The following is a 57,671-nucleotide window of genomic DNA, read 5'->3' as shown; positions in this document are numbered from 1 at the left end:
CTCTTCCTCTTCTTCGCAATTTACTATAGTAAGCCGTGAAACTTTTCATTTGAGCAAATGTTAGTATATATTGGAGTATAAATGCAATTCCAAAGCATATAATCAAAAACCAAAAATTCATCATAAACCTCCTACTTATAAATCAAATATATCGTTTTCTTTTGTGAAATGTAAAATTAATTCTCTATAACCTTTTACCTTTGAAAGAGACTCAATAGTATTCTTATCATTAGCAATAGCTATAATTTCATCATAAATTTTAACCAAGAGTGTATCATCCCTAGTTTGTTCTGGAAGTCCTACCAAAAATACTAGTTTTCTTTGATTGTTTTCTCCAGCCTTTTCTGGAATTATTCCTAGACTGACTACTATTTCATCATTTTCATAATTGATAGTATGAGGAAATGCTATAGATTCATTAAAAATCATCGTAGACTTTTCTTCTCTTTTTCTTATTCTTTCCTTAAATCCATCATCTACATAACCTTTTGAGTATAGATTATCAATCATATGATCAACATTTTCTAAATAACTCAATTGATTATCCAAGATAAAGAAGGTATCTTCATCTAAAATACTTAGTAATATAGAATCCATTCCCTGCATGGATGGCATGTCTAATTTATCTATATACTTAATACTTTTTATTCTTTTCTTCAGCGCTTCTTCATCAAATATTTTCTCTAAACATATTACAGTAGCTGTTGTCTTAAAGTTAGCTTGGACAGTAGATAGAACTAAATTATACTTATCTAATATTTCACTAGTAACTGTGCTATCTGAATACAAATCTATAACTGTGTTCGCATCAAAAATACCTTTTAATTGACTAGCAACCAACCTAGCTGTAACTCTTCCAGTTCCGCATATAACTGCAACTTTGTATATTTTACTTTTTTCTATTTGCTGTTCTGAAATAAAAACTCCAAAGTATGCTGCTATAAATCCAACTTCATCTTGTGTCATTTTTACATCAAGACTTTTCTCAATAACATCTCGCGCTAATTCTGCCATTTTATAAGCTACTTTATATTTTTTCCTAATCTCATCTACTATAGGATTATGAATATGGACCCCATACTTTAAACGATTTACCAAGAAGGCCATATGGTATACAAAATCTTTCAAGATATCATCTAGCGTAATATTTAAACCCATGTCATATTTAATGCGCTCTAATATATGATTTACTAAATTTGATACTTCTTCTGTAATTTCAACATGCGGTGAAATCCCTTCTATGTTAGTCGGAGTATTCATTCCTATAATCGGCAATGCTAAGAAAATTCTTTCTTTAATTGGAATACTTATAGTAAGCCTTTTTTCAACTGCATCTGATATAGTATTTACCAATGTAAATTCCCAACTTCTTAATAATTCACCATATTTCTCGCTTAATGTATTGATTGTATGTCCATTTAAAAGGCGATCTAAAGTTACAACTAGGGAATGTATGAAAGATTCAAATGTCGTTGTATCGAACTGATATTGATCCGTTATCTCTTTTACTAAATCAATAACATCTTCATCTAATTCGTATTCTCCATAAATCATTTCATAAAGGTTCTCAAGTACAAGAAACCTTATATTTAATTCTGTACCTTTTAAGGCTAGTCCATTATTTGTTTTCCCTATAATTTTTAAATCGTAGTTATTAAGTATCTCTCTCATTTTCTTTAAATCACTTATTACTGTGGTTCTTCCGACATTCATCTCACACGCTAGGTCATCAGTTAAATATGGCTCTTCACTATTCATAAGCTTATATAAAATAAATGCCATTCTTCTTTGAGGTGAATTAAGAAATTCTTTTTGGTTATATATATTAGTCTTAATCTCCTCAAATTTGCTATTATCAATAATATAAATTTTATATATTCCTTGCTTATTATCAATTAGCGCAGATCCTTTTAATAAACTATTCAACTCTTTTACATCATTTTTAACGGTTTTTGAGCTAACCTCAAATTTTTCAGCAATGGCGTCAACAGAAATGGAATGTCTTCGTTCAATTAATTTTAGAATTCTTGTCGAACGGTTTTCAGTATAAAAATACTTCATTTTTGCCTCCTTGAAAAGAATCAATACTTATTAATTCATTTAAATTAAAATAAAATTATTGCTATTAATCTTACTTTAACTTGTTGTTCTTTGATTTTAGAAGTCTTTAAAAATTATACTCATAGTATAATCTTATGACTATCTTATATTCAAAGGTTGATTTTTTCAAGCGTTTTCGATGCCCCCTTTCTTTAATGTAATTATACTTTATAAAATGATAACGATTAATGCCGTCTTTTTCCTCTATAGAGAAAATGTTTGCACAATTGTATTCAATTAGTATTAAAAGTAACTTTTTTAATTAACTCTTATCTAATATGGACTATTTAAATTATCACTATAACCATATTTATATTAAATAAAAAAGGTGTTTAACAATGATTTTTCAATCATTTATAAACACCTTTTTTATATAACTACTTATTATATAATTTAGTTCTGCTTAACAGCATCTACAACATCTATTTCTTCTAATATAATCTAAGACCTCTTGTTTTGCTTTTTCATACCCAGCGCAATATCCTTGCTTGTATCCAGCTGTCTCTCCTGCTGTTTCTCCTGCTGTATTTCCATCCTCATACCCATCACGATATCCATCTTTATAGCCATCATTATATGCATCTTCCAACGCATCAGCTAAACAGTCATTATTTACGTTAGCTCCAAGAGTTCCATTGCCACAAGGATTACAATTTCTACTATCCATCTCTCCACGTTCTTCTTCACAATTACAACGTCTGCAATTTCTATTATTTCTGTTTTCCATTATTTCCTCTCCTTCGTAATCAGCATTAATTTTCGTTTAATCATTGCTAAAGCGCTTAGTTAAAGTATTACTAGTATCAAATTATTATTTATTTGACTATAAAATTTAATACCTATCTAATAATATATTATGCTGTTATGTTTTATTTGCTATCAGTTAGAGAAAATATGTATTTACTGCTTTAAAAAGATTATTCAGGAAATCTAACGTTAGTAGTATTGTCATTGTAAATTTCTTTCCTACCGTTTTTTACTCCTTTTCTCATTTATCACATCTTCAAAAAATCAACAAAAAAGTAGCTTAAATGTTACCTTTTTTAGATAATATCTAAGCCACTAAATTTTTTATTATATTTTCTTTAAGTGTCTATCCACCTTATTTAATAAGCCTCAATCCTATTCCCACTCTATAGTAGCTGGTGGTTTTGAAGTTATGTCATAAACAATTCTGTTTACTCCCTTAACTTCATTTACAATTCTTCTGCTTACTAAATCTAAAATTTCGTATGGAATCCTTGCCCATTCAGAAGTCATTGCATCACTTGATGTAACTGCTCTTAAAGCTATTGTATGAGAATATGTTCTTTCATCTCCCATAACTCCAACAGAACGGATATTAGGTAAACATGCAAAGTATTGCCAAATAGATTCATCAAGATTTGCATTTGCAATTTCTTCTCTGAATATTGCATCCGCTTCTCTAACTATTTCAAGTTTTTCTTCTGTAATCTCACCTAAAACTCTAATAGCAAGACCTGGTCCTGGGAAAGGCTGTCTCCAAACTAATTTGTGAGGAATTCCAAGCTCTTCTCCTACTGCTCTAACTTCATCTTTAAATAATTCTCTTAATGGTTCTATAAGTTCAAATTGCATATCTTCTGGAAGTCCACCAACATTATGATGAGATTTTATAGTTGCTGATGTCTTAGTTCCACTTTCTACGATATCTGGATAAATTGTTCCTTGAACAAGATAATCAATTTGACCAAGTTTTTTAGCTTCTTCTTCAAAAACTCTTATAAATTCTTCGCCGATTATCTTTCTCTTAGTTTCTGGATCTGATACTCCTGCAAGTTTTCCAAGGAATCTATCTGAAACATTAACTCTCTTAATGTTCATATCAAATTCCTTCTTAAATACTCTTTCAACAGTATCGCCTTCATCTTTTCTTAGTAAACCATGGTCAACAAATATACAAGTTAGGTTGTGACCAATAGCCTTATGTACAATCATTGCTGCTACTGAAGAGTCAACTCCACCAGATAAAGCACATAACACTTTCTTATCTCCAACTAATTCTTTTATTTCTTTTATTTTTTCTTCTGCAAAAGATCCCATAGACCAGCTGTTTTCTAACCCACAAATATTGTGTATAAAGTTTTCTAGCATTTTTTGCCCAAATTGAGTGTGTTCAACTTCTGCATGGAATTGAACTCCATAAAGTCTTTTTTCTTCATTTTCCATAGCTGCAACAGGACAAACTTCTGTAGTTGCTATTACCTTAAATCCTTTTGGAGCTTCTTCAATATAATCAGTATGACTCATCCAAGCTATACCATCAGTTTCAATTCCTTCAAATAATTTAGATGATTTATCTAATTTTACATTTGTTTTTCCATATTCTCTTACTGGTGCTGTCGCAACTTTTCCACCTAGCAAATGTGCCATTAGTTGATCACCATAGCATATTCCAAGTACTGGCACGCCTAATTCAAATACTTCTTTTTCTACAGTTGGAGTATCTTCTCCATAAACACTGTTAGGACCGCCTGTAAATATTATACCTTTTGGATTTTTAGCTTTTATCTTTTCTATAGTATAGTCATATGGAATAATCTCGCAATAAACGCCACATTCTCTTACTCTTCTTGCTATTAGTTGGTTATACTGTCCACCAAAATCAACAACTAAAACTAAATCTCTTTTCATGTTCTCCTCCTAAACTCTTCTTATAAATTCTATTATCAACTAAATAAATCTTTTTATCAATAAATTGAGACAATTTTCACCGAAAATTATAAATACTAATTTAAATAATCTCTATAATTATAAATTAATCAAATAATGCACAGTTCACATAAGTGGTATATTTTATGATTGTGAACTGTGCATTTTACTATTGTCCTACACTATAATTAGGTGCTTCCTTAGTAATGTTAATATCATGTGGATGGCTTTCTCTTTGACCTGAAGCTGTCTGAACCACAAAATTAGCTGTTTCATATAAAATTTCAAAATTCTTTGCTCCTAAATATCCCATTCCTGATTTAATTCCACCCAATAATTGGAATATAGTATCTGAGACAAAGCCTTTATAAGCTACTCTACCTTCAACACCTTCTGGTACTAATTTCTTATTTCCTTCTTGGAAATATCTATCTTTAGATCCACATTCCATAGCAGCTAAAGATCCCATTCCTCTATAAACTTTATAGCTTCTTCCTTGATATATTTCCATTTCTCCTGGTGCTTCTTCACATCCTGCAAATAATGATCCCATCATTGCTGCAGAAGCTCCTGCTGCTAGTGCTTTCACTATATCCCCTGAATACTTAAGTCCACCATCAGCAATTATAGGAACTCCATACTTCTTACCTACTTCTGCACAATCCATAACTGCAGTTAATTGAGGGACTCCAACCCCAGCTACTACTCTCGTAGTACAGATTGATCCCGGTCCAATACCAACCTTAACACAATCTGCTCCAGCCTTTATTAGATCCTCTGTTGCTTCCGCTGTAGCAACATTCCCAGCTATAACTTGAAGATCAGGATATACTTTCTTTATTTGTGAAACAGCATCTAAAACTCCTTTTGAATGTCCATGTGCTGTATCAAGAGTTATAACATCAACTTGTGCTTTAACTAATGCATCAACTCTTTCCATCATGTTTCCAGTTACACCTACTGCTGCTCCACATAATAATCTACCCTTCTTATCCTTTGCAGCATTTGGAAACTTTCTAACTTTTTCAATATCTTTCATTGTAATTAATCCCTTCAGACGGCCTTCACTATCAACTAAAGGTAACTTTTCTACTTTATGCTTTTTTAATATTTCTTTTGCTTCCTCTACAGTAGTATTTTCTGAAGCAGTTATTAAATTATCTTTTGTCATCACTTCTGAAATTTTTCTTTGGTAATTTGTTTCAAATATTATATCTCTGTTTGTAATTATTCCAATTAATTTTCCATCTTGAGTTGTTATTGGAACTCCTGATATTCTGTATTGTGCCATTAAGTTCTCTGCATCCTGAATAAGATGATCTTGAGATAAAAATATAGGATCTGTAATTACTCCATTTTCTTGTCTCTTAACTCTATCTACTTCTTTTGCTTGCTCTTCAATAGTCATATTTTTATGTATTATTCCGATTCCGCCTTCTCTTGCAACAGCAATTGCCATCTTCGACTCAGTTACAGTATCCATTCCTGCACTCATTAAAGGAATATTTAATTCTATAGTCTTTGTTATTTTTGTTTTTGTGCTCACTTCTCTTGGTAATATATCCGATTTATTAGGTACCAATAATACATCATCAAAAGTATATGCAGTCTTAATTATTTTTCCCATTATAGTTCCTCCTATTTTTTGAATTATTTATTTCATTTTTAGTATTTTATGATTTTTTGCTTGCATTGCTTGTACTATTTTTTTGTACAAAAAAAGCACATTAACCTCAAAAGTGATGTTAATATGCTAATAAATCTATAGATTTAGCCTATACTAATATCACTTATAGTCGGAAATTTACGGCTCCCGGTAGATACTCCTTGCCATATTCAAGGTATATATAAGTTTTCAAATGTGCTATATTTTAAATTAAAATTATTATAATGTATGTACAATCTAAAGTCAATAAATTTGAAGCTAAAATTGCAAATTTACTTCAATAATGTAAGTTAAATTTTTTGTTATCGATATCTTTTCTATTTTTTTACATCATCTTTGGTAGATCCATTATCAATCGTCGTCGGATTTAAAATATCTGTATTTTCTGTGAAATCAAATTCTGCACCATTTACTACATCATAACAATTTTTTAAACTTGTGCTACTAGTATTTAAATTACCAAATTCAACTCCATCTAAATACTTACTAATCCCTTTGTTGCTTATAGCCGAACTTACACTAGTGCTTTCACTTAGAGGCGAATCATTTTTCAAATTATATGATTCAACGGCCATTATTACTTTTCTGCACTGATCTACAACTTCAACTTTTTTCGCTTCATTTATATAGCCATTTACTTTAGGTAAAATAGCAACAGCTAAAATACCAATAATTGCAATTACTGCAATCATTTCAATTAAAGTAAAAGCTTCTCTCTTTCTCTTCTTACAGAATCTTTTCTTTGACATACTATCTTTGAATCTAAATTTACATTTAATGTATAAAGAAATCATTATTCATTATCCATCTCCTATTAATGTTTTTATTTAAATTATGTCTAATAGGAAATCTTTTATACAATAAATGGAAAATATTCTCTAATAATTTATACTATTGACTTCTAGTATATAAATTTTGTATAAAGTTGCATTGCTATGATTTTCATAAGCTTAAACGTTAAACATATAATATAAAATGCTTTTTAAAATTGCATAGATATGTTAATGGCTATTAAGCACTTTATTTTTTTAATACTAAAAAGCAAAATAGAGAAAGTACTTATAAGCACTTTCTCTATTTATTAAATTAAATATTTATAATTCTTTAATTTATATATTTTAGTACATTCCGTCCATTCCCATTCCTGGAGCACCTGGCATTGGTGTTTCCTTTGCTGGAATATCAGCAACTGCTGCTTCTGTTGTTAAGAATGTTGAAGCAACTGAAGCTGCGTTTTGAAGCGCAGATCTAGTAACCTTAGTTGGGTCTACTATTCCACCTTTTATCATATTGATATATTCTCCATGTAATGCATCATATCCTATTCCTGGTTCACTATTCTTAACTTTTTCAATTATTACTGAACCTTCTACACCTGCATTAGTAGCTATTTGTCTTACTGGTTCTTCTAATGATTTAACTATTATATTGATACCAATTTGTGTATCAGCAACATCTGAAGTTAATTTTGCAACTTCGTTTATTACATTAACATAAGCAGTTCCACCACCTGCTACTATTCCTTCTTCAACAGCAGCCTTAGTTGCAGCTAATGCGTCTTCTATTCTAAGTTTCTTTTCTTTTAATTCTGTTTCAGTTGCTGCACCAACTTTAATTACTGCAACACCTCCAGCTAATTTAGCCAATCTTTCTTGTAATTTTTCTTTATCAAATTCTGAAGAAGTTTCTTCTATTTGAGCTTTAATTTGGTTAATTCTTTCTTTTATTGCATTAGAATCACCTTTACCATTAACTATAACAGTGTTTTCTTTACTTACTTTAACACTATCAGCTGTACCTAGCATATCGATAGTAACATCCTTTAATTCTCTGCCTAATTCTTCAGCTATTACTGTTCCACCAGTTAAAGTTGCAATATCTTGTAACATTTCTTTTCTTCTATCTCCAAATCCTGGTGCCTTAACAGCTACGCAAGTAAATGTTCCTCTTAATTTATTAACTACTAATGTAGCCATTGCTTCTCCTTCAATGTCTTCAGCAATAATTAATAACTTTTTACCAGATTGAACTATTTGTTCAAGCACTGGTAATATTTCTTGTATGTTAGAAATTTTCTTATCAGTTATTAATATATATGGATTTTCTAAAACAGCTTCCATTTTTTCAGTATCTGTAGCCATGTAAGGTGATACGTATCCTCTATCGAATTGCATACCTTCTACAACATCTAATTCTGTTCCCATTGATTTAGATTCTTCTATAGTAATAACACCTTCGTTACCAACCTTCTCCATAGCATCTGCTATTAACTTACCAACTTCTTCATCAGCAGCTGAGATTGCAGCAACTCTAGCTATATCTTCTTTTCCATCTACTTGCTTAGAAATCTTTTGGATTTCTTCAACAGCTTTATCTACAGCCATTTTAATACCTGTTCTAATTAGAATTGGATTAGCTCCAGCTGTAACATTCTTTAGACCTTCTCTAATTATTGCTTGAGCAAGTAATGTCGCAGTTGTAGTTCCATCTCCTGCTACATCATTAGTCTTTGTTGCAACTTCTTTAACTAATTGAGCACCCATGTTTTCATATGGATCTTCTAATTCTATTTCTCTTGCAATTGAAACACCGTCATTTGTAATTAATGGTGCACCAAATTTTTTATCTAAAACAACATTTCTTCCCTTAGGTCCTAAAGTCACTTTAACTGTATCTGCTAATTATCTACACCTATTTGCATAGATCTTCTTGCATCTTCTCCGAATTTTAACATCTTAGCCATTTATATTACACGCTCCTTATATATGTTATTTATTATCGTTTCTAATTAAATTTCTTTTTTATATTTAAATATCGAGTTATGAACACTTTAACTATTCAACTATTGCTAGAATATCATCTTGCTTTAATATAGTATATTCTTCGCCATCAACCTTTACTTCTGTTCCAGCATATTTTGAATATAATACTTTATCTCCAACTTTTACTTCCATAGCCACTCTATTTCCGTCTACAACAGCTCCAGGTCCTACTGCAACCACTTCTGCTTCTTGTGGTCTTTCCTTTGCAGTACCAGTTAAGACTATTCCACTCTTAGTCTTTTCTTCTGCCTCTAATTTTTTAATTACTACTCTTTCACCAAGTGGTTTAATGTTCATGAAAAAACCCTCCTTAAAATATATATTATCATTTCATTTATTTTCTGTTAGCACTCATCATTGTCGAGTGCTAACATAATTATAATATCCTTTATATCCATATAATTCAAACATTGCTTCTAATATTATATCCCATTTTTCAGCGAATATTACTCCTTATCTCAAAATATATCGCATTTACTTAAATTTTCTCCATATTATTATTAATATTATGAATTTTTAAAATAATAAAAAAACTCTAACCAAATAAACATATTACTGATTAGAGTTTTTATGACATTATATAGAGAATAAAGCTCTTAAATTTCATAAATAATTTTAAATTCTAAATACCTCATCGCCTAGAGCACCTATATAATAATAGAATTTTTAATTACTTAATTATATTTCAAAATCAAGATTCATATTATCTTTCTAAGTTTATTTCATTGTATTCGTCTAATGTCGTATTAGCTAATACACTCTTAGTACTTGTTTGCTGATTTAATTTTGTAAATGGCGCTTTAGCCTTCATTACTGATACAATTTTAGCTGCCCCATTTATACAGCCACCTTCGCACATCATTCCTTCAATAAAGTTTCCTTGTAACTTTCCAACCTTAGCCATTGTCATAGTCTTTTTAATTTCTACTCCGCCTGAGATCTTTACTGGCTTAAAGTCAATATTAACACCTTTTTCTTGCACATAGTTCTCTATAGCAGCAGTTAATCCACCACCTACAGCAAAATTTCTACCAAATATTGAAGCTCCATCAACTACTATATCTTCACAAGTTGTAGGATCAACTCCAAACGCATCAAATAAGGCTACTAATTCTTCAAACGTTAATGCATAATCTATAGCATCTTTTATTGATTCTATCAGAACCTCGCTTTTTTTAGCTGTGCAAGGCCCTATAAATATCACTTTTGCATCTTTATCTTTAGATTTTATATATCTACCCGTTGCTACCATCGGTGAAACTGTCCCTGAAATTTTATTAGCTTGATCTGGCATCATTTTTTCAATATAGCTTAGGAATCCTGGACAACATGAATTTGTCATGTAGCTATCCCCATTTTCCATTCTCTCAACAAACTCATTACTTTCATGTACAGTAACTGCATCTGCTCCACATGCAGCTTCTACCATATCTTCAAAGCCTAATGCCTTAATTGCATTCTTAACTTGTCCATAAGTTGTTTTAGGCCCAAATTGCCCTGTTATTGCTGGTGCAACTACAGCATAAATTTTTTCTTCTTTATCCATCAATCTATTAATAACTTTAACTAATGAGCTTTTGTCTTCTATAGCTCCAAATGGACATGCTGACATGCATGCACCACAGTTTACACATTTACTTTCTGTAATTTCAGCACTCAAATCTTCTGCATTATAGCTTAATGCACCTGTTGGACATGACTTCTTACAAGGTCTCATGTCTTCTGCAACCGCATCATACGGACATGCCTTTTTACACATTCCACATTCCTTACATTTATCTGGATCTATATAAGCTCTTCCATCAACATATGTAATTGCTCCAAAATTACACGCACTTTGACACTTATGAGCTATACAATTTCTACATGCATCAGTAACTTGAAACTTCTTTGTTGGGCATCTATCACATGCTTCTTTTATAACATATAATATTTGTTTTTCTTCTTCTATATCAACTAAATCTTGTCCATGTTTGCCTGTTGGTTTAAATCCTGCTGCAAGTTTTGCTCTCTCTAATACTACATTTCTTTCTCGTTCAACTGAATCTCTATACTTAGGTTCTTCTCCTACAATCATAGCATAAGGAATTTTTTCTATTTCCTCTTTACTAATATTATTTTCTTTTGCTAATACAGCAACTCTAGTAAGAACCTCGTGCTTTAAAGCTAGAAGTTGATTCTCAAACTGAAACATTACACACACTCTCCCATGAATAATTTTTATCTTACATTTATAATACAAAATAATTATAGCATACTCTTGTTAAAATTATAACAAATATTATATAATTTAAATTTTCTAAATTTTCTTAATATACGTTCTATTTTCATATGTATATAGTGGTATTTCTCAACTACTTTAGTTAAATCTTTTTCTTGTATTTCCACTTCTTTTCGCATATGTTTATTTACCTTATATTAGTTATATCAAGGGATTTATATGATATTCATATTATTACATCAATGATAAATTATTAACATTATTAAACATATTAATCTAACATTTTTGAGGAAACAAAAAGTCTAGGAAATAAAATCCTAAACTTTTCATTTTATATCAACCTTTTTAACCTACACTTATTTTATTTTCCCTCGCATAATAGAATAAATATTGCTGTGCAAAACCTGCTAATTTACCAAACTTATTCCTTCCAAAAATTCTAATCTTATTTAGAGATGCATCCTCTGCCCCATAAAAATGAATCATCGCACGTTTAACCCATACATCTACTGGAAATGCTGAAGTCTTTTCCAGTGAAAATAACATTATACAGTCAGCTACCTTTGAACCAACACCTTTAAATTCTTGAAGTGCATTATGACATTCATCATCATCTAAATTTTTAATATAATCCAGATCATACTTTATATATTCATTTGCATCATTTGTTTTTAAGTTCCCTTTTCCACTCTTAGAATTATACACATTTTTTATTGTATCAAATATGTATTTACTTCTGAAAGATGCTCCTGTCTCCTGTATTTCTTCTAATGTAGCATCTTTTATTTCATCTATATTGGGAAACGCATAGTAAGTTTTATCCTTATAAATAATTTCTTTTCCCCATTTATTAGATATTTTATTTACAGTCTTCTTTATTGATGGTATATTATTTCGAGCTGAAATAATAAAGCTAAGCAACATTTCAAATGGGTCTTGATTCAAGACTCTAACACCATATCCAAATTCAATACTTTGTTTAAGCAAAACATCTTTTGAAAGTTCATCTTTTATAACTGAGTAATCTCTATCTAAATCAAAATACTTAAGCCAAATATTTTGAAAATCTTCCTTTGTAGAATTATAAATTATTACGTCATTTCCCTCTTCTTTAACTTCAATTAATCTTCCAAACGCAATTACAATAAAATCATTTTCTGCTACCTCTTCAAACCTAAAAATTTGTCCGCACTCAAATATATGTTTTAATTTAAAATTTCTTAATTCTTTTATTATTAAATAATTATCATAAAATTCTACAGATTTATAATCCATTTTATTATCCGTCTCCCTTACAGTATAAAATTATTTAGTTTGCATCATCTCATAATCTAATATGCATATTGATGAACCCTACTCTTTGATTATGAATATTCAAAATATATTTTTATCTTTTTAGTAAAATCATTGATAAACATAATATCATATCAACCTTAGTTTTAACTTATTTCATTCATATATTCTTCTTTAAATAATATATTCTACACTAAAGTTTTTTTCTAAAGATTATGTCACAGTTTATATTGCCCATTTTCTGATGTGTACCACCTATATCATATTTTTTAACTATTTATTTTTTTAATATCCAATATTCAATTAAATTATACAATTAATCTTAAGAAAATAGTTATTATTTAATATATTATATCACTTACTTAACAGTAATAAAATGTTTTGTTGAATTTTACAATATTCTTTAGTTTAAACTTATTTATGTAATCTAGTAGTTATTTATATATTTCCCTAAAAATAAAAAAACCCAAGCATAAACTTGAGTTTTTCCATATATTCATGATATTATTTAGAATAATCATAGAATCCTTTTCCTGATTTTCTTCCAAGCCATCCAGCTCTAACATATTTTCTTAATATGCTACTAGCTCTGTACTTGTTATCACCTGTTTCAGTGAATAAAACATCCATGATAGCTAAGCAAACGTCTAATCCAATAAGATCTCCTAAAGCTAAAGGTCCCATTGGATGGTTAGCACCATATTTCATAGCTGTATCAATATCTTCAACTGAAGCTATTCCTTCTTGTAGGATAAATGAAGCTTCGTTAATCATTGGGATTAATATTCTGTTTACAACGAATCCTGGAGCTTCTGCAACTTCTACTGGTTCTTTTCCAATAGCAACTGATAATTCCTTAACAGCATCAAAAGTTTCTTGAGAAGTAGCTATTCCTTTAATAATTTCAACAAGCTTCATTACTGGAGCTGGATTAAAGAAATGCATTCCGATAACTTTATCAGGTCTCTTTGTAGCTGAAGCAACTTCAGTAATTGATAAAGATGAAGTGTTTGAAGCTAAAATCGCTTCTGGCTTACAAATTCCATCTAATTCAGCGAAGATTTCCTTCTTAATTTTCATGTTTTCGATTGCAGCTTCAACTACTAAATCACAGTCAGCAGCTAATTTCATATCAGTTGTTCCTGAAATTCTTGAAAGTATAGCTTCTTTATCTTCTTCAGACATTTTTCCTTTAGCAACTTGCTTTTCTAATCCTTTAGTGATTCCAGCTATTCCTCTGTCAACAAATTCTTCCTTTATGTCTCTTACAATTACTTCACAACCTTTTTGAGCGAATGCTTGAACGATACCAGCACCCATTGTTCCTGCTCCAAGTACAAAAATCTTTTTCATAAATTATTCCTCCTCTAAATCTTTTCATTATAGATATCCTTAGCTAAAATATATATTTTAACTAAGGATTAACTTCATAATTATCTAATTGTTACTTATTGAATAATATTGTTAATTAATTATCTTTAATGTTACATTATTAACTTTCAATAGTACAATCTAACAAAAACATATCTAAATTAACCGAATAATTATTCAGCGCTCTTTATTTCTTTAACTTGAGCTATTAATTCTGGTACTACCTTAGTAAGATCACCAACTATTGCATAGTCAGCAATTTTCATTATTGGAGCTGAATCATCTTTATTTACAGCAATGATTAAATCTGAATCTTGCATACCAGCAACGTGTTGGATAGCTCCAGAAATACCACAAGCTATATATATTTGAGGTCTAACAGTCTTACCAGTTTGACCTACTTGATATGCTCCATCAATCCATCCTTTTTCTACAGCTGCTCTTGATCCAGCGACAGTTCCGCCTAGAGCTTCTGCTAATTCTTTAAGTAATTGGAAGTTTTCTTTGTTTCCAACTCCTCTACCACCTGATACGATGAAATCTGCTTCAGCTATATCAACGATATCCTTCTTAGCTTTTATAGTTTCTAAAACTTTAGTTCTTACATCGCTATCTGCTAATTTAACATCAACTTTTTCAATTTTACATTTAGATGGATCAGTTGTAATCTTTGCAAATACTCCTGGTCTTACTGTTGCCATTTGTGGTCTATGTTCTGGACAAGCAATTGTAGCCATTAGGTTACCTCCAAATGCTGGTCTTGTAGCTAAAAGATCGCCATTTGTAACATCAACATCAATTGATGTACAGTCTGCTGTTAATCCTGTTGATAATCTAGCAGCTATTCTTGGACCTAAATCTCTTCCGATGAAAGTAGCTCCTACGAATAATATTCCTGGTTTTCTTTCATTTGCTAAATCACAAATAACTTTTGTGTAAGCATCAGTTGTATAGTGCTCTAAGTTTTTATCATCAGCAACTAAAACTTCATCTGCACCGTGCTCTGCTAAAGTTTTTGCTAATCCTTCTATGTTGCTACCTAATAATAAAGCTGTAAGATTTACTCCTAATTCATCAGCAATTCTTCTACCTTCACCAAGTAGTTCTAAAGATACTTTTTGTAATTCGCCTTCTCTTTGTTCAGCAAAGACCCAAACGCCTTTGTAATCTGCTATATTCATAATAAATTACCCTCCTATTATCTTAGATGTAGTGTTTTTCTTTTAATTTTCCTACAACATAGTATGCTGCATTTTTAGGTGCTTCTCTTACGATTTCTCCTGCACCTTTAACTTCCTTAGTCATTGACTTCTTAACCTTTGTAGGTGAGCCTTTAAGCCCTAATTCAGCTACATCTACATCTATATCAGCTGCGCTCATAACTTTGATTTCATCATCTGAAGTTTCGAATATATCTACAACATTCATATATCTAGTTTCATTTAATTCTTCGATTGCAGTTAATAGACATGGAGTTTTAACTTCTACTACTTGATGTCCATCTTCTAGTGCTCTATTTACTATTAATGTATTTCCTTCAACTTTAACGTCTTGAACGTAAGTTACTTGCGGAATGTTTAAATGTTCTGCTATTTCTGGTCCTACTTGTGCAGTATCTCCATCAATTGCTTGTCTTCCAGCAAATACCAAATCATAATCTAATTTAGCTATTACTCCTGCAAGTGCCTTTGAAGTTGCTAATGTATCTGCTCCCCCAAGTGCTCTATCTGTTAATAGGACAGCTTCATCAGCTCCCATACATAATGCTTCTCTTAAAACCGCTTTAGCCATTGGAAGTCCCATACTTATTACAGTAACTTTTCCTCCAACTTTTTCTTTTAATTGTAATGCACCTTCTAAAGCGTGTTTATCCTCTGGATTCATTATTGATGGAACACCATCTCTTATTAATGTACCAGTTTTAGGATCAATTTTTACTGCTGTAGTATCTGGAACTTGTTTTACACAAACTACTATATTCATTCTAAAAGTCCTCCTATCTTAAAATGCTTCCTGCGATAACCATCTTTTGAACTTCTGAAGTTCCTTCGTAGATTTCGCATATTTTAGCATCTCTCATCATTCTTTCTACTGGGTATTCTTTAGTGTAACCATATCCACCAAAGATTTGAACTGCCTTAGTTGTAACTTCCATTGCAACATCTGCAGCAAATAATTTAGCTCTTGCAGCATCTACTGAATAAGGCTCACCAGCTTGCTTCTTTGTTGCAGCTAGGTATACTAAGTATTTAGCAGCTTGGATTTTAACATCCATTTCAGCTATATACCATTGTAATCCTTGGAATGCTGATAATGGTTTACCAAATTGTTTTCTTTCTTTCATATAGTTAACAGCTTCTTCAAAAGCTCCTTCTGCAATACCTAAAGCTTGAGCAGCTATACCAATTCTTCCTCCATCAAGAGTTTTCATTGCTATACCAAATCCCTTACCTTCTTTGCTAAGTAGGTTTTCTTTTGGTACTATGCAGTTTTCCATAACTAACTCAGTAGTTGAAGATGCTCTGATCCCCATCTTGTTTTCTAATTTTCCTATTGAGAATCCTGGGAATGACTTTTCTACTATGAATGCAGAAATTCCTTTTGTTCCTTGACTCTTATCTGTCATAGCAAATATTATGAAAGTTTCAGCAACTCCACCATTTGTTATGAAGATTTTTGAACCATTTAATACATAATGGTCGCCTTCTAATACAGCAGTTGTTTGTTGTCCTGCAGCATCTGTACCAGCACCTGGTTCTGTTAATCCGAAAGCACCGATCTTTTTACCGCTGCAAAGATCAGGTAAATATTTTGCTCTTTGTTCGTTAGTTCCATTTTCATTAATTACTGATGCACATAATGATGTATGCGCTGAAAGAATAACTCCTGTAGTACCACAAACTTTTGATAATTCTTCCACAGCAATTATATATGAAAGAACATCTCCGCCTGCTCCACCAAATTCTTTAGAAAATGGGATCCCCATCATTTTAAGCTTAGCCATTTTTTCAACGTTTTCCATAGGGAATCTTTCTGTTTCGTCGATTTCGGCAGCTATTGGCTTAACTTCATTTACTGCGAATTCTCTAACCATTTGTTGTACTAATTGTTGTTCTCTAGTTAATTGGAAATTCATTAAATTACCCTCCTTGTTAATTAAACCTATTTGATACAAACTATATATAAATCTCTAATAGATTTTTAACTAATTATTAAAAAATTATTTATTTTGAAAATTCTTTTCTGCTCTTCTTTCTAAGAACGCAGTCATTCCTTCTGTTTGATCTTCTGTTGCAAAGCACTTTCCAAAGTCTTCTGCTTCTATTAATATAGCTGCATCTATATCAACTTGCATTCCTCTGTCTATAGCATCTTTACAATATGCAACTGCTTTTGGAGCATTAGCTGCAATCTTGTTAGCCATTGCTTTTGCTTCTTCCATCAATTTTTCTAATTCAACTACTTTATTAACTAAACCTATTCTATAAGCTTCTTCTGCATTTATAAGGTCACAAGTATAAATTAATTCTTTAGCTTTTCCTGGCCCTACAATTCTAGCTAATCTTTGAGTTCCACCAAATCCTGGAGTTATTCCAAGTCCTGCTTCTGGTTGACCAAATTTAGCTTTAACTGAAGCTATTCTTATGTCACATGACATAGCAAGTTCACATCCACCACCAAGAGCAAATCCTGATATAGCTGCGATAACTGGCTTATCCAATTTTTCTAATCTTCTGAAGACATTGTTTCCTAAAATACCAAATTCTTTACCTTGTTCTTCATTAAGATCTTTCATTTCTGAAATATCTGCTCCAGCAACAAAAGATTTCTCACCAGCACCTGTAACTATAACTGCATACACATTGTTGTCTGCTTCTAAATCATCTAAAACAACATTTAAATCTTTTAGTGTTTCTGAATTCAATGCATTTAATGCCTTTGGTCTATTGATTGTAACAATAGCTAAATGCCCTTCTTTTTCAAGAATAACATTTTTTAATTCCATTCTAAGGACCTCCTTCAAACTTGCTTATTTTTTTAATTTTCACACTATTTTTGATATTTTTTATCCTAATTGTTAATAATATAACAAATAAGTCTAAAAAAATATCAAGACTTCACGCCTCAATTAAAATTATAATACGTTCCTAGATTATTTGCAATAAAATATTGCGTTATTAATATAAGTTTTTAAGTATATGAAAAAAATAACTGATCAAAGGTATATATCTATTTTCATGCCAAACAGAGAAGAAAACTTTATTCATGTAAAGCTTTTGCATAAATTTTTCTTAAATCTATTTCTAAAAACAAATATATATATTTAATCTGTTATTTTTTGAACAAGCTTTAAATAATATATTGCATATATTTATTATATTTTTAACCTTCACTCTCATTTAATAAATAAATTAAAGTCAATAAACTTTCACTTAGATGTACATTTTCTACTTTCACATGATCTGGAACTACTAAATCTACAGGAGCAAAATTCCAAATTGCTCTTACTCCACCCCTTATTAATTCATCAGCAACAACTTGGGCATTTTTTCTAGGAACACAAATTATGCCAATATCTATTTTATGTTCTTCTAGTACGGATTCCATTTCGTCTATATCCATTATTTCTACATCTCTGATTTTCATCCCTATCAATTTAGGATTTGCATCAAATATTGCTGTTATTTTAAATCCTAAATTTTCAAATCTAGAATAATTCGAAACTGCTTGCCCTATATTTCCAGCACCAACCAGTGCAGCTTCATAACCTCTGTCTAATCCCAATATAGCGCTAATTTGGGTATATAGTTCCTTAACATTATATCCATAACCTTGTTGTCCAAAATCTCCAAAACAATTTAAATCTTGTCTAATTTGTGATGCAGTAAATCCAATCTTTTCTCCTAATTCTTTTGAAGAAATTCTATCCACCTCATTTTTCATAAGTTCTTCAAGATATCTATGATACTTAGGCAACCTTTTGATAACTGCCATCGATATATTTTTATGCTTTTCCATATCTACTTTCTCCTATTTCAATACTTTTATATTTTTCGACCCTATAATATTTATATCAAATTAAATTATATAACTACTATTTAGACTTTTAGTAATTATGATTAGTCTATTTATTAACAATCAATTTTAAAATTATATTCACATTGTTAAATTTTAATTAATTGCTATAATTTATAATTCTACCATATTTCTATATTTTTATGTCAAGCTTAATTAAATTATTTATTCAAAAGTGCCTATAAATTTAAAATTTCTCTTGATAAGCAACAGAAGTCTCTAGAAAACTCACTGCTATGAAATTTTACTTTTTTATATTTTGACCACTTTTTTTAATTTAAACCGCTTTATTTTTAACCTTTTCTATATAATAACAATATCAATACTTAAACATGTGTTCAAGAATTTTATTTTAACATTGCGATTTTTGTTTATATTAAATAATATCTTTATAAAATTTTATACCTTTTAACAAAATCAAAAAAATATTTCAAAATAATTTTTCAACCATTTTGAAATATTTCTTATCTTAAGAAATTAAATTACTTTAATTACCTTATTTTCATTGATAAACACATTGTTCAATATCATATTTAATACGCTATCGCAAACATAATACGAAAAGGTTAAATCATTATAATAATTTATAGTTCCATCATATTGCTTCTGTAGCTGCATTATAAACTCTTCTATATTACTTGAATCTACATGTGTATTTATAATTCCTGTCGGATCAAACGACTTAGCTACCTTAGCTAAATTTTTCTCATACATCATATGATGTTTTACAGCGCTCGTACTCTTAAATTCCCATCTATAATAGTGTGGTGCACAGAAAAAATCACATAAAAAGTGACATATTACTCCAAGCTCTTCACTAAACTTACCAATTGTCATATCATAGTATATTTCTTCCAATGATAATGATGATAAATGTATAATCTTTTCAATAATCATATTTATACTTTCATTAAAATAATGCTTCTTAAATTTATATTTAGGCGCACAATCAGGTTTCACGTTCCCCCATATAAATCTTTTATTATTAATTAAATAAATACTCTTTGTATTAGCATATTTTATAATATTTTCTGCCATAATCTTGTGAGTATTGATCATCAATGCTTGATCACATCCTCTGCATATTAAATTTTATATTTTATGAAACCCTCATTTAGGCGTTTCGTTATTTTTTTATAAATTAAATTTGTTTTGTATATTTATAATAATACTCTAGATTCAAATTTACAACACTTTATTAATCGATTTCTTCAAGTATTATATGTACTAATACCCAAGAATATCAAAGCTCATAACGTATTAAACTATATTAGTAAAAATATTAGTTTAATATAGTTTAAGCATACATTTTATATGGTTTCCTTATATACTAACTCTAACTTGCACATGCTTTCTAAGTGCATCTCCAAAGATAAATAAGCTGCTTCAGTATCATTAAGATATATTGAAACAGCTTACTTACTATAGAAATTTATTATATTCTTTATTTTCGTTGAGCCTATTTAATAAATGTTTTATTTCCTGATCCTTATTTTTATCCATTACAAGAATAACATCTCCAGCATCTACTACAACCAAGTCTTTTATTCCAAACCCAATTATCAGGTTTTTGTCCCCAAATATGGAGCAATTCTCGCAATCGTCAATATAAACATTCTTAGATATACTATTATTTCTATAAGTGCTCAGTAGCCTACTTAAAGCGCCAAAACTCCCCATATCATCCCAACTAAAATCACATTTAATAACATAGGCTTTTCTAGTTCTCTGCATAACTCCAAAGTCTATAGAAATTCCGTCTATAAGTTCATATTGGTCTTTTATAACACTCTCTTCATTTTCCTCTCCTAAATTTTTATATATCTCCATCAGTGATTTATGCAATTTAGGCAAGTATTTTTCTATTTCTCTTAGTATAACGTCGGCCCTAAATATAAACATCCCAGAATTCCATAAATAAGTTCCTTTTAATATGAAATCTTTAGCTACCTCTGAATTTGGTTTTTCTGTAAACCTTGCAATTCTATAAGTTGGTATGCTTCCAGCAGTTCTTTCCCCCATTTCTATATATCCATATCCTGTTTCAGGTCTACTAGGTTCAATCCCAAGTGTAACGATACACCTTCTCCTATTTGCCATTTCTATTGCTTGTGATAAAGTATCTATATAATTCTTCTCACCCTGAATATAGTGATCTGATGGTAATACAACCATTACTGCATTAGCATCTTGTTTTAATAATTTTACTGCAGACAAACCTATACAAGTTGCAGTCCCTTTTTGGACAATAAGTATCTTTTTTATAAAATAATATATTATAATCTTAGTACGTATGCTTATTTATTTCGAAAATTTATAATAAATTGTTATTTTTTTTTCTTTATTGCCATCATCCTCATCTATAACAATTTTATCTACTAAAGTTTCTACTAATCTCCTATCAATTGTTTTTCCTTCTAGGAGATTATCTATTTCTATCTTATATTTTTTCAATAAATTATTATCACCATTGTTTTTTTTAAGCATGTTTACTAATTGATCTTTTCTTTCTATAAGTTTATCTTGTTTTTCTTGAACATCCTGAAGCATAAAATCAAAATTTCTTTGATTTATAACTCCTTCTAATTTATCTTCATATATTTTTTTAAATTTACCATCAAGAGCATTTAATTGTTTTTCTACAGACTTTAATTCATTCTCAAAATCATTTTCTATTTTTATATTATTGAATCTATCATACACCTTGCTTTTATCTATTTTTTCATCTATCATACTCTTTATTTCATTTGATATAATATCTATTACTCTTGTTTCTTTAACACTATGTGGAGAGCACCTTCTAGAACCTTGTTGACTATTTGTACACTTATAGCCTTTATATTTTTTTCTATAACTCATACTCCCGCCGCACTTTCCACACTTAAGTACACCAGAAAAAGGATGTATTACCCCATTCCTATATCTGTAATTACTATTAGAACGATCTTTCATCATTTGTTGAGTTCTTTCAAAAATATCTTTAGAAATTATACCTTCAAATTCTCCTCCATGTATACATTGTTCAGCAGGCATTATATTAATTTTTTTAACCTTATAACTTACCTTCTTATATTTCCCCTGAATCATGTATCCTCCATATTTAGGATTTCTGAGTATACTTAGTATAGTATTATTAGCCCATTTCCCAAATTTCTTTCGAGCAAAGTTTTTGATTCTATTAGAAGGTGGTTCAATTCCTTGTTTATTTAGGGAACTTGCTATTTTTCCTGCTCCCCATCCTGACAAGTATAATGTAAAGATTTCTTTCACTACCTGAGTACTTTCATCTTCAGCTGAAATCAATTTGATGTTTTTTTGATTTCCTTCATAAACTTCTTGAAATTTATATCCATATGGTGGTTTACTTGCAATGCTGCTTCCCCTTTCCATTCTTGTTAATAATGCAGATCTAACTTTCCTACTACAATCTTTTATATACATTTCATTTAAGATATTTTTGAAAGGTATAATATCATTATCAAATTCTGATTCGGTATCTACATTATCTAAAACAGATATAAATCTAATATTATTTACTTTAAAGTAATCCTCTAGATAATATCCTGCAAGAATATAGTTTCTTGAAAATCTTGATAAATCTCTAGTTACTATCATATTAATTTTCTTATTTTCTATATCTTCTTTCATTCTAATAAAAGATTCTCTATCAAATGATGATCCTGATGTTCCTTGATCCTGATAGACATCAATTAGGTTGTATATTGCACTTACATCCTCTCTTGATTTGTTTAATATCCATTTTTTTAAATTTTCAACCTGTACTGGAATAGATTCACTTTGTTCCTTTTTATCTGTAGAAACTCTTGCATAAATTGCAATGTTCCATATTTTATTCATCTTTTTCATCCACCTCACTGTTAGTGCTTGTGGATGGATAGTATTCCATATCATTATACCACGTTTTACTATCCTGTTTAACCTTTTGGAGTATCTCTTCCATTTTATCATCTATCAGTAATTCAAACAATTTGAAGAAATCTTCTTTCCCATATACTATTTCTATATTATCGTTCATACATTTAGCCTTAATTTATAATTGATATATTATAATTCTATTAAATTATTTCTTTTTAATTACAAAAGTACCATTACATTTAGAAACTCACCTACAATATGTTGTATTAGAATTTAAGAATCTGCTGCATATATTCTACTTTCCATTTCTTGCACAGTAGACTCCTATCTAACATCTCCAAATAATTTCTATCTTATTGCTTTGATATATCTTAATTTCATTAATAAATAACTTAATAATCCAATTTTCTTTTTTAATGCACTTATCCATATTATCAAGTATATATAGCATATCTTGTCTATATTTTTTACCTTCTTGTACTCTTCGTTCTAACTCTTCATTTTCATTTTCTATCATAATTATTTTATTTTTTATTTCAGTAATTACTGAATTTGCATACTTTGTATCTTCTTCAAAATATAAATTTGCCATTCTTTTAGTCGCATTCTCTATTTTCTCATTATTTTTTTCTATTCTTTTTTGTTTTTGCTGTATTCCATTAGTTGCATTGATTTCTTCTTGAACAGTTTTTTTTAATTTTTCATAATTATGTTGAATTTTATCCTTTAGTTTTTTAAAAATTAAATTCCAAATTTCCTCTTCTTTTATAAAATGAGTTGAGCAATTTCCTTCCTTGTGCTGACTACCAGAACATTTATACCCAGCCCATTTTTCTTTGAATATTAATGATCGTCCACAATCTCCACATTTTAAAATTCCTGTAAATGTTCTTTTATTATACTTACTACTTCTAACTGCTCTATTTTCATTTAACATATTTTGAACTGTATTATAAATTTCAATGTCTACGATTCCTTTAAAATTTCCACTATTAATCCACATATTTCTTTCTACTCGTACAATCTTTCGTCCATCTCCATAATATGAGTACCCTTGTTTTTGATATCTCATCTGATTAAGTTGCCCTGAATATAGTGGGTTTTTTAATATACTTTCCACAGTAGATTTATTCCATATTCTTTTACCCGATGGACTTATAATTCCATTACTAGTTAAAGACCTTGAAATATCTCCCAAAGTTTCTCCTAATAAATATTTTTGAAATATATAGTTTACTGTTTCAATTTCTTCATCTTCTCCTAAAAGATACTTGCGTAAACCAGTTGTACTATCCTCTTCTATTTTGTATCCATATGCTGCCTTTGAACTAATGGCAGATCCTTCTTGTACTCTTGTTTCTATTCCTCTCCTTGCTTTTATACTGCAAGTTTTAGCATAATCATCGGCTGCAGCAGCCTTTTCCTTTATATATGTCATATTACTTATTGCATTAATTATTTTATTGTCTAGGCTAATATATAAGTACTTTACTTTTCCTTCAGGATAAATATCGGATATCATCTTCTCTATTGCTCGTCCTAATCTATCTATATTGGTAGTTATAATGACATTTATTTTTCCTAACTTCAGATCTCTCATCATATTACTATACCCTTCTCTGCCCTCTTGCGTACCAGAAAACCCATCATCGTAATACTCTACCACTTTAGTTTGTGTATCTAATTTTATTCTCCATTGCAGAAATAATCTGATTGCCTTTTTCTGTTGTTCTATTAGATTAGAATTTTTTTTAGATATTCTTGCATATATCCCTATATTTACATCTGCTTCTTTATTATTTTTATAAAAATCAGAACGGTTGAAATTACCTATATTGAATTCTACTTCCTCTAACTTCATTAACAATTCATTTATTTTCATACTTCCTTATCCTCCGCACACTTTGCTTTTTTGTTCTTCCTAATATGAAATTGTATATTGAATTCTCCATTTCAAATTGAAAATTTATTTCTTTAAAAATTTGGCACTTGCGAATATTTATCTTCAGTAATATAAATATCTTTCTAAAATTGTTTTATTTTTAACATATTGATAGTGTATCTTGATTATTAGTTTTTTTCAGGTTTCAAATAATTTTTTTTATTTTTATTCCATTCACTTTAATGTTCAATATTTTTATATTGGGTAATTGCTAAAAAAATATTATTTTTCTTGATATCTATACTCTTAATAAAAATACATTTCAAATTGAGTTTTCATTCTTTAAGCAAAGTGTACCTTGATTTTTATATTTTTTTATTTGTTAAAGATTTTGATTTTTTTAATATCACCTAGTAATGAAAATAAGAGCATATATAGCTCCTATGCTCTTATTTCATAATACTAATATTTACTTATTAATAATTAATCTTGTTTGCAAATCTACTTTCACTTTAACTTATAAAAACATTTTTATGCTTCTTTTATTTTTTCTACACATTCTCCGTTTTTCATCTCTTCTAATATTAGATTATATATTATTTTTTCTATATTGAGTTCCAATGTACTATTTTCTAAAATTTCACATTTATTAACTGTTATCTTTGCCAAAATGAACACCTCTTTAAAAATTCTTTTCATCTTCCAAGCAAAGTCTAACTTGATTTTTATATTTTTTTAGATCCAATAAAAAAATTTTTGATTTTAAAATGGATTATTTTTTGATTTTAAAAAATTTTCAACGCATAATCTATAGAATTTATTTTTTAGAAAGGAGGTGAAGATTTGGACACGCTTATTCTTGTTTTAGATAATATTTCTATTCCTGAGTGGTTCTTTAAAAAAAATATGCAATGGCATGACTTTGATAAAAAAGATTCTTTGTGTTATTCCTTAGTATATAAAAATGTACACTTGCAATATTTATCTTACTGCAACTGTCTTATGTTAAAAGTTTCTATAACAAAATTTCTGTATGGTGCAAACTTTAAAGTCTTAAACGCAAGCGACATAAATAAATTTTGTTTTGAAATTAACTATATATTAAAGCAAATATTTAACAAATTAAATAATAATTATAGATATTCCGATTTAATAGATATATTAGAATGGAAATTAAATAGGTTAGATTTAGTTTCTAATTTTATATGTAATAATGATTGTGATAAAAAAATCAATCTAGATATATTTAAAGAGGCAAAATATCCTTATCTAAAAAAGGCAATCTATACTACCTCGATTCACGACGGAAATAAATCCGTTCGTTTAAATTTTTATGATAAAAATGCTCAGGTTAAAACAAAGTATGATAATTCCATCCTTTCCTTAGATGATAATTTACTAAGATGTGAAATTCAAATAAAAAAGGGGGGAATTAATTCACTTATACGAAAAGGACATTTACCAGGGAAACAATTAAAAGATATTTTTTGTAATATAGATAAGTTAAATTTAATTTATGCTGATTATTTAAAAAAATTTGGTCTTTTTAAAGAATTTTTAACTAGTGATAATCTAGATGATTTCATACTTGAATTAAAAAACAAAAATGAAATAAGTACTCGTGAATGTAAAAATATACAAGCTGCTCTAGTAAATAAAAAGCGTGTCTCTAAAAATACGCTAAACAAATATATCAAAATATTTAACAAATATAATGTTAGCCATATTACTGTAGAAAAACAAAGTTCATTAGATTTTAGTAATTTTGAACTTTTTAAAGTTAACCAGTTTAAAAAGGCAAATGACCCTAAATTGCTAATTTTAATTTATTTATATATTTTAAATTTCTTAATAAAGAACACTCTTTGTAGACCAATTAAAATATTATTAACTAATTTAATAAGACCACTTAAATTAGTTAAAATATATAATGACAGTTAATCCTGCTATATAATAACATGTGTAAATTTTGCACAAAAACGAAATACTTCCGGATTTATTTCTAAAAAAATTATATTAAAATATGATAAAAATACATAAAGGATATTAGTCTTAATTAAATTTTTAAAAATTTTAAGAACTAATATCCTATTCGTGTTTAATTAATTTTAATAAATCGCAACATTCATGATATGGATATGAATTTATCATACCTAGCCCAAAACCTATTATCAAAACAAATTTAAGGAATTAAAAACAGCAAATTTACAAAACATCTGAAATACTCTTAGAACAATTCTAAATAAAGATAGGCAAGGGACACTAGTAATAATTTATGTAAATTATACATAAGTATTACACAAATGAAATATAAACTCATATGAATCAATACTTCTATTTTATTTATATACGTAAAGGTTACATAAATAAGTCTAAAATTTACCTAAGTAAACTTTTAATTTCTATATTCTTATTATTTTTTATAAGTCCAACTAAAATGTATTTAAATCATTAAATCTATTCTACTAATATACCTAATTTTGTTGTATTATCTGAAAAGCAGTTACATACTAATAACATTTCTTTTTGTTATTAAATACATAAATTTCTCTCATTTTATCATTTTTGTGCTTTTCTGAATATCCCTTTAAAGCCTTGCTTCCATCATTATATCAATTAATTACTGATGTCCTAGTATTACTCGTCTTGATTCCTTTAATTCAGATTCTAATGCTTCTATACGAACCCATAATTTCCTTACCTCATTCACTATTCAATTTATCTCCTTCTGTATAGTTATCCAAATAATAATCTATTAGTCCTATAACTTTAAATATTTCATTTCAGCTTAATTGTTTTTTAATCAGCAATAATAGAAAATATTCTTCTAATTTCTTATCCAAAATATTTCGGCAAGTCAATTCCTGAAATATTCTTAAAACTAATAATAATGAATCAATTGATTTTCAATTAAGACTTAAGCATATAATAAAATACACTCTTTAATAGAAACAGTTCTCTTATCTTAACTGTTTACTACAAAGAGTGTATATCAAATTTATATGTTCAGATACTTTACAAGCATTTTACCAAAGAGCGTAAAGCACTCTAATATGTTTTTCTGTAATCTAGGCTATTTCAAATACTTATTTCTAACTGAATTATTCATTTACATTGTACTCTAAATAAACATAAATAATAGTATTTGATTATAATATACAAAACCAGTTCCAACTACATCAATACCTATAAATATTTCATACTCAAAAGATGTTATTAATACTTTTGAAATAAATGTAAAATCAAAAAGAACTCAATATATAATCTATATTAAGTTCTTTATTTCTATTAATTATACGATATTAATGTGTACTAGTTAATATCTAACATGTGATAGCATCTACAACAGTGGTAGCTAGGGTTTGTTAATTTACATTTCACTAGTTATTATATAACTTATCTAGTACATATTTTGCTATTTCCAGGTAACCGCATTTACATTCCACTAGTTATTATATAACTTTCTAAGCTCTGTTTTGCTATTTATGGGTACCCGAATTTACATTCCACTAGTTAATATATAACCCCGTTTTTATAAGCTTTAACCCTTTGATTTACTACGTTTTTAATCTTTAAAATTAAAACTTTTACTGCAAATATTTGGTAATACGGATCATCAAATTTTCAAATAACTACAAAATACTGTAAAATCAATACTTTAATGCTTATTCCATAAAAATTGGCTTTACTGCAATTATATTTTGCGTGAAATGTCTAGCCAGTAACACAACAGCTAGAGTTAACCTTTTCCGAGTAGCTTACCTTGGATTTATGTTAACACCACCAATACTCTCAGACCTAAGACGCTAAATCGCCTTGTCATATTAACTTTATATCTTATTTTTATAATATTCGCTTTCCTCTTTTTTAGTTATATATTTATCACTTTTAGCGATGTTTCTAGATGCATTGTAATCTGCATTAGTCTTACATCCACATTTTTTACATTGAAATTCTGATTGTACTTCTCTTTGTCCATCTTCATAATGTCCACATTCACTACAAGTTTGACTTGTTAAATACGGATCTACATACTTAACTTTAATTCCAATCCTTTCAGCTTTATATTCAATCATCTGTTGTAACTGATAATAACTCCAATTGCTCAATACTGATTTATTCTGAGTTTCTGATAAACTAAGAAATTCCATATTAATTTGTTCGGCTTTATTATCTGTTGCAAATTTAATAATGTTACTGCTTAAAAAATGATTATAAGTTTTAGCAAAATTTTTCTCTTTAGCTTCAAAACTATTTAAAGCACTAAGCTTTTTATTTTTGCCTTGTCCACCATTAGTTGATTTTAACGCCCTCTGCAATTTCCTTCTCCTGCTACGCATTTGTGTTCTAACCTTTAGGAAATCATCTATACTTCCTATTGCTTTTCTAACGTCTTCACTATCATTTAAAGCACAGTAAGCAGGTATTTTCATGCCTAGATCAACTCCAACTATTCTACCTATTACCTTCTCAAATTTGTTTGTGTTTGAGACTGGTATATCTAAAGTCAAATTAAGTATTAGTTTATTATCCTTAAATCCTATGCTACTATCACATAATTTATATTCTTCAAATATAACTTTATCTAAAGTTTTTTGAAGTTCTAAGCTATTTTGTTTTTTAACTCCAAGTACACATTTAAAAACAATTCCATTCATCCATTTTATATAATAATCCTCACCTTCTCTATACAATGTTAAAGATCTACCTCGAATATATAACGGATTATCTTTTTTATATCTTCTTAATGTTCTTTCACCTCTCAAAACACCTACAATATCATTATAAAAATCTTGTACTACTTTTTGAGTTAATTTATCTTTAGTATCACTTTTCAAATTAAAATTATTTGATATTAAATCCCTTAAATTTATTTGTTCTGATGTTGCTATAATTTCTTTAAAATTATTGGATACTTCCTTATTTTCAACTTTTCTTAAAGTTTCTAATTTCTTTTTTGTAGCTTCAATGGACTTTTTAATATTTTCCTTTTGCTTATCTGTTTTAGCCTCTTTAAGTTCTATGTATTTTCTTTCTAAATAGCATTCTCCTTCTTCAAGCTTAACTTTATATGTTTCATCTGCTAATTTAATTTTTTCTCTTGCTACATAATTAAAATACAAGTGATTAATAGCCATGTTTAAAGCCTTATTCTGCTCCTGTAATTCCTTACGAATAAAACTATATCCTTCTTCTCTATTCTCAGCTATAGTTAATTTAATCTTTCGAGCAGTTATCAATATCTCACCTCCTTTAATCCTTATAAACTCCACATACATATTAGAATCTAGCTAGTTGCGAAAGAAATAAAGTGTCCACAATATCCAAAGACTCTAAATATATCTTGTCCGCCTACTCAAATATCTCACATAAAAAAGCTTGTTCAATTCAAAACTCGCTTCCATTTGTAGATTATATAATTCTCTATAATTTAAAGAGAGATAATACACTATTCTCTCTTTAAATTTATTACTATACTACTTTCTTTATTTCTTCTACTTAAGCGACCTTTATCCAATCCTAATAAATTCTCAACTTCTTGTGAATTTATAGCCAATCCATAATTTTGTAATTGTTCTATAAATTCATTTTCATCTAATACATTATTTTCTATTAATATTTCTATAGATTTTCTTAATAGTGTTGGCTTTGCAACTTGTATTATATCATCTAATGGTTCTTTAGTTCTCCAACCTTTTTTAGATAATTGTTTCATTAAGTATTGATATTGATTATGAGTTATAGCTCCTAATCTAAAAGCCCTTATTATCATTGCTGAAATTGATACTCTCCATTTTTTCTTAAGTTCAATATAAAACTCAAGCTTATTAGGATACTGAATTAAATCATCCCAAAATGTTTCTCTTGGTAATAATAGTTCCGCAGCAAATTCATTTGCTTGATTCTCCATTAATTTGTATTCTTCTTTTGTCATTTCATTAATATCACCAATTTCACCATGCATAATTATGTGACCTAATTCATGGGCTCCACTAAACTGTCTTCTTACAGCTGCTTCTTTATCATCTCCAAGAACTACTATTGGATATGATACTCCATTAATAGTATTAATCTGTGTAAATGCATCTATTTTCTGCTCGTCTGTCTTAAAACAGCTTATTATTATTCCATTCTTCTCCATCACATTTATTATATTATTTATAGGTCTATTCCCTAAATCCCAACAACTTCTTACTTCATTAGCAATTAATTTAATGTCTCCATTACAACTAGATATATCAGGTATATTAATAGTCGGAAAATCTATATATTGCCCTATAAAATTATATATAATAGAAAGAATCTTAGTCTTATTTACTTGACATAATTGCTCTTTTTTACTTGTAGCCGCTAAAGCCCTAAAAAACATATTTCCATTATGTATACTCTTATCATCTTCCTGATAAAAATACTCTCTAGGAAAATTTAAAGCGTTTATGATTTTCAATAAAGTTTCTAAACTTGGTACAGACTTGTTATTCTCAAATTGTGAAATAGATTGTTTTGTTATTTCTGTATCATCGGCTAATTCCTTAATTGTTTTATTTCTATATAATCTTGCTGTCTTTAATCTTTCCCCATTAAACTCCCTGTTTTTTATCATAAAATACTCCTCCTAAGAGAAACTATTTACTCTATTTTCATATTTCTCTTTTCATTCTTCTTTATTTTTTTCATTCTTCTTTAGTTTTATATCAATATTGTTCAATCTTTCAGTTTCTTTTAATGGTAAATTAATATCCTCTTCTTCTACATTTAACAAATCTTCAATTGTTTTATTGTTTATAACAATATCATACTTAGGCTGAATATATTCATTCCATTTTTCTGTATGTATAATATTTAATGTTGGTGTTACAATTGATGCAGAAATAGAAAATAATTCATTTTTCCTCTCTGTGAACGTTACTAATATATGTGCTTCTATGTCATCATTAATATCTTTTAACATTTGCTCAATAGTCTTCTCTATTTTTTCAGATTTAATCTCACTAATGTCAGCAAAGAAACTACCTTGCTCTTGCGACTCTTCCCAAAATTTAATATTAAATTTTGTTATTGCTTCTAAATAATGAACTTTATCCTTTTTTAATTGTTTTTTTAAATCCTCAAATCTTTTATCTTTCATTAGAGTATATAAATATTTTGACTCTTTATCATAGATTAATATTAATTCCCAAACCCCTCTAGAACATACCGCAATATCAAATTTTGATTTAGGCAAAGCATCGCTACATTCAGTATTTATATAATCCCATTGAGTTCCAGTATAACCTATACGAGTAACTGTAGGATTCTCCATTTTATAATCACCAAATTTATCCAACCCATTTCGTACTGCTTCTGTAAAAAGCATTTTATCTTCTTCACTAAGATTAATGGTAATATTATCCATAATTTCTTCACCTCCACTATTTTATAATTATATTTTACTATTTATATTAATTTTGTCAAGTATAATTCCTATTATGTATATGCATAATCATGTTTTTTACTAAAATAAGACTAGAAATCATTTAAAACTTCTAGTCTCAGATATACTTAATATAAAATTTTTTAATAAAAATACCTATATGCAAAATAATCAATTATATTACAGATTATTTTTATTCTCTGTTTTTTTTCATTTTATTCTACTCTTCATATTCAATAGCTTCTCTTATTCCTTGAATCTTCTCAACTGTTAATCCTGTTATAGAACTTATCATTTCATTATCAAGTCCATTTTTTATTGAATTTTTAACTATTTCTATAACCTTTTTGCTTTCTCCTCTTTCCATTAATCTCTTACCTAATTCAGTCATACTAAGTTCCTCCTCTACTTTTTCTAAATCTCTACCCTCTAAAAACTTATTTGCAAATGCATATAAAATTGTTTCAATATCATACCTATATTCTGTCTCTACACTTCTTACTATTTTTATTGCATTTAATATTCTATCTACCCTATCTAATTTTCCACCCATTATAGGAGTGAAAGTTAATGTTATTAAGTCTTGTTTTTCTATCTTATCATTATTTTTTATTTTATTTACTATTTCATCAAATACTTTATCACCATCTTTATTAGCCATTGATATAGCTTTAACGTTGTAAGTATTTATTCCACTATTATAACAATTTAACGGATTCTTTATATTTCCTGAGTACACAACATAAGTTACTATATCCTTATTCATTTGAAGCTCAAATAATGATTCATACGCTTTGAATCTTCTTAGATCTGATATTCCTTTATCTGTGGTTTGGAACTCTATGTGTATATAGGTATCATCTTCCATCAAAAAAGTATAATCCATGAACATGTTCTTAGCTTCTAACACTATTATTTCAGTTGAACTTACTTCTTTAACTTTCTTTTCTATACCAAAAAACTTTAAACCCTCTTCTGCAAAAACATCCATAGCTCTTTTCATTATCATGTCTTCGTAATTTATGCTTTTCATATTCACGCTCCTTACCCCATTATACTTGAGTAAATATAGGCGTTACCGCCTATACTCCTCGACGGAACCGTATGTGCCCTACTAAGGCATACGGCTCTTCACATCATATTTAATTTATCTATAGAATAAGCTGACACTTATTTTCGGTTCTAACAACGGTAAAGTTCTTAATAGCCCATTGTAAAATGATTCTAAAGTGTAGCTACGCTTTTGACTTCTTCTGTTAGTCCATTTGAATAATAAATATCTTGTTGTATTGAGAAAGCTCTTCACACTTCGTGTGTTGTCGGTAACACCATAATATTGATAGTGTCCTCTAAGTTTCTGATTAATTTTCTTAATCAATTCACTTATAGGCATATTTCTATTCAGTTTAATCCATTGTTTCATTGCCTTCACTTTACTCCGATATTTCTTCCTAGAAGTCTTAACCTTGCATCTAAAGTATGATTTATTGCTATTTTCACTACAATAAAATGTAAAACCCAAGAAATCGAAAGTTTCAGGTTTCCCTAAACCTCTCTTCTCTCTATTTTCTTTGGCAAATTTTCCGAATTCCAAAATTTTAGTTTTCTCTAATGCTAACTCTAAACCAAACTTATTGAATCTTCCAATAAGTTCTTTATAAAACTTTTCAGCTTCCCATTTATGTTGAAAACAACAAACAAAATCATCACAATACCTTACTAAATATGTTTCTCCTCTATACTTACGTTTAACCATTACATCAAACCAATTATCTAGAACGTAATGCAAATATATATTAGCAAGTACTGGCGATGCTCCATTACCTTGAGGAGTTCCTTTTTCACTATCTATATATTTCCCATCTTCCATAATCCCAGCTTTAAGAAATTTATTAATTATTTCAATAAATCTTTTATCTGCTATATCATGTTCTAAGAATTTAACCATCCATTCATGATTTACATTATCGAAGAAACCTTTTATATCAGCTTCGACAATATAGCATACTTTATTATGATATTGTACATTTTCCACTAACTGTCTAACTGCTTGATGGCAGTTCCTATTCGGTCTAAATCCAAATGAGTCTTCATAAAATTTTGGTTCATAAATCATAGTTAAAATTTGAGCTATTATATTTTCTATTAGTTTATCTTCATAGCAAGATATGCCAAGCGGTCTCATCTTGTTGCTTCCATCTTTAGGAATGTAGGTTCTTCTTATAGCATTTGGTTTGTAACTTCCATTCTTCATTCGCTCAACCAAGTTGGTAACATTCTCTTCTAACTTTTTCGAGTAATCTTCTTTACTTATATTATCAATTCCTCTAGCTTTCTTTTTGTCCATTTGTTGATGGCTTGCTATAAGAGTTTCTTTGTTAATATACGAAGCAAGGTTTTGTACTTTACCATCTAATCTAGCCTTTTCTATATTAAATTGTATTCCAAGTAACTCATTAATCATATTGTTTCAGCTCTCCTGTCTGTAAAATTCTAAGTATACTTGAAGCTATGTTGTGCTAACCCCTTCCCTCCGCCTGCTTTCGCAGGTTTCTGCGGTACTATGAGTTAGTCGGACTTCCTATAATACATTTGCTCATCTTGCTTGTTTCCTTACTTGATTTTGCATACTGCTTTACAGATATTATAGGATCTCAGCTGTTCTAATAACATATTTATCATCAAACTCGCCAAGTTCTATGACCTCGGAAGAGCCATATAAATCTCACCATATCGATTTATATGATATTGTCTGCTGTCAATATAAGAACATCGACCTCTTCATTTGTATAATAATTTCGCGGCTCAATCACTTCACTTTCGTTTCGGCTCGTTTGCTCTCCGTCCTACGCTTAAACCTAATGTTACCACTTCGGCTCCAAGGACTAGCTACAAGTTACTGGTTAAGTATTACTTGGTAGGGTTTCCCTACTATATTTTATTAGCTTACTAATGCGGATAGATTTTATCTATCCGCAAGAGGAAGAGTCACGCATTTTGCGTGCTGCTTCACAGCTCGCACTATATTTTTATTATAGCCTAATGGTATGTGTATTTAAACTTATATTCTTTTATTACAATGAAAAACCTTAAAACATATAGTATAATTGATTTAATCTATATTTTGACTTTATAATATACGTATCTATCTAATTTGATTATATATTGAAAAATAACACAACCATAACACAACACAGTTAAATTTTCTTATAATACTTCATAACCAAATAAAACGAAGAGTACTTAAACCCAAGTAAAATAAATCCTTAAAAGAGGCTATAAAATACACTAAAATTAAGTTCCACGAACTCCTGGTACATCAGAATTTTAAAAAGATCAATTGTAAATTTGAACACATCTTACAATTGATCTTTTTAATTTTAAATTCTAAATAATATTCCTTAAAATTTTATTATTTTCTAAAATCTAAATTCACTAGGATAATATTGCACTACAAATGGTATTTGAGTTTCATCAATTCTATTGTTTTCTACTAAATATCTAATATGAATCTCTTCATATCTTTCACCCTTACTGAACCAAAAATAATTTTTCATACACATTGCTCTTGTTCTTCTGCATAATTCCCAAAAATCATAATCTATTAATCTATAACTTTTAATATTTCATCTATATTGGATATTCCCTTCTTAGATTATGCTAGTGCCTCCTAAAATTTCATGACTTATTCCATTCAAAAATACAATTTAATCGTTCTTTCTCTACTTTAAAACGCTATGCCTTCTCTTTCTATATTCTTAATCAAAAGTGATATATTCTTATGTTTATTATAGTAGCTAATGCTCATATCATATATATTTATCATAATGCCATATTTTAATTGAAATTCTACAGATATTTCTGATATCAAATCATCTATGTTTTTTAAATTTGTTTCATTATATAATAAAAAAATATCAATATCCGAATCATTATTGTAATCCCCTCTTGCGTAAGATCCAAATAATTTCAGTTGCTTAATACTATCTTTTAATATAAAAAAAACATCTTTCTTAACTTCTTCAAGTAAACTTAATAGTTCACAGTCACCTATACAAGTTTTTACAATACAATTCATAACTCTCCTCAATCTTTATAATAACTTTCTATTAATTATAATGGTTTTATTGCAACTCTTAAATTGTCAGTATTAATGATGCTATAGCTTGCTCAATTGACTTTAATTGTCCACAATGCGACTTAAAACTGACTTACATTCATCTATCATTTCTCATGTTTTCTTATTATCTTGTTCCAATTCAGAATCTTAAATATCTGCATATCCACATAACCCATGTTCATAAAATGGAGCCACTCTTGCTGTCTCTTCATGTTCACCTATAACTCAAAAATTCCTTAAATGCTTATCAATATTATTTATATTAAAGACGATTTATTGTAAAATATTATTGAAAGAGAGTTGATTATATATGGAATATGGACTAATAATAATTGGGCTTTTTATAATACTAACGTCATATAGAGAAGCAAAATCTGACAATTCTATTTTAAGCCAAGACTCATTGAGGACTTTTTCAAGAACAATAATTTGTGGGTATATTGTTGGAGTATTATCTATACTGTCAGGAACAATATTTATATATATAAGTTGATTTTGATATAATTTAATTTTTTTAAATTTTCTAAAGTTTTTTCTAAAATAATTGAATGTTTTTTTATTTCTTAGCAAAAATTTTATCATTATTCAATAAGACTCAATTTTTTTCAATGTTTTTTAAAATCCAAAAATAATTTTAAAATCTTTTTATATTTTTTAAATTTTTCTAAAACTTTTCTTATATACTTAAAAATTATTTTAATTTTTTAATATTTAATAAATTATTCTTACACCAACTATAAAAATTCTGTCTATATACATGTCATTTTCTAATTAAGCCACAATAATAAATTTAATGCTAACTATTAGAATGTACTTAAAAGTTAAGGTTAAGGAAAAATTAGAACCTTTGATAAAATATATCCAGTATATATGCAGCAGATACTTGCAAGTTTCCTTTTTATATGGGTGATAATGGATAAAACATCTTATATAATGTAATTACAGTATATAAGATAGCACAACATGCCGAAACTCCACCCACAAAAACCTCTTTTACTAAAAAATGCCCATCCATTTTCGATTTTGACGAGCAATTTGCGATTTTGACGAGCAATTTTTGATTTTGTGAGTTAAAGTGCCAGTTATCGGACGAATTTGCCGAGCGAGCGTATCAAGTTACCGGAGCGAGCGGAAGAGTCTTCCCTACAAGAAGAGCGTTTTTTGAAACGCTTTTTGACCTAAAAACTGGACTTTTTGAGGATAATTTTAACCTTTTCTATCTATAAAGTAACCATGATCTATTGATATATACTCCATATGTATAAATACATAAACAAGAATGGTATTTTGCTACTACTTTGATATATATAAAGGGTTTTATCTCATTTTATTCCCTATATACTCCTATTACATATTTGCCTTATATATTATTTGCTTTTATTGATATGTATTCATTGCCCAGTATTACTCTCCCCCTATATAACTTCTCCATAAGTAGAATGTATAGTTATGGTACTGCTCCTGCAGTATAAATTACAGGATTATTGGGTGTGAGGGGTTATGGGATATGTTCCTTGGACATTTATATATTCTTATGTAACGATTTAGTAATACATAAGAAAGCGTTTCAGAAATTGCTTTTGCCATTTATGTATTCTTATGTAGCGATTCAAAAATATATAAGAAAACATTTCAGAAATCGCTTTTGCCATTTATGCATTCTTATGTAGCGATTCAAAAATATATAAGAAAGCGTTTCAGAAATCGCTTTTTCTTCTTTATAGTATATAAAAAAGGGGCACCAGTATTATCTTCTCACACTGTAACTAAAAATTCATCAGATTTAATGAACACAATTACGTCATAACAACTTTAAGTTATTTTTTCTGTAATATAAATTACCAAGTCTATACATTATCTAGACATAATTAAACCTATAGCATAACTCAAAAAACAAGCATTAATGATTAATAAAATTATCATTATTACCAATAAAATAAACATATAACAAAATTCTATACTCATTTCGAATATTGAGTTATTAATATGTATTTTTCTTGTCTTCTCTAAAAATTTCATTGTCTTCTCTACATAAACTTTCATTAATAAAAAAACCTCCTATATAATCAATTTACATCATTTGGTTTCCTTTCTAAATTTCTTGTTCTTGTAATTTGTTAAAATAATTCTGTTATAAAAATAAAGAGCACTCCATCTGGAGTGTTTGCATTGTATAATTTTTTATCAAAAAATGCCAATCAATTTATTTTAAATAATCTATAAGTCTTTATATATTATTGGTACCTATCTTAAACTGTTATATAATTCTTTATTTAAAAGGATGGTATTTATCCTCATGATATGGCATTATAAACACAAAATAAAATTGCTTCTTTTAAAAAATTAGAATTTAACAAAGGACTAACTTAAACATACAATGTGTTTAAATTTGCTATTCTTCTATTTTAATTATTTTTTTAAATATTACACCCTTCTTAAAATTACAACCTCCAATAATATTGTATATAAATTTATCACATTCAACTCAAGACCAACAAAACGCTCATTGAAACTAGTTATCACTGTTGTAGTTTTGAATATTTTTTCTACTGATATTGCAATTATTATAAAAAATACTAATACATATCCACTCTACATCTTATGTATCATACCCTTTAAAGATTTTTATATAGAATTGTACTTAATATAATCACTCATTATCAAATTTATATAATTTTTTAAATTAAACGCAAACTATTATTTATATACATACAATCCAATATAATAACCCAATAAACCTGCATTAATTAATAGTAATAGCATTGTTACTGCTGCTAAGACAAATGCATAAGAAAATTCTATTTCAATTTCAAATTTTGAAATATCAATATGTATTACCTTTGTTTTTTCTAAAAAGTTCTTTGTTCTATCTATTTTAATTTTCATTAGGTTAGAATCCCTCCTATATACTTTAAATCAAATAATTTTTCGGTATTAATTATATCAAATTTCTACCTATTTTCATTTCCATAATTATATTTTTGTGTATAATATTAACACCCACATACACAAAAATAACATTTAGGTATAATTTATGTGAATTATACCTAAATGTTATCTATATAAATTATAACTCAATATTTTCATTTCATTTATATACATAAATGTTATATAAATAAGCGAAAAATTTATGTAAATGTATTTTCTAAAGCAAATAAGAACATATTTCTATGCTCTTATTTACAGTATTTCATTTTCTCTTCTAAAGATATTATCTATAATCTGTATTATTTATATCATCATTTTCTATATTGCTAATCATACCACGTGATATTCCAATTTTATTTGCAGGTCCATCTTGTGTTAACCCTCTAAATTTACGAGTAGTTTTTAATCTTTCGCCTAAAGTCAATTTTAAACACCACCTTTACCAATATATTATCATAGCAATTTTGTATTTTAAACACTAAATTGTCGTATCAGCACATATATACGTATTGACAATACACTTAGTTAAGGTTATTATGTTCTTAAAATCTAAATACAAGTATTCAAATGACAAAAGGATATTATTTTATGAGTGATACGGTTTTAAATGAAATTATGTTAAATACAAAGCAACTTTCTCTAGAATGCCAAGAAAGGAATCTAGATATTTTGTAAGAAATGGTATTTACCAAAAAATGCTTACTTAAAAAAAGAACACCTCCAATCAATGATCAATTAAATCATGAAAGTACAGATTAATTCTATATAAATGCTAGAATATAGATGCAATATATTACCTGTATATTAAATCAAATTTGTAATACATGTATTATGTTTACTTTGAAGACATATACCACTAGAAAGGATATTGTTTATGAATACAAAAAATTTATTTAAATTATATTATATTGCTTGGCACCAAAGAAATAAAACTAGAAAATATACTAAATTTGGCTGCTTAGAAAATAATTTGGAGCAATACGAAAATATCTTGTTAAAAAGTGATATAGATAAATATATATCTAATTATAAACATTCATCCTACTTAGATATTTGGGAAAAAGCATGCACTCAAAAAAAGGATTACTTCCTTAACATATTTCATCAGAATATGATCTCTATCGCAGAGTATACTTCTAATCTATTATTTTATTTATCTTCCGAAAACATAGATGATTTTTTTAAATACAAAGGAGCCGATTTTATTTTTACTAGCGACACCTTGGAGCCAAGTCCAATAAAAACTCATAAAAATTTATTGCTGATTTGTAAAAAGTTAGACTTACAATTATATAAGACTATACTAAAATATATAAAGAAAAATATTGAATTAGCGAAATTGAATGCTCCTATAATAAAAAGTTTATGGGATACTTTAAATGTAGATTCTAATGGAAAAGTGTATTTAAATGATGACTGTTATGTACAGTTAAAACGTTTTTCAAATAATCCACAAATTTCAGATGAAATAAACGACTTTTTCAATACTCTAATTTATCTTGAAATACATAATAACAACAAGAAATAATATTCAGAATTAATTTATTATGTGTAAATCTTGCTTTATTAGATACCCAAGAAATAGTTCTACTTATTCAAAATGCAACTACTCTTAAAAATAATCTATTTACTACTACAACATATAAATTAACATTAATACTACTGAAAATGAATGTAACATCTAATGAAAAATTTCCTTTATACTTTTAAAGTAAACAACCCTAGAGAGTCGATATTACTGAAAAATTATTAATACTACTAAAATCATAACCTATAACTATCATGATTCCATGGTAATTTTTAAGTAAAATATACTTTCCTATGCTTTTAGGAGACTTAGGTGTGTTTTATATATAGATAAAACTAATATAATTATAATATTACTGCTATTTACTACATAAACATAATATGTTATTACAAAACTCCCCTTATCCCACTAAATAATATATTTCAACTTATTTTAATATGCTATCTAGCAAAAGAGCACTAACTTCTATTATGTTCTTTTCATATATATATGTATAATAAATCACTACAAAAATTTTCTTACTTTAAAAAATTATATACAGCATAATATTTTATAACTTGTAAGTATAATTATTTTAAGATTTTCTCTAAACTAAGAAATATCAAAAGTATTTATTTTAATTCTAAATCTAAATTTCCTTTATACTTTTAAAGGATCCCTATTCTTTTTTATCTCGTCATATTGATATCTACTTAAAATTAAAAGCAAACTACTATTTATATACATACCTTTTTAGCATAAAATTCTCCTTCTTAAATCTAATTAATACTATAACTTATTTTAAATCTAAAATTTAAATATTTCTTTTCTTAATATTTATGTAAGTTGGTAAATAATTTACATGAATTATACCTAAATATTACCCTATATAAATTATAAATTAGTATTTCTATACCTACAATTTACATAAAAATACCTAAATTCATTTAAATATATTTTTTAACGTAGATTAAGAACATATTTCTATGCTCTTATTTACATTATTACATTTTTACTGTAAATATATTATGGACAATTTATATTATCTATAAGTATCCTATTACTACTAAAACCATCATATTAATGTCTATCATGATAACATATCTCTGTTTAATTGAAAATCATGAATATCCTCATTGAACCAGAAACTACCAAACTCATTAAAATATTTTTCTTCGATATACAAAAGTATTGTTAATTTCCATTCAATGCTCTCCCATCTCTTATTCACAACTAAAAGCATTTCTTCTAAATATTTCCTAGACCCTTCTGCTCTAAATTTATTCTTACAATAAATACATTCTTCATTATTATGACTATCTAGATCATTTTTTAAGAAATTATCTTCACTTTTTATAAGTTGTTTTAGGTAAGGTTCAAAAGATCCGTATTCATCACGCTCATCTATTGCCAATTGCCTTGTAGTAGCCAATCCTAAAAAGAAACAATGTTGCCCGTCCACAATTAGTCTATATTTGCATTTTTCACATTTTTTATTCATAAATTTCACACTCCTATCTATAATATAGCTTGAAAATTATAAATTTCACTTTTTCGCTCTCTAAATTTCATTTTTTTCTTCCATATATATTTTCTCGTTCAATAGAATGTTCTTTTGTAAAATTTATTTTTTTAACAAATCCAAAAAATACAATAAAAAATATTTTTAAAAACATATGCACTTGGAATTTATTTACTTGGAATTCACGAAAAAATACTACATAATCAAATATCTTTAATTTTGGAGGAAAACATATGAGAATAGATGATATTAAAAATCTAAACTATAATGGATTTAAAAAGAATAGAAAGAAAATAGAAAAGTATATAAATAATTATTTAAAAAATACAGAAATAACTTATTATGAAGAAATCGCTGAAAAAATAAATTTCATATTATGGGGATCCAATGATATAGGGCTATTAAAAAATCAAAATAAATATATATTTGATGCCTTCTATCAAACTTTTTATGTAAATAAAAATGAACCTGGTTTTATAATAGAATTAGTAGACGGTACTGTTGAATTTGAAGATGATGATAGCGAAAAATTTACAAATCTAAAAATCAAAATAAAGAAACTACACTATCCTAAATTTTAATCTAGTATTATCATTCGCTATACTAATATTAAAGTAAAAAATATTTTATAAAATACAACCATTTGGAATTTTTTTACTTGGAATTTGTAAAAAAATAATATATATTCTAGTATCTTTAATTTTAGGAGGAAAAACATGAATATAAATAATATAATAGGATTGAGTTATACTCAATTCAAAGAAGAATTAAAATCAATAGAATTTTGTTTAAATCATAATTTTCAAAATAGAACTATCACCTACGATAACCTTTTTTGGGAATTAAATTATATAATTTATGGACTCGATATACATTGTGATGATTACAAAAAAATTTTATTCGCTGAAGGGAAATTAATCTTTAATGACTTTCAAACTTTTTATTATAGAAAAAATAAACCTTGCTTTGTTATAATAATTGAAGGTATTACGCAAAAAGAAAGTATAAGCAATATAAACATTAGACTTTTAAAATAAGAATTTATAATCAGCATTGTTGCAATTATGTAATAATGCTGATTTATTCTTCTATAATAGACAAGTATGCTGATGACTTATAAATCACATATTAGCTCCAATTCAATAGTAGAAGGTATACTAAAAAACATCATATGCATACCCACATAATGTTTTAGCATACCTTTCTTTAATACAACTCTAATCCAAATATGTAGATTTATTATTTTAAAATATTAATAATATTTTATTGTACATATTTAAAGTACTTAAATATCGTGAGCATTTTTTATTTGGAGAGATTTTAGCATGCTCAATTTTTCTATGTAGATGATTTTTTCCCTTTCTCCAATTAAGATAGGAATAATTTTCTATAATTTTGAATATAGTCATAAATTCCTTCAAATGCTTTAAAATACTTTAATTTTTTTGCTATATTTAGCATTTCTTCTGAATAAACAGATTCTATTTCTATACCATCATAGCCATGGATTAAAGCTATGTTTTCTAAAAATTTGATTAATGAGGTACAGTAACCATTATTTCTGTATTTAACATCTATCTCTATTTCTCGTAGTTTTAAAAGATCTACATTGTTCCCATTATTATTAGATTGTATCCAACATAATGATATTTGCATATATATACAGTCTTCTATAATAAATACAACTGAATTATATGCATATTGGGGAACAGTGCATTTAGCCTTAAACACTTCTTTTAAAAATAATTTTATTTTTACTACCATATCATCAACGTCTTTAATTTTTGTTTGAAATCTATTTATTTGTTCTTGATATGTATGCTTTTTTAACACAAAAAATCTCCTTCTTATACATAATTGATACTATAACTTATTTTAAAATTAATATTTAAATATTTCTTTTTTAGTGTTTATGTAAGTTGCTAAATAATTTACATGAATTATATCTAAGTGTTACGTATATAAATTATAAATTAATATTTTCGTTTTATTCATATACCTATAATTTACATAAATAATCATGAAATTTACCTAAATGTATTTTTTATTTTAACAGTTATTTAAAATTATAAATAAGAACATATTTCTATGCTCTAATTCTTTAGAAATCCCTATATTATTTTAATATTTCCTCGTACTGTATTTACATAATATTTCTTTCACTAGAATTTCCTATTCCCATACTTATAGTCCGTATTGTAAATATTAAAACAAAAAATATTTTCTAAAATATAATCATTCGGAAGTTATTTACTTGGAATCTAAAAAAATAACATATAATCTAATATCTTTAATTTTGGAGGAAAAATTGGAATTCCTTCTCCGGAATTCCATTATTTCATTCTTTTCAAAAATTTTGAACTGCTCACCTAATTTACACTTCATATTAATACAAAATATAAAATTAGTTATCTATATTGGTCTTACTTAAAAATGGCCACTATTTTTCAAGTCTTTTTACATATTTTTTTACGCTGCTATACTCTATCATATCATTTGATTAACATAACTTACCTTTTACTGCAACTATATATATTCTATCTCATCGAGTAACGCAATCATTATGTTACAAGTATATTCCTCTAATTTTTTCTCTATTTCGTCAGCCAATTCTCTCTCATTTTTGGGATACAATATAATTACTTTAGCACCTCTAAAATATTTCGCATAATTTTTTAAAAATTCCAATGTTCTCTTATCTATAACTGTTGTAACAAATCCTAATTCATTCATCCACTTTGCGTCCTCTTTTTTATGAACTACATATATATTCTCTCCCTCTTCTAATCCTTTTAATATAATTAATGAATTATAGATGCCATTAATTAGTTTAAACCTCATTCTGTCATTATAAAATCTTAATAATCTCTTTTTGTTCATTACTTCTTTCTCCTTGCTATATTTTAATTGTATAACATATAATAACTTGATTTTTAAGATTTACTGCATAATGACTCTAAATATTTTTTTGTGAATTTACATGAAATAAAAAATAATGATAACAACTCCTTAAATCTCAAGTCATATATACCCACATATTAAGATTAGTCCAAATAATAAAAGAGAGGATTTTACTCACTCTCCTTTTGATTAAAATGATTTCTATATGTTTTTATTACATCAAGGATATATAGTTGTTCTTCCTCTGATAGTTCTTTAGAAATTGAATATATTTCAGATAAAACCTTAGAACTTCTAATCGCTTCCGAATTATTCATTTCCCCAATCCCATTGATTAGCCACTCTTGACTGATTTCTAAAGCATTACATAAAGCATTAATAATTAAAGGTTGAGGTGTTTCAGTCTTATCATGTTCTAAATTTGTAACCACACCTCTGGATGTGCCAATTTTTTCTGCAAGTTTATCTTGAGTTAGTCCTTTAAATTTACGAGCAGTTTTTAATCTTTCGCCTAAAGTCAATTTAAACACCACCTTTTACCAGTATATTATCATAGTAACTTTGTACTGTAAAGACAAAAATGTTTTTATAACGCAAAATTATTTGTATTGACAATACAAATTTCTAGTAGTATTATGTTCTTACAATACAGATTGTAGTATTAAGAATACTAAAGGAGATGGTTTTATGGGTAATATAGATATTTTAAATGAAATAATGTTGAATGCAAAAGAAATTCCTATAGAATGCCAAGAAAGGATACTTGATATTTTAAAAGGTATGGCATTTACAAAAAGATGCTTACTTAATCCCCACTCTAAAATTAAGGAGCAAGTCGACGCTGAAAAATCAGATTAATTTTTCTGAAAAAGTTATGGAATACATCAAATATATTCCCTCAATAGATTAAATTAAATATCTAAGTTTTGGGTTATAAATATTTCATTCTAAATTCCAACACTACACTAAATTAGAACAGAAATAATCATTCGTTTTAAACGTCCCCTATACAAAGTTATAATCTCTAGCTAAAGCATTGTCAAAATACAAAACTTTACACCATTTTAATTTTAGTTATCAATATTTCTCTCTATTTCTTATAATAACATATATTATAAACGCTCTTTATATATCTATATTTAATTTTAAAAATTAAGATATATTTTACTTAGCATATATAACAAATAAATTAATTCACCACAAGAAAGGATGTTGTTTGTGAATACACTTAATGTGTTTAAATTATATTATATTGCCTGGCACCAAAAAAATGAAACCAGAGAGTATTCTGAATTTGGATGCTTAAAAAACAATTTAAATAGATATGAAGCTATTCTTCAAAAAAGTAATATTGAAGATTATATATCTGAGTATAAATATTCAATGTACTTAGACCTTTGGGAAAAAGTATGTACTAAGAAAAAAGAATTCTTCCTTGCTAAAATTTATAAAAATATATCTAATATAGTAGAAGATGCCTCTAATATTTTATTTTATTTGTCTTCTCAAGATATATCAGATTACTATGGATACACAGGCGCTGATTTTAATTATAATGGCGAAAACTCAGAACCAAGCTCAACTAAAATTTATAAAAATTTATTATTGATTGCCCGAAAATTAGATCTACAGTTATATAATAACCTACTTAAAGATATAATGAGAAACGTTAAATTAACAAAATCCAACTCTCATATAATCAAAAATTTATGGAATACCTTGGATATAGATTCCTATGGTAAAATCCATTCCACTTCACAATCTTATATTAATTTGGAACGCTTCTCACACAATTCAGAAATCATAAGCGAAATGACCGACTTTTACAATACTTTAGTTTATGTTGATATTAATAAAAACAAATAATTGTTAATCCTTTCAGTATGTTTTACAAAATTATAGAATATAAATAAGTCTGTGTTAAAAATAATGATCTACTATTAACATACAATTATCTTTAATCTTTATAAAAACTTCACCATTACAATGTTTATCGATTTTTCTTGTCGTTTAAATTTCATCTAAATAAAGATTTCTGATATTCTTTTAAAGTTTAATACTTATTTCATAAAATTATGATAACTACACTAATTTACCTTATATAAAGAGACACCATATTTTAAAATATTGCTACTTAAAATATGGTGCCTTATATAACTTATTTTTCCTTTACATATAAATTATAAGAATTATTAGTGTAAATTTCTATTATATCCACATTAGTATTTTTCTAAACACTACCACTATTCATAATAAGTACAAGCAAAATACCTATTACAGATGGTTTGCATCAGACTCTATCTTATCCTATTTCTATTTAAGCATATATTCGCTAATAAACTCTAAATGCTTTTTCATTGCCTCTGAAGCTTTTTTAGAATTATGATTTTTCAAAGCTTCATATATATCTCTATGTTGTTTTGAAAGTACTTCTGCATTTCTTTCTTCAACTAATATTTTCTTTCTTGCATCTTTTATGAAAGTATCGATTAAAGAAGAAATTGCATTTAGAATGTTTGATATTAAATGGTTTCCTGATGCTTGAGCAATTTCATAGTGAAATTTTCTATCCATTTTAACATTTTCCTCTTCATCTCTAAATTTTCCATACATATCAATAAGAATTCCTAACCTTTCTAATTGCTCATTAGTTATCCTATTGGCAGCAATTGCTGCAGTTTCAACTTCAATAACCTTTCTTAGTTCTATTATCTCATTAGTATTACACTCTTGAAGCATAAACATTATAGATAAATGTTCAAATAAGCTATTTTCAAAGTTATGCTTAATATAGTTTCCTCCCCCCTGCTTACATTCCACCAACCCCATAATTTGTAAAGCTCTCATAGCTTCTCTTATAGATGTCCTACTAGCCTGAAATTCCTCAACTAATTCTCTTTCCGAAGGTAACTTCTCACCTTTTTTTAAACTTTTATCTACAATCATCTTTTTAATCTGTTCTATTACCTGTTCATAAACCTTTTTACTTCTTACTGAACTAGACAATTATATCAAACTCCTTATTCATATTAATCATGACTCCCCATAAATGGTTCTATATATTTTTTTAAGCTCATTTGTTTATGTGGTAAATCTTCTTATAACTGGTTTATTATATATTTTTATTTAAATACTATATTAAACCTTGAAACTCCACATTTATATAAAAAAACTGTTTGGATCTTTCATTAAATGTATTTCTATGCTTTTACATTTACGGTTGGCTAGGCCTGCATTTTAGTTTACTTTGTTACCAAAAACGGCACTGATATTTCCATATCAGTGCTATTGTATATTACAGAATAAAATTAGCAAAAAAGTTTATTATCATCCTTTACTAATTACTATTTTTATAAGTTAGTTCACAATTTAATAATAAATATGTAATCTTCTCAATTTGAGAAATTCAATTGCAATTAATATCTTTTAATTTATATAGCAAAAATACATTGCTATTATTCATCATATGCTTCGAATTCAGTAACAATAGAATTTATTTTTAAAGTTTGTGGTATAACATTAGAATTCTTACTATCACTACTACTATTTACAATCCAAATTCCTAAAAGTACAAATAAAACACCTATTAATGTAGATATTTTTAAACTTTCATTCAAAAATAAATAACTAGATATAATCCCCACTACAGGAACCAATAATAAAGATATTGATGCCTTACTTGCTTGAATCTTGGTTAAAATATAAGACCATAATACAAATGCTAAAGCAGATGCTATAATACCTGAAAATAAAACATAACCTATAGACATTATATTCCAATGCGATTGTCCATTTTCAAAACAAAAAGAATATAAAAACAATGCCCCAGCTCCTATTGCCATTTGCCAAGCTGTGAACTGAATCTTATCACAATTTTGTAACTTTTGTTTAATAATAAGATTTGACACTGCCCATGCAATTGCAGAGGTTAATGCAAGAGCTAATGCCCACAAGTCTCCATCTAGATGAGTTATATTCAGTGCAAAAAATAATCCCATTATTCCAATAATAATTCCTATAAATTTTCTTCCATTCAGCCTTTCTCCAGGAATGAAAAAATGTGCTAATATACAAAAAAATAATGGCATACTATATGTAAGAACAGAAACAAGCCCTGCACTAATATAATTGAGAGATACTTGTATTGCTAAGTTAAAATATGTAGTTTGTAAAAAACCGCATAAAACATACCATTTAAAATTTTTTTTACTCGGCATAGGAATTTTTTTAAAATATACAACTCCAAAAAGTACCACAGCTCCAACTAAAAACCTAAATGCTGCAAATAAAACTGGTGGAAATGCACCATTTGCTGATTTCATAACTACAAAATTAAATCCCCAAATAAGACATAAAAATAATATCATACCATTCATATTTAGTTACCCCCTGTTGCTTATTATAAATGGCACTGATATTTCCATATCAGTGCTATTGCCTATTAGAACAAATTAATAAAAATTAAATATTCACAAGCTTTTCTAATTTATATACTTAGTGACTATTATATCTTTTAATCTATATATTCTCCATCAACCTTTTTGGCTTTATTGTCTACTTTTTATTGACACCATTTCCATCCATTCCTGCACATAACGAATAAAACATTCCGCACTATGATTTAGTTTATGTTCTTTTCTCCATGCAAGAAAAATATTGCGTACAAAAGTTTCATCGGAAAAAGGTCGGATAGCAGTATTTTCATCTGCATATTCTCTTGCCAGATAATCTGCTGTAATTCCCACGCACCAATCCTTTTTGGCGGCTTCAACAATCAACGAGTCATCACTTGTTTCAATCTGTATTTCTGGAATTAGCCCGCCTTTTGCAAAGCGGCTAACATTCGCCGAAAAAAAAGCATACTCCCGTCCTTTTAATGCCAATGGAATATGGTTCAAATCTTTATATTCCAACACTTTCTTTTTAGCCAGAGAATGCTTCTTATTCATAACCACACAGTATTTATGAGAAAAGCAAAATATAAATTCAAACAGATTCACGTCTATCGGTTCTGGAAGAAATGCTATATCCAATTGTCCCTTTTTCAGCATCTCATAAATAGGATACTCTGGGTATTCCACAAAATTCAAACGAATATTAGGGTATCTATCATAAAAACCTTTTAAAAAATCTAGTGTTAGATATTTCAAAACAGCATAAGTTGATGCGATACGCAGTACAAATACCTTCCCCTCGGAGCTATCTTCAAAATCATCCCGAATTTTAGAATATTGATATAAAATAATATCTGCCCTTTCTTTTAATTTGTCTGCAAAAGGTGTTGGGTATACCCCATCATTGGTCCGAATAAAAAGTACTTCCCCTAATTCTTTTTCCAAACGGTTAATAATTTTACTAACTGCCTGCACAGAAAGATATAATTCTTCAGCCGCACGGTGAATATTCCCTAGCAGATAAACCTTAATAAAGCATAGTAAATTTCGTTCATTCACAACCATCACTTCCTACTATCAAAATAGCTCTAATTATAAATGATTACATTATATATATTAAACAATTCATAGTCAACTTTGCTTTAGTGCTTTATAATAAATTGTACATCATTAAGAAATTGTCGCAACATATATCTTAATACCATATATTTGCTTAATATTTTAAAGATAAAACATATATGTATAAGATTATTTTGCGACAACTTTCTATCTAAATTAATCTAAATCTGCTCCGTTACTATTTATGACTTTCTTGTACCAGTAAAAACTTTTCTTTTTTGATCTTTTATAGGTTCCATTTCCTAAATCATTCGCATCTACATATATAAATCCGTAACGCTTACTCATTTGAGATGTTGATGCACTTACAATATCAATACATGCCCACGATGTATATCCCATGCATTCAACACCTTCATCAATTGCAAGTCCAATTTGTTCAAAGTGTTTTCTAAAATATTCAATACGATAGTCATCATTAATAGAACCATCTTCTTCAACTTTGTCATAAGCTCCTATTCCATTTTCAACTATCCATAATGGTTTCTGATAACGATCATATAAATCAATCATTGAAACACGTAATCCTTTTGGGTCTACTTGCCATCCCCATTCACTTATAGGAAGATATGGATTTTTAACTCCTGTTACTAAATTTCCTCCTACCTTTTCACGCTGGTCCGCATGCACACTTTGCACCATTGACATATAATAGCTAAATGCAATGAAGTCTGAATTATACTGTTTTAATATTGCTTCGTCTCCCTCATTCATTTTTATTTCCATATTATTCTTCTTTAAATAAGTTAATAAATGTCTTGGATATTGCCCTAAAACCTGTACATCCGTATAAACAAAGTTATTTCTGTTATCTTTTTGAGCTAATAAAATATCATCTGGATTACATGTTTCTGGATATGTTAAAGTCTTTGTAACCATACATCCAACCTTTGAATCTGGTATTATTTCATGACAATACTTAGTTGCTAAAGCTGCTGCTACAAATTGATGATGCAACGCTTGATATATTGCTTTTTCAGCTTCTTTCTTATTAGCATACTTGTCTTCGACAACTCCTAAGGTTGTAAATGCATGACGGAAAACACTGTCTATTTCATTAAAGGTTAACCAGTATTTAACCAAGTCTTTATAGCGCTCAAAACATACTTTAGCATATTTTACAAACATATCAACTAAGTCACGTGATACCCAGCCATCATAATTATTCACTAAATATAATGGCATTTCATAATGAGATAAAGTAACTAATGGTTCTATATTACTAGCTCTCAATTCCTTAAAAAGATCTTCGTAAAACTTTAACCCTTTTTCATTTGGTTTTTCTTCATTACCATTTGGGAATATACGTGCCCATGCTATAGACACACGTAAAGTTTTAAATCCCATTTCTTTAAAAAGTGCTATATCTTCCTTATAATTATGATAAAAGTCAATTCCTCTACGCTTAGGATAATATGTGTCCTCTTCAGCTTTCATAGCATTATCTATATCCTCTAATCCAACATGCCATTGTTTAACATAATCCTTAATATCAATATCTGGTTTATACATTGCAACATCTGCCACAGACATGCCTTTTCCATCAATATTCCATGCTCCTTCAGCTTGATTTGCTGCTATTGCTCCTCCCCATAAAAATCCTTCTGGAAATAATGTTTTATTTTCCATAATACTTCCTCCATTTTATTGTTATCTTAATTTTTTGAATTATTTTGTATACTTTTCTTGCTACTCTTATTTTATTGAAAGGTTCATAACTCTATCTCCATTGTTTACATGTCGATATTCATCAATATTCACACTATTAAATTCATTGCCATTGGTTATAATCATCATAGTTGTTATGTCATAACCTTTTTCTTTTATTTTTTCTAAATCAAATTTAATTAATTGCTGTCCTTTTCTTACTGTTTCTCCTTGCTTAACAAGCATTTCAAAATGCTCACCATTTAATTCAACGGTATTTATACCAACATGTATTAACACTTCAATCTTGCTGCTTGATTTAATCCCAATTGCATGCCCAGTTGGGAAGGCTACTTCAATAGTTCCATCTATTGGAGATGATATAACTCCATTTTCAGGTATAAATGCAACACCTTCTCCCATTGTCTTTCCTGAAAATACTGGATCATTAACTTCTTCTATATTAATCATTTCTCCTTCTATACATGAGACTAATTCTAAATTACTATTATCAACATTTGAAATTCCTTGTCCTTGGGCAGTATTTGAAGATTTGGAAGTAGTTCCTCCCTCATCAAAACCTAAGAAATACGTCAATGCTGCTGAAATCGTAAATGACATTGCTATACCAATTAAATAAATTATAAAAGTATCTCCAAAGAAACCAGGTAATGTTGTTAATGCTGGGAACACATATACAATTGCTTTAGTATGAAATGCTCCTATAAATGCTCCAGCAATTCCACCTGCTATTGTCTGTGCTATTAAAGGTCTTTTATATTTTATAGACAAACCATATACAATAGGTTCTGTAACTCCTCCTAGTAATGCTGGAACTATAGCTGATGCCGCAAGTCCTTTTGTTTCCTTATTTTTAGATTTAAGAAACACTCCAAGTGCCACGCCTGCACTGGCAAATGTAGCAGCAGCAGTCATTGGTTTAATGACATCATATCCATAATTCGAAAAGTTATTTACCATAAGTGGTACAATTCCCCAGTGAATTCCTATCATAACTAAATAAGTCCAGCCTGCTCCTACAATAAGACCAGCTAAAAGTCCGTTTGAAGAACTTATGGTATTAATAACATATCCCATACTATTACCAAGGGTTACTCCAATTGGTCCAATAACTATTGCAGCTAGCGGTACCATAATAAACAATGCGACCATTGATAATGCAAATATTTCAATACTTTTAGGAATAAATTTCTTTAAGAATTTTTCTAAATACGAATATGCCCAAATAGTTAATATTGCAGGAATAACTGTTCCTGAATATCCCATTAGTACAACCGGAATGCCAGCAAAAGACGTCATATCTCCATTTGCTTTCATCAATCCTGTAAAATTAGGCTCCATTAATGCTCCGATTATTGCAACTGAAATAAATGGATTAACCTTAAAGGTTTTTGCTGCGCTAAAAGCTAAAAATAATGGTAAGAAATAGAATACACTATTTCCAGCAGCACTTAATATTTTATAAGTACTTCCTGCTTTATCCATAAGTCCGTATGTTGTTAATATAACTAGAACTGCCTTAATCATACCAGAGCCAGCAAGAGCTATTATTATTGGATTAAAAATAGATGCCATTGTATTAAAAGCACGAGTTAAAATATTTCCAGATGGTTTTTCTTCTACATTATCTGCTCCAGCTTCATTTTTAATTTGAGGATACATTTTTAATATTGTGTCAAATACGTCTGTAACTTCATTTCCAATAACAACTTGAAATTGGCCATTACCTTCAACTACAGTCAATACCCCTTGTAAGTTTTTGATTGATTCTTTATCTGCTTTTGATGTATCCTTTAACTTAAATCTTAATCTAGTTACACAATGGAACAAACTATTAATATTTTCTACTCCACCAACTTTATTAACCACTTCTTTCGCAAGTTGTTCATAATTCTTCTTTGCCATAGTTTTTTCCTCCTAAATAGCTTATTTGATATCGGTTACATCGATGTAATGTTATTATACCATTCAAAATTTTTATAACTTATTTTTTTTATTTTTTAGAAACTTTACGACAAAAAGAAAAAAGTGTGGTATGATTAATAATTCACCCTCACTTTAACTTCTTCATTTTTTTCTCTTCTTATATCTAAATGTAATAAAATCAGTAATTAATTGAAATAATATTGGATGAGTTTGTATATTAGACGCATGCTTATAAGTAATACACAAATCCACATAAGGATACTTTTCAATTTCTTTATTAGCAGTAATTGCAACAATCTTAGCTTTAGTCTGCTTAAATACATTTTTATCAATATTTGCTGCTGTTACTAATTGATATTTTTTTATATAGTTTCCTGAGTTCGTAAATATAATTATCAGCGTGTCTTTATCCGCATTCTTAATAAACTCATTTTGTTCAACATCATTTACATGCGTAATAATATATTTTTCATTATATGCAAGTTTCATTTGCAAATCCATTGCTGCCGATTCTGAATATAGAAGCCCAAAAGCTGCTACTTTATCATACTTAAATAAATTTTCAACTAATTCATCTATTTGGGACATATCAATACTCGACTTTGCCAACTTCAAATCCTCAATAATCACATCTATGTACTCATCTTGAGTATGGTTTTCCATGTAGCTTAAAATATTATCTTTATAATTTAAATTATTCGAAGTTTTGTTGCTTTTATAAGTTGCTGCTGACTTCATCTCAAGAAAATCACCAAAGCCTATGTATCTTGCAAACTTAGATATTGTTGATTTTGAAACAAAGCACAAATCTGCAATCTCTGATATCGTCATATTCTTTATTGAATTAAAATTCCGTAATAAAATTTGGGCTATATGATAATATGTTGAATTTTCTTTTCTGCCATTATTCAAAATTATTAATAGCCTATTCAATAACTCACCCATAGAGTTCTCCTTTAACTAATAGAAATTTAAAATTCACAAAACAATTAAAATTTACATTCTCTTTGAATTTTCAGTATCTTGCACTTAAAAAAATTATTAATTACAATTCTATCTTTTTGTACCCTTTTTAACAGCTTATGCAATCCGCCTATTACTTATACTGCTAGTAAAATTCATTTAAATATCCATTTTTAATATTTATCTTAAATGAAGCATAACTTTACTTTTTTATGTTTCAGTCATTTTTGTCTCAATACCTTTTCAATTTGACCGAGATAAATTCTATGAAATGTTGATGAATCTTTATAATATTCTTTAAACAACTGCTGTGAATCAAAATTTTCTTTTTCTACATCCATATGATAAACTTTTTTACATACGAAAACTGTGCTCGCCTCTTCAAAAATAACTGTGTTTTCAAACGTGATAGGATGTAGCCCTGACTCAGCAACCTTATCACATTCATTACCATGCATTCTTCCACAAATCTGTAAGGCTGGATGCCGTGGAACGTCAAAAAACGATATGGTAAAGTAATCATTGTTCTCCAGAAATCGGTAGGAATATCTGTCTGGATGGACATATACTTGTATCATCGGTTTAAGAAAGAATTTTCCACACATAACACCAGTAATAGTCATCATATTGAATTTGTCTTTCGCTCCAGCCGTTAGTAGAGCCCAATCATCTACTTTAGTAAATGGGTTAAAATCAAACTCATTTAAATTTATTTCTTCAAAACTCACAAAATCACTCCTTATTATTAATAAATCCACAAACTTTCTTATAAAATAAAAAAACTGAAACATCTGTGATTTGATAGTTCTTTCTTCAATTTCCATTTAATAATTATATCAAACATCCTAATGTTAATAAATACAATTGATATTCATCGTCCTGAAAAATATCTTTTATACATTTGCATATAAATAATTATGTTGTTTATCAAATTATATCTATATATTGTATATACCACTAATTGAAATATACTCAATATAGTACTTGATTATTTAAGATTTGAATTATGCAGAATTTTCAAATAATACTTTGAATAAATTTTATATTAAAACATAATCTAATATTATTATTTAAAAACAATGTTAATGGAGAATTTCAATGAAAATGTTAAGAAAAATACTAATGTTTATTATTATAATATTGACGCTCACATCAATATGTACCATTCAAAATAATAAATATACTAATGCACAAATCCTTCAAAGAAAACCAGTTCAAGTAGCTGTATTATTTTATAGTTTTGATGATTTATTTCATCAAAAACTTAAGCAAAGCCTTGAAGATATTCAAAAAGAAAATAAAGATAAAGTTCAATTTACTTTCTATGATGGAAAAAATAATATAGCCATACAATATGAATCATTAGATTCCATTCTTAACGGTAATACTGATTTAATTTTGGGGAATTTAACTGATGTACATGAAAACTTTGTGAAAGATTTTATTTTAAAAATTAAGAAAAAAATATTCCATTAGTTCTATTGGATATTCCCAAACAAGTAGTATCAAAAGTTTCTAAAGATTATAACAAAGTTGCTTTTATAATACCAGATTCAAAGAAAGCAGGTACCCAACAAGGGAAAATTCTTGTTGATTTATGGAATACTAATAAGAGAGCTCTAGATAAAAATGGTGATAACATCTTGCAGTATATATTGTTACACGGTGAAATTAATAATCCTGCTGCAATAGATAGAACAAAGTATGCTATCTCAACAATTAATGATTCAGGAATAGAAACACAGGAACTTGCTTTAGTAAATGCTAATTGGTTAAAGGAATTGGCTAAAAATTCTATTGCTAATTTATTTCTTAAACATAATGGAAGTATTGAGGCAATAATATCAAATAACGATGCTATGGCAATAGGTGCAATTGAATCATTACAAAAATATGGATACAACAAAGGTGATAAAGCCAAAAATATAGCAGTTGTTGGAATTGATGGATTGCCTGAAGCAAAAGATTTAATTAATGAAGGGTTTATGACAGGTACTATTATTCAAGATTCAAAAATCATGGCAGAAGTATTTTACAATGTTGGCATTAACTTAGTTAATAATTTAAATCCTACTGAAAATACGATTTATGAAATTGTTGATGGAGAAATTATAATTCCATTTCCTTACGAGCAATATACAAATAAGTGATAGCAAAAGCAGTAGTTGTAGATATCCTAGTTAATGCTTTTCTATTTACTGTTGTGACACAATTAAGTCATTTGAAACA

General features: G+C 28.0%; 47 protein-coding genes, 3 pseudogenes and 1 riboswitch (1 of these 51 only partly in view). Of the genes and pseudogenes, 7 read left to right on the top strand and 43 right to left on the bottom strand.

Going from position 1 to position 57,671, the window contains the following annotated elements; all coding sequences use genetic code 11:
* From AXY43_RS16480 to AXY43_RS28020, 22 genes and pseudogenes are all read right to left on the bottom strand, one after another.
* Positions 1–121: the beginning of a transcriptional regulator GutM gene (locus tag AXY43_RS16480; RefSeq protein WP_023976019.1), read on the bottom strand. 332 nt of this gene lie to the left of the window's left edge; the window shows 121 of its 453 coding nt (coding positions 1–121); the start codon lies at positions 119–121; the stop codon falls past the left edge of the window.
* Positions 122–135: 14 nt separating this feature from the next.
* Positions 136–2,061 carry a BglG family transcription antiterminator gene (locus AXY43_RS16475; RefSeq protein WP_023976020.1) on the bottom strand — a complete coding sequence of 642 codons (1,926 nt, stop codon included), beginning with the start codon at positions 2,059–2,061 and terminating at the stop codon, positions 136–138.
* Between the two features lie 442 nt (positions 2,062–2,503).
* Positions 2,504–2,827 carry a hypothetical protein gene (locus AXY43_RS16470; RefSeq protein ID WP_023976021.1) on the bottom strand — a complete coding sequence of 108 codons (324 nt, stop codon included), beginning with the start codon at positions 2,825–2,827 and terminating at the stop codon, positions 2,504–2,506.
* A 395-nt stretch (positions 2,828–3,222) separates the two neighbouring features.
* Positions 3,223–4,755: a glutamine-hydrolyzing GMP synthase gene (guaA, locus tag AXY43_RS16465; protein ID WP_023976022.1), complete on the bottom strand. Its 1,533-nt coding sequence runs from the start codon at positions 4,753–4,755 to the stop codon at positions 3,223–3,225.
* 187 nt (positions 4,756–4,942) lie between these two features.
* The gene (gene guaB, locus AXY43_RS16460) at positions 4,943–6,400 is read right to left on the bottom strand and encodes an IMP dehydrogenase (protein ID WP_011967680.1); all 1,458 of its coding nucleotides are present in this window, start codon (positions 6,398–6,400) and stop codon (positions 4,943–4,945) included.
* 146 nt (positions 6,401–6,546) lie between these two features.
* Positions 6,547–6,644: riboswitch (purine riboswitch) on the bottom strand.
* Positions 6,645–6,756: 112 nt separating this feature from the next.
* Positions 6,757–7,233 carry a type II secretion system protein gene (locus AXY43_RS16455; RefSeq protein ID WP_105411828.1) on the bottom strand — a complete coding sequence of 159 codons (477 nt, stop codon included), beginning with the start codon at positions 7,231–7,233 and terminating at the stop codon, positions 6,757–6,759.
* A 324-nt stretch (positions 7,234–7,557) separates the two neighbouring features.
* Positions 7,558–9,182 (bottom strand): annotated as a pseudogene (gene groL / locus AXY43_RS16450) (chaperonin GroEL).
* A gap of 91 nt (positions 9,183–9,273) precedes the next feature.
* On the bottom strand, positions 9,274–9,558 hold the full coding sequence (gene groES, locus AXY43_RS16445) for a co-chaperone GroES (protein WP_008427174.1): 285 nt from the start codon (positions 9,556–9,558) through the stop codon (positions 9,274–9,276).
* Between the two features lie 406 nt (positions 9,559–9,964).
* On the bottom strand, positions 9,965–11,455 hold the full coding sequence (locus AXY43_RS16440; protein WP_017209826.1) for a 4Fe-4S dicluster domain-containing protein: 1,491 nt from the start codon (positions 11,453–11,455) through the stop codon (positions 9,965–9,967).
* Between the two features lie 372 nt (positions 11,456–11,827).
* Complete coding sequence (locus AXY43_RS16435) at positions 11,828–12,757, bottom strand: DNA-3-methyladenine glycosylase family protein (RefSeq protein ID WP_105411827.1); 930 nt, start codon at positions 12,755–12,757, stop codon at positions 11,828–11,830.
* Between the two features lie 522 nt (positions 12,758–13,279).
* Complete coding sequence (locus tag AXY43_RS16430; protein ID WP_011967675.1) at positions 13,280–14,128, bottom strand: 3-hydroxybutyryl-CoA dehydrogenase; 849 nt, start codon at positions 14,126–14,128, stop codon at positions 13,280–13,282.
* 191 nt (positions 14,129–14,319) lie between these two features.
* On the bottom strand, positions 14,320–15,327 hold the full coding sequence (locus AXY43_RS16425) for an electron transfer flavoprotein subunit alpha/FixB family protein (protein WP_039773941.1): 1,008 nt from the start codon (positions 15,325–15,327) through the stop codon (positions 14,320–14,322).
* A 22-nt stretch (positions 15,328–15,349) separates the two neighbouring features.
* A complete protein-coding gene (locus AXY43_RS16420) occupies positions 15,350–16,129 on the bottom strand; it encodes an electron transfer flavoprotein subunit beta/FixA family protein (protein WP_011967673.1) in 780 nt (259 codons plus the stop codon).
* Positions 16,130–16,142: 13 nt separating this feature from the next.
* Positions 16,143–17,282: an acyl-CoA dehydrogenase gene (locus AXY43_RS16415; protein WP_078116947.1), complete on the bottom strand. Its 1,140-nt coding sequence runs from the start codon at positions 17,280–17,282 to the stop codon at positions 16,143–16,145.
* Between the two features lie 84 nt (positions 17,283–17,366).
* Positions 17,367–18,152 (bottom strand): short-chain-enoyl-CoA hydratase, encoded by a 786-nt coding sequence (locus tag AXY43_RS16410; RefSeq protein WP_011967671.1) that lies wholly within the window; start codon positions 18,150–18,152, stop codon positions 17,367–17,369.
* A gap of 377 nt (positions 18,153–18,529) precedes the next feature.
* Entirely contained in the window at positions 18,530–19,165 is a 636-nt protein-coding gene (locus AXY43_RS16405; RefSeq protein WP_017209928.1) for a redox-sensing transcriptional repressor Rex, read from the bottom strand.
* 534 nt (positions 19,166–19,699) lie between these two features.
* Positions 19,700–20,281 (bottom strand): zinc dependent phospholipase C family protein, encoded by a 582-nt coding sequence (locus AXY43_RS16400; protein ID WP_011967669.1) that lies wholly within the window; start codon positions 20,279–20,281, stop codon positions 19,700–19,702.
* Positions 20,282–20,644: 363 nt separating this feature from the next.
* Positions 20,645–21,463: pseudogene (locus AXY43_RS16395) on the bottom strand (mannose-1-phosphate guanylyltransferase); the annotation flags it as partial.
* 60 nt (positions 21,464–21,523) lie between these two features.
* Positions 21,524–23,080 (bottom strand): recombinase family protein, encoded by a 1,557-nt coding sequence (locus tag AXY43_RS16390; RefSeq protein WP_105411825.1) that lies wholly within the window; start codon positions 23,078–23,080, stop codon positions 21,524–21,526.
* Positions 23,073–23,258: a hypothetical protein gene (locus AXY43_RS16385; RefSeq protein ID WP_105411824.1), complete on the bottom strand. Its 186-nt coding sequence runs from the start codon at positions 23,256–23,258 to the stop codon at positions 23,073–23,075. The genes AXY43_RS16390 and AXY43_RS16385 overlap by 8 nt, the downstream gene beginning before the upstream one ends.
* 168 nt (positions 23,259–23,426) lie before the next feature.
* Positions 23,427–24,980, bottom strand: coding sequence for a recombinase family protein (locus AXY43_RS16380; protein ID WP_105411823.1), 1,554 nt, complete (start codon positions 24,978–24,980; stop codon positions 23,427–23,429).
* 531 nt (positions 24,981–25,511) lie between these two features.
* Positions 25,512–25,649, bottom strand: a complete 138-nt coding sequence (locus AXY43_RS28020; protein WP_181246078.1) for a hypothetical protein — start codon at positions 25,647–25,649, stop codon at positions 25,512–25,514.
* Positions 25,650–25,823: 174 nt separating this feature from the next.
* On the opposite strand from AXY43_RS28020, the gene AXY43_RS16375 reads away from it, so the two are divergent.
* On the top strand, positions 25,824–26,921 hold the full coding sequence (locus AXY43_RS16375; protein WP_105411822.1) for a phage/plasmid replication domain-containing protein: 1,098 nt from the start codon (positions 25,824–25,826) through the stop codon (positions 26,919–26,921).
* Between the two features lie 1,889 nt (positions 26,922–28,810).
* On the opposite strand, the gene AXY43_RS16370 is transcribed toward AXY43_RS16375, so the two are convergent.
* The 10 genes from AXY43_RS16370 to AXY43_RS16325 form a co-directional block, all read right to left on the bottom strand.
* Positions 28,811–30,220 carry an RNA-guided endonuclease TnpB family protein gene (locus tag AXY43_RS16370; protein ID WP_105411821.1) on the bottom strand — a complete coding sequence of 470 codons (1,410 nt, stop codon included), beginning with the start codon at positions 30,218–30,220 and terminating at the stop codon, positions 28,811–28,813.
* 209 nt (positions 30,221–30,429) lie between these two features.
* Positions 30,430–31,584: a helix-turn-helix domain-containing protein gene (locus AXY43_RS16365; RefSeq protein WP_105411820.1), complete on the bottom strand. Its 1,155-nt coding sequence runs from the start codon at positions 31,582–31,584 to the stop codon at positions 30,430–30,432.
* A gap of 51 nt (positions 31,585–31,635) precedes the next feature.
* Positions 31,636–32,376 (bottom strand): DUF5986 family protein, encoded by a 741-nt coding sequence (locus AXY43_RS16360; protein WP_105411819.1) that lies wholly within the window; start codon positions 32,374–32,376, stop codon positions 31,636–31,638.
* 238 nt (positions 32,377–32,614) lie between these two features.
* A complete protein-coding gene (locus tag AXY43_RS16355) occupies positions 32,615–33,427 on the bottom strand; it encodes a hypothetical protein (protein ID WP_105411818.1) in 813 nt (270 codons plus the stop codon).
* A 114-nt stretch (positions 33,428–33,541) separates the two neighbouring features.
* Positions 33,542–34,858: a group II intron reverse transcriptase/maturase gene (gene ltrA, locus AXY43_RS16350; protein WP_105411817.1), complete on the bottom strand. Its 1,317-nt coding sequence runs from the start codon at positions 34,856–34,858 to the stop codon at positions 33,542–33,544.
* A gap of 955 nt (positions 34,859–35,813) precedes the next feature.
* A complete protein-coding gene (locus AXY43_RS28015) occupies positions 35,814–35,951 on the bottom strand; it encodes a hypothetical protein (protein ID WP_181246085.1) in 138 nt (45 codons plus the stop codon).
* Positions 35,952–36,121: 170 nt separating this feature from the next.
* The gene (locus AXY43_RS16345) at positions 36,122–36,472 is read right to left on the bottom strand and encodes a nucleotidyltransferase family protein (RefSeq protein WP_105411816.1); all 351 of its coding nucleotides are present in this window, start codon (positions 36,470–36,472) and stop codon (positions 36,122–36,124) included.
* 1,896 nt (positions 36,473–38,368) lie between these two features.
* Entirely contained in the window at positions 38,369–38,557 is a 189-nt protein-coding gene (locus AXY43_RS16335; protein WP_105411814.1) for a hypothetical protein, read from the bottom strand.
* Between the two features lie 654 nt (positions 38,558–39,211).
* The gene (locus AXY43_RS16330) at positions 39,212–39,400 is read right to left on the bottom strand and encodes a hypothetical protein (RefSeq protein ID WP_105411813.1); all 189 of its coding nucleotides are present in this window, start codon (positions 39,398–39,400) and stop codon (positions 39,212–39,214) included.
* Between the two features lie 325 nt (positions 39,401–39,725).
* The gene (locus AXY43_RS16325) at positions 39,726–39,866 is read right to left on the bottom strand and encodes a helix-turn-helix domain-containing protein (RefSeq protein WP_105411812.1); all 141 of its coding nucleotides are present in this window, start codon (positions 39,864–39,866) and stop codon (positions 39,726–39,728) included.
* 450 nt (positions 39,867–40,316) lie between these two features.
* Here AXY43_RS16325 and AXY43_RS16320 point away from each other — a divergent pair, with 450 nt between their 5' ends.
* Positions 40,317–40,970, top strand: a complete 654-nt coding sequence (locus AXY43_RS16320) for a hypothetical protein (protein WP_105411811.1) — start codon at positions 40,317–40,319, stop codon at positions 40,968–40,970.
* 1,069 nt (positions 40,971–42,039) lie between these two features.
* On the opposite strand, the gene AXY43_RS16315 is transcribed toward AXY43_RS16320, so the two are convergent.
* Positions 42,040–42,450, bottom strand: a complete 411-nt coding sequence (locus AXY43_RS16315) for a hypothetical protein (RefSeq protein ID WP_105411810.1) — start codon at positions 42,448–42,450, stop codon at positions 42,040–42,042.
* A 254-nt stretch (positions 42,451–42,704) separates the two neighbouring features.
* Between AXY43_RS16315 and AXY43_RS16310 the strand changes: the two genes are divergently transcribed.
* Positions 42,705–43,052, top strand: coding sequence for a hypothetical protein (locus tag AXY43_RS16310; protein WP_105411809.1), 348 nt, complete (start codon positions 42,705–42,707; stop codon positions 43,050–43,052).
* A gap of 135 nt (positions 43,053–43,187) precedes the next feature.
* Positions 43,188–43,508: a hypothetical protein gene (locus tag AXY43_RS16305; RefSeq protein ID WP_105411808.1), complete on the top strand. Its 321-nt coding sequence runs from the start codon at positions 43,188–43,190 to the stop codon at positions 43,506–43,508.
* Between the two features lie 331 nt (positions 43,509–43,839).
* Here AXY43_RS16305 and AXY43_RS16300 read toward each other — a convergent pair whose 3' ends face one another.
* The 3 genes from AXY43_RS16300 to AXY43_RS16290 form a co-directional block, all read right to left on the bottom strand.
* Positions 43,840–44,304: a hypothetical protein gene (locus tag AXY43_RS16300; RefSeq protein ID WP_105411807.1), complete on the bottom strand. Its 465-nt coding sequence runs from the start codon at positions 44,302–44,304 to the stop codon at positions 43,840–43,842.
* Positions 44,305–44,997: 693 nt separating this feature from the next.
* Positions 44,998–45,351: a hypothetical protein gene (locus tag AXY43_RS16295; protein WP_105411806.1), complete on the bottom strand. Its 354-nt coding sequence runs from the start codon at positions 45,349–45,351 to the stop codon at positions 44,998–45,000.
* A gap of 191 nt (positions 45,352–45,542) precedes the next feature.
* Positions 45,543–45,902 (bottom strand): helix-turn-helix domain-containing protein, encoded by a 360-nt coding sequence (locus tag AXY43_RS16290; protein WP_341457885.1) that lies wholly within the window; start codon positions 45,900–45,902, stop codon positions 45,543–45,545.
* 157 nt (positions 45,903–46,059) lie between these two features.
* Here AXY43_RS16290 and AXY43_RS28010 point away from each other — a divergent pair, with 157 nt between their 5' ends.
* Together AXY43_RS28010 and AXY43_RS16285 are read left to right on the top strand one after the other, a co-directional pair.
* Positions 46,060–46,230, top strand: coding sequence for a hypothetical protein (locus AXY43_RS28010; RefSeq protein ID WP_181246079.1), 171 nt, complete (start codon positions 46,060–46,062; stop codon positions 46,228–46,230).
* A 360-nt stretch (positions 46,231–46,590) separates the two neighbouring features.
* Positions 46,591–47,238 (top strand): hypothetical protein, encoded by a 648-nt coding sequence (locus AXY43_RS16285; protein ID WP_105411804.1) that lies wholly within the window; start codon positions 46,591–46,593, stop codon positions 47,236–47,238.
* Positions 47,239–47,685: 447 nt separating this feature from the next.
* On the opposite strand, the gene AXY43_RS16280 is transcribed toward AXY43_RS16285, so the two are convergent.
* The 7 genes from AXY43_RS16280 to AXY43_RS16250 all read right to left on the bottom strand — a co-directional run bounded on the left by AXY43_RS16280 (position 47,686) and on the right by AXY43_RS16250 (position 56,233).
* Positions 47,686–48,378 (bottom strand): FadR/GntR family transcriptional regulator, encoded by a 693-nt coding sequence (locus tag AXY43_RS16280; protein WP_105411803.1) that lies wholly within the window; start codon positions 48,376–48,378, stop codon positions 47,686–47,688.
* Between the two features lie 449 nt (positions 48,379–48,827).
* The gene (locus tag AXY43_RS16275; RefSeq protein ID WP_105411802.1) at positions 48,828–49,748 is read right to left on the bottom strand and encodes a DMT family transporter; all 921 of its coding nucleotides are present in this window, start codon (positions 49,746–49,748) and stop codon (positions 48,828–48,830) included.
* A gap of 171 nt (positions 49,749–49,919) precedes the next feature.
* Entirely contained in the window at positions 49,920–50,825 is a 906-nt protein-coding gene (locus tag AXY43_RS16270) for a LysR family transcriptional regulator (RefSeq protein WP_181246080.1), read from the bottom strand.
* A gap of 216 nt (positions 50,826–51,041) precedes the next feature.
* Positions 51,042–52,514 (bottom strand): glycoside hydrolase family 1 protein, encoded by a 1,473-nt coding sequence (locus AXY43_RS16265; RefSeq protein WP_105411800.1) that lies wholly within the window; start codon positions 52,512–52,514, stop codon positions 51,042–51,044.
* A 66-nt stretch (positions 52,515–52,580) separates the two neighbouring features.
* Positions 52,581–54,458 (bottom strand): beta-glucoside-specific PTS transporter subunit IIABC, encoded by a 1,878-nt coding sequence (locus tag AXY43_RS16260; RefSeq protein ID WP_105411799.1) that lies wholly within the window; start codon positions 54,456–54,458, stop codon positions 52,581–52,583.
* Between the two features lie 162 nt (positions 54,459–54,620).
* Complete coding sequence (locus tag AXY43_RS16255) at positions 54,621–55,424, bottom strand: MurR/RpiR family transcriptional regulator (RefSeq protein ID WP_105411798.1); 804 nt, start codon at positions 55,422–55,424, stop codon at positions 54,621–54,623.
* A 239-nt stretch (positions 55,425–55,663) separates the two neighbouring features.
* The gene (locus tag AXY43_RS16250; protein ID WP_181246081.1) at positions 55,664–56,233 is read right to left on the bottom strand and encodes a flavin reductase; all 570 of its coding nucleotides are present in this window, start codon (positions 56,231–56,233) and stop codon (positions 55,664–55,666) included.
* Between the two features lie 307 nt (positions 56,234–56,540).
* Between AXY43_RS16250 and AXY43_RS16245 the strand changes: the two are divergent.
* A pseudogene (locus AXY43_RS16245) lies at positions 56,541–57,592 on the top strand (galactose ABC transporter substrate-binding protein).
* Positions 57,593–57,671 lie beyond the last annotated feature (79 nt).

Origin of the sequence: Clostridium sp. MF28 (assembly GCF_002969175.1) — a bacterium.
GTDB classification, from domain to species: Bacteria; Bacillota; Clostridia; order Clostridiales; family Clostridiaceae; genus Clostridium; species Clostridium beijerinckii.
Note: the sequence above shows the minus strand (reverse complement) of the source record. Positions and strands in the feature narration are given on the sequence as shown.

Coding starts and splice junctions, on each gene's coding strand:
- AXY43_RS16475 (WP_023976020.1), bottom strand. CDS start 2,061: ATGAAGTATTTTTATACTGAAAACCGTTCGACAAGAATTCTAAAATTA.
- AXY43_RS16470 (WP_023976021.1), bottom strand. CDS start 2,827: ATGGAAAACAGAAATAATAGAAATTGCAGACGTTGTAATTGTGAAGAA.
- guaA (WP_023976022.1), bottom strand. CDS start 4,755: ATGAAAAGAGATTTAGTTTTAGTTGTTGATTTTGGTGGACAGTATAAC.
- guaB (WP_011967680.1), bottom strand. CDS start 6,400: ATGGGAAAAATAATTAAGACTGCATATACTTTTGATGATGTATTATTG.
- AXY43_RS16455 (WP_105411828.1), bottom strand. CDS start 7,233: ATGATTTCTTTATACATTAAATGTAAATTTAGATTCAAAGATAGTATG.
- groES (WP_008427174.1), bottom strand. CDS start 9,558: ATGAACATTAAACCACTTGGTGAAAGAGTAGTAATTAAAAAATTAGAG.
- AXY43_RS16440 (WP_017209826.1), bottom strand. CDS start 11,455: ATGTTTCAGTTTGAGAATCAACTTCTAGCTTTAAAGCACGAGGTTCTT.
- AXY43_RS16435 (WP_105411827.1), bottom strand. CDS start 12,757: ATGGATTATAAATCTGTAGAATTTTATGATAATTATTTAATAATAAAA.
- AXY43_RS16430 (WP_011967675.1), bottom strand. CDS start 14,128: ATGAAAAAGATTTTTGTACTTGGAGCAGGAACAATGGGTGCTGGTATC.
- AXY43_RS16425 (WP_039773941.1), bottom strand. CDS start 15,327: ATGAATATAGCAGATTACAAAGGCGTTTGGGTCTTTGCTGAACAAAGA.
- AXY43_RS16420 (WP_011967673.1), bottom strand. CDS start 16,129: ATGAATATAGTAGTTTGTGTAAAACAAGTTCCAGATACTACAGCAGTA.
- AXY43_RS16415 (WP_078116947.1), bottom strand. CDS start 17,282: ATGAATTTCCAATTAACTAGAGAACAACAATTAGTACAACAAATGGTT.
- AXY43_RS16410 (WP_011967671.1), bottom strand. CDS start 18,152: ATGGAATTAAAAAATGTTATTCTTGAAAAAGAAGGGCATTTAGCTATT.
- AXY43_RS16405 (WP_017209928.1), bottom strand. CDS start 19,165: ATGGAAAAGCATAAAAATATATCGATGGCAGTTATCAAAAGGTTGCCT.
- AXY43_RS16400 (WP_011967669.1), bottom strand. CDS start 20,281: ATGATCAATACTCACAAGATTATGGCAGAAAATATTATAAAATATGCT.
- AXY43_RS16390 (WP_105411825.1), bottom strand. CDS start 23,080: ATGAATAAAATATGGAACATTGCAATTTATGCAAGAGTTTCTACAGAT.
- AXY43_RS16385 (WP_105411824.1), bottom strand. CDS start 23,258: ATGAACGATAATATAGAAATAGTATATGGGAAAGAAGATTTCTTCAAA.
- AXY43_RS16380 (WP_105411823.1), bottom strand. CDS start 24,980: ATGAAAATAAATGAATTGTTAATGAAGTTAGAGGAAGTAGAATTCAAT.
- AXY43_RS16365 (WP_105411820.1), bottom strand. CDS start 31,584: ATGATAAAAAACAGGGAGTTTAATGGGGAAAGATTAAAGACAGCAAGA.
- AXY43_RS16360 (WP_105411819.1), bottom strand. CDS start 32,376: ATGGATAATATTACCATTAATCTTAGTGAAGAAGATAAAATGCTTTTT.
- AXY43_RS16355 (WP_105411818.1), bottom strand. CDS start 33,427: ATGAAAAGCATAAATTACGAAGACATGATAATGAAAAGAGCTATGGAT.
- ltrA (WP_105411817.1), bottom strand. CDS start 34,858: ATGATTAATGAGTTACTTGGAATACAATTTAATATAGAAAAGGCTAGA.
- AXY43_RS28015 (WP_181246085.1), bottom strand. CDS start 35,951: ATGAAAAATTATTTTTGGTTCAGTAAGGGTGAAAGATATGAAGAGATT.
- AXY43_RS16345 (WP_105411816.1), bottom strand. CDS start 36,472: ATGAATTGTATTGTAAAAACTTGTATAGGTGACTGTGAACTATTAAGT.
- AXY43_RS16335 (WP_105411814.1), bottom strand. CDS start 38,557: ATGAAAGTTTATGTAGAGAAGACAATGAAATTTTTAGAGAAGACAAGA.
- AXY43_RS16330 (WP_105411813.1), bottom strand. CDS start 39,400: ATGAAAATTAAAATAGATAGAACAAAGAACTTTTTAGAAAAAACAAAG.
- AXY43_RS16320 (WP_105411811.1), top strand. CDS start 40,317: ATGAATACAAAAAATTTATTTAAATTATATTATATTGCTTGGCACCAA.
- AXY43_RS16315 (WP_105411810.1), bottom strand. CDS start 42,450: ATGAATAAAAAATGTGAAAAATGCAAATATAGACTAATTGTGGACGGG.
- AXY43_RS16310 (WP_105411809.1), top strand. CDS start 42,705: ATGAGAATAGATGATATTAAAAATCTAAACTATAATGGATTTAAAAAG.
- AXY43_RS16305 (WP_105411808.1), top strand. CDS start 43,188: ATGAATATAAATAATATAATAGGATTGAGTTATACTCAATTCAAAGAA.
- AXY43_RS16295 (WP_105411806.1), bottom strand. CDS start 45,351: ATGAACAAAAAGAGATTATTAAGATTTTATAATGACAGAATGAGGTTT.
- AXY43_RS28010 (WP_181246079.1), top strand. CDS start 46,060: ATGGGTAATATAGATATTTTAAATGAAATAATGTTGAATGCAAAAGAA.
- AXY43_RS16275 (WP_105411802.1), bottom strand. CDS start 49,748: ATGAATGGTATGATATTATTTTTATGTCTTATTTGGGGATTTAATTTT.
- AXY43_RS16265 (WP_105411800.1), bottom strand. CDS start 52,514: ATGGAAAATAAAACATTATTTCCAGAAGGATTTTTATGGGGAGGAGCA.
- AXY43_RS16260 (WP_105411799.1), bottom strand. CDS start 54,458: ATGGCAAAGAAGAATTATGAACAACTTGCGAAAGAAGTGGTTAATAAA.
- AXY43_RS16255 (WP_105411798.1), bottom strand. CDS start 55,424: ATGGGTGAGTTATTGAATAGGCTATTAATAATTTTGAATAATGGCAGA.
- AXY43_RS16250 (WP_181246081.1), bottom strand. CDS start 56,233: ATGTTTCAGTTTTTTTATTTTATAAGAAAGTTTGTGGATTTATTAATA.